The sequence below is a fragment of the Paenibacillus sp. FSL M7-1455 genome, assembly GCF_038004655.1.
GTDB lineage: Bacteria > Bacillota > Bacilli > Paenibacillales > Paenibacillaceae > Paenibacillus_AQ > Paenibacillus_AQ cookii.
On record NZ_JBBORO010000001.1, the window covers coordinates 4,435,001 to 4,492,671 of the forward strand.

Annotated in this window: 51 protein-coding genes, 2 rRNA genes and 2 other annotated features (2 of these 55 running past the window's edge); all 53 genes read right to left on the reverse strand. The window is 54.6% G+C overall.

The features are described from left to right. A 23S ribosomal RNA gene (locus tag NYE48_RS20455) occupies positions 1-291 on the reverse strand; it reaches 2,757 nt to the left of the window's first position. Positions 292-727: 436 nt separating this feature from the next. Then, positions 728-2,280 (reverse strand): 16S ribosomal RNA (locus NYE48_RS20460). Together the 16S and 23S rRNA genes form the textbook arrangement of a ribosomal RNA operon. A gap of 615 nt (positions 2,281-2,895) precedes the next feature. Further along, positions 2,896-4,713, reverse strand: a complete 1,818-nt coding sequence (locus NYE48_RS20465) for a LysM peptidoglycan-binding domain-containing protein (protein ID WP_340999812.1) — start codon at positions 4,711-4,713, stop codon at positions 2,896-2,898. 171 nt (positions 4,714-4,884) lie between these two features. Beyond that, positions 4,885-5,766: a branched-chain-amino-acid transaminase gene (ilvE, locus tag NYE48_RS20470; RefSeq protein WP_036713040.1), complete on the reverse strand. Its 882-nt coding sequence runs from the start codon at positions 5,764-5,766 to the stop codon at positions 4,885-4,887. Positions 5,767-5,769: 3 nt separating this feature from the next. Beyond that, positions 5,770-6,660: a prephenate dehydratase gene (gene pheA, locus NYE48_RS20475; protein WP_340999813.1), complete on the reverse strand. Its 891-nt coding sequence runs from the start codon at positions 6,658-6,660 to the stop codon at positions 5,770-5,772. Then, entirely contained in the window at positions 6,657-7,625 is a 969-nt protein-coding gene (thrB, locus tag NYE48_RS20480; RefSeq protein WP_340999814.1) for a homoserine kinase, read from the reverse strand. Before thrB ends, pheA begins: the two co-directional genes overlap by 4 nt. After that, entirely contained in the window at positions 7,622-8,692 is a 1,071-nt protein-coding gene (gene thrC / locus NYE48_RS20485) for a threonine synthase (RefSeq protein ID WP_340999815.1), read from the reverse strand. Before thrC ends, thrB begins: the two co-directional genes overlap by 4 nt. A gap of 96 nt (positions 8,693-8,788) precedes the next feature. Beyond that, positions 8,789-10,075 (reverse strand): homoserine dehydrogenase, encoded by a 1,287-nt coding sequence (locus NYE48_RS20490; RefSeq protein WP_036713037.1) that lies wholly within the window; start codon positions 10,073-10,075, stop codon positions 8,789-8,791. 95 nt (positions 10,076-10,170) lie between these two features. Continuing rightward, a complete protein-coding gene (locus NYE48_RS20495) occupies positions 10,171-10,608 on the reverse strand; it encodes an ACT domain-containing protein (protein WP_036713034.1) in 438 nt (145 codons plus the stop codon). Positions 10,609-10,877: 269 nt separating this feature from the next. After that, positions 10,878-12,191 carry a GTPase ObgE gene (gene obgE, locus NYE48_RS20500; protein ID WP_212952631.1) on the reverse strand — a complete coding sequence of 438 codons (1,314 nt, stop codon included), beginning with the start codon at positions 12,189-12,191 and terminating at the stop codon, positions 10,878-10,880. A gap of 13 nt (positions 12,192-12,204) precedes the next feature. Then, positions 12,205-12,942, reverse strand: a complete 738-nt coding sequence (locus NYE48_RS20505; protein ID WP_340999816.1) for a Spo0B domain-containing protein — start codon at positions 12,940-12,942, stop codon at positions 12,205-12,207. 278 nt (positions 12,943-13,220) lie between these two features. Continuing rightward, a complete protein-coding gene (gene rpmA, locus NYE48_RS20510) occupies positions 13,221-13,532 on the reverse strand; it encodes a 50S ribosomal protein L27 (protein ID WP_036713030.1) in 312 nt (103 codons plus the stop codon). A gap of 17 nt (positions 13,533-13,549) precedes the next feature. Then, positions 13,550-13,882, reverse strand: coding sequence for a ribosomal-processing cysteine protease Prp (locus NYE48_RS20515; protein ID WP_212952633.1), 333 nt, complete (start codon positions 13,880-13,882; stop codon positions 13,550-13,552). A 14-nt stretch (positions 13,883-13,896) separates the two neighbouring features. After that, positions 13,897-14,208: a 50S ribosomal protein L21 gene (rplU, locus tag NYE48_RS20520; RefSeq protein ID WP_036713027.1), complete on the reverse strand. Its 312-nt coding sequence runs from the start codon at positions 14,206-14,208 to the stop codon at positions 13,897-13,899. Positions 14,209-14,220: 12 nt separating this feature from the next. Then, positions 14,221-14,301, reverse strand: a sequence feature (ribosomal protein L21 leader region). Between the two features lie 63 nt (positions 14,302-14,364). After that, positions 14,365-15,609, reverse strand: a complete 1,245-nt coding sequence (locus tag NYE48_RS20525) for an Rne/Rng family ribonuclease (protein WP_212952635.1) — start codon at positions 15,607-15,609, stop codon at positions 14,365-14,367. 127 nt (positions 15,610-15,736) lie between these two features. Continuing rightward, positions 15,737-16,603 (reverse strand): M50 family metallopeptidase, encoded by an 867-nt coding sequence (locus tag NYE48_RS20530; RefSeq protein ID WP_340999817.1) that lies wholly within the window; start codon positions 16,601-16,603, stop codon positions 15,737-15,739. Beyond that, positions 16,596-17,429, reverse strand: coding sequence for a M23 family metallopeptidase (locus tag NYE48_RS20535; protein ID WP_212952637.1), 834 nt, complete (start codon positions 17,427-17,429; stop codon positions 16,596-16,598). The genes NYE48_RS20530 and NYE48_RS20535 overlap by 8 nt, the downstream gene beginning before the upstream one ends. A gap of 187 nt (positions 17,430-17,616) precedes the next feature. Beyond that, positions 17,617-18,315 (reverse strand): ABC transporter permease, encoded by a 699-nt coding sequence (locus NYE48_RS20540; protein WP_340999818.1) that lies wholly within the window; start codon positions 18,313-18,315, stop codon positions 17,617-17,619. Positions 18,316-18,331: 16 nt separating this feature from the next. Beyond that, complete coding sequence (locus tag NYE48_RS20545; RefSeq protein WP_212952650.1) at positions 18,332-19,234, reverse strand: glycine betaine ABC transporter substrate-binding protein; 903 nt, start codon at positions 19,232-19,234, stop codon at positions 18,332-18,334. Between the two features lie 47 nt (positions 19,235-19,281). Continuing rightward, a complete protein-coding gene (locus NYE48_RS20550) occupies positions 19,282-19,941 on the reverse strand; it encodes an ABC transporter permease (protein WP_212952638.1) in 660 nt (219 codons plus the stop codon). Position 19,942: 1 nt separating this feature from the next. After that, positions 19,943-21,112 (reverse strand): betaine/proline/choline family ABC transporter ATP-binding protein, encoded by a 1,170-nt coding sequence (locus NYE48_RS20555; RefSeq protein ID WP_212952640.1) that lies wholly within the window; start codon positions 21,110-21,112, stop codon positions 19,943-19,945. A 507-nt stretch (positions 21,113-21,619) separates the two neighbouring features. Next, entirely contained in the window at positions 21,620-22,135 is a 516-nt protein-coding gene (locus tag NYE48_RS20560; protein WP_036713021.1) for a DUF2179 domain-containing protein, read from the reverse strand. 259 nt (positions 22,136-22,394) lie between these two features. Beyond that, a complete protein-coding gene (gene minD, locus NYE48_RS20565) occupies positions 22,395-23,189 on the reverse strand; it encodes a septum site-determining protein MinD (RefSeq protein WP_036713019.1) in 795 nt (264 codons plus the stop codon). 5 nt (positions 23,190-23,194) lie between these two features. After that, positions 23,195-23,851 (reverse strand): septum site-determining protein MinC, encoded by a 657-nt coding sequence (gene minC, locus NYE48_RS20570; RefSeq protein WP_036713018.1) that lies wholly within the window; start codon positions 23,849-23,851, stop codon positions 23,195-23,197. 77 nt (positions 23,852-23,928) lie between these two features. Continuing rightward, the gene (gene mreD / locus NYE48_RS20575) at positions 23,929-24,459 is read right to left on the reverse strand and encodes a rod shape-determining protein MreD (RefSeq protein WP_212952642.1); all 531 of its coding nucleotides are present in this window, start codon (positions 24,457-24,459) and stop codon (positions 23,929-23,931) included. Beyond that, entirely contained in the window at positions 24,459-25,331 is an 873-nt protein-coding gene (mreC, locus tag NYE48_RS20580) for a rod shape-determining protein MreC (protein WP_340999819.1), read from the reverse strand. The genes mreD and mreC overlap by 1 nt, the downstream gene beginning before the upstream one ends. Before the next feature lie 56 nt (positions 25,332-25,387). Next, positions 25,388-26,422, reverse strand: a complete 1,035-nt coding sequence (locus NYE48_RS20585) for a rod shape-determining protein (protein WP_036713014.1) — start codon at positions 26,420-26,422, stop codon at positions 25,388-25,390. Positions 26,423-26,461: 39 nt separating this feature from the next. Continuing rightward, entirely contained in the window at positions 26,462-27,151 is a 690-nt protein-coding gene (radC, locus tag NYE48_RS20590; RefSeq protein WP_340999820.1) for a RadC family protein, read from the reverse strand. A gap of 40 nt (positions 27,152-27,191) precedes the next feature. Next, entirely contained in the window at positions 27,192-27,794 is a 603-nt protein-coding gene (locus tag NYE48_RS20595; RefSeq protein ID WP_340999821.1) for a Maf family protein, read from the reverse strand. Positions 27,795-27,820: 26 nt separating this feature from the next. Next, positions 27,821-28,063, reverse strand: a complete 243-nt coding sequence (locus NYE48_RS20600) for a DUF4321 domain-containing protein (protein WP_340999822.1) — start codon at positions 28,061-28,063, stop codon at positions 27,821-27,823. Positions 28,064-28,231: 168 nt separating this feature from the next. Continuing rightward, positions 28,232-29,467, reverse strand: a complete 1,236-nt coding sequence (locus NYE48_RS20605; protein WP_340999823.1) for an SPOR domain-containing protein — start codon at positions 29,465-29,467, stop codon at positions 28,232-28,234. Positions 29,468-29,658: 191 nt separating this feature from the next. Further along, a complete protein-coding gene (gene murC / locus NYE48_RS20610) occupies positions 29,659-31,026 on the reverse strand; it encodes a UDP-N-acetylmuramate--L-alanine ligase (RefSeq protein ID WP_212952652.1) in 1,368 nt (455 codons plus the stop codon). 4 nt (positions 31,027-31,030) lie between these two features. Next, a complete protein-coding gene (locus NYE48_RS20615; protein WP_340999824.1) occupies positions 31,031-32,407 on the reverse strand; it encodes a bifunctional folylpolyglutamate synthase/dihydrofolate synthase in 1,377 nt (458 codons plus the stop codon). Between the two features lie 73 nt (positions 32,408-32,480). Then, entirely contained in the window at positions 32,481-35,147 is a 2,667-nt protein-coding gene (locus NYE48_RS20620) for a valine--tRNA ligase (protein ID WP_036713004.1), read from the reverse strand. Between the two features lie 82 nt (positions 35,148-35,229). Next, positions 35,230-35,528: a binding site (T-box leader), on the reverse strand. Positions 35,529-35,718: 190 nt separating this feature from the next. Beyond that, on the reverse strand, positions 35,719-37,041 hold the full coding sequence (locus NYE48_RS20625) for a LysM peptidoglycan-binding domain-containing protein (RefSeq protein ID WP_340999825.1): 1,323 nt from the start codon (positions 37,039-37,041) through the stop codon (positions 35,719-35,721). A 136-nt stretch (positions 37,042-37,177) separates the two neighbouring features. Beyond that, entirely contained in the window at positions 37,178-38,083 is a 906-nt protein-coding gene (locus NYE48_RS20630) for an RluA family pseudouridine synthase (RefSeq protein ID WP_340999826.1), read from the reverse strand. After that, positions 38,080-39,378 (reverse strand): glutamate-1-semialdehyde 2,1-aminomutase, encoded by a 1,299-nt coding sequence (gene hemL / locus NYE48_RS20635; protein ID WP_036712997.1) that lies wholly within the window; start codon positions 39,376-39,378, stop codon positions 38,080-38,082. The genes NYE48_RS20630 and hemL overlap by 4 nt, the downstream gene beginning before the upstream one ends. Before the next feature lie 26 nt (positions 39,379-39,404). Beyond that, on the reverse strand, positions 39,405-40,406 hold the full coding sequence (hemB, locus tag NYE48_RS20640; protein ID WP_036712994.1) for a porphobilinogen synthase: 1,002 nt from the start codon (positions 40,404-40,406) through the stop codon (positions 39,405-39,407). Positions 40,407-40,441: 35 nt separating this feature from the next. Continuing rightward, complete coding sequence (cobA, locus tag NYE48_RS20645; protein ID WP_340999827.1) at positions 40,442-41,995, reverse strand: uroporphyrinogen-III C-methyltransferase; 1,554 nt, start codon at positions 41,993-41,995, stop codon at positions 40,442-40,444. A 12-nt stretch (positions 41,996-42,007) separates the two neighbouring features. Continuing rightward, positions 42,008-42,964 carry a hydroxymethylbilane synthase gene (hemC, locus tag NYE48_RS20650; protein ID WP_340999828.1) on the reverse strand — a complete coding sequence of 319 codons (957 nt, stop codon included), beginning with the start codon at positions 42,962-42,964 and terminating at the stop codon, positions 42,008-42,010. 2 nt (positions 42,965-42,966) lie between these two features. Continuing rightward, positions 42,967-43,614 (reverse strand): precorrin-2 dehydrogenase/sirohydrochlorin ferrochelatase family protein, encoded by a 648-nt coding sequence (locus NYE48_RS20655; protein ID WP_340999829.1) that lies wholly within the window; start codon positions 43,612-43,614, stop codon positions 42,967-42,969. Between the two features lie 7 nt (positions 43,615-43,621). Further along, a complete protein-coding gene (ccsA, locus tag NYE48_RS20660; RefSeq protein WP_340999830.1) occupies positions 43,622-44,443 on the reverse strand; it encodes a cytochrome c biogenesis protein CcsA in 822 nt (273 codons plus the stop codon). 22 nt (positions 44,444-44,465) lie between these two features. After that, positions 44,466-45,860 (reverse strand): glutamyl-tRNA reductase, encoded by a 1,395-nt coding sequence (gene hemA / locus NYE48_RS20665; RefSeq protein WP_212947994.1) that lies wholly within the window; start codon positions 45,858-45,860, stop codon positions 44,466-44,468. Between the two features lie 263 nt (positions 45,861-46,123). Further along, complete coding sequence (locus NYE48_RS20670; protein WP_212947996.1) at positions 46,124-46,648, reverse strand: S-adenosylmethionine decarboxylase; 525 nt, start codon at positions 46,646-46,648, stop codon at positions 46,124-46,126. A 136-nt stretch (positions 46,649-46,784) separates the two neighbouring features. Continuing rightward, entirely contained in the window at positions 46,785-47,183 is a 399-nt protein-coding gene (gene speD, locus NYE48_RS20675; protein ID WP_036712991.1) for an adenosylmethionine decarboxylase, read from the reverse strand. 333 nt (positions 47,184-47,516) lie between these two features. Beyond that, positions 47,517-48,104 carry a non-ribosomal peptide synthetase module gene (locus NYE48_RS20680; protein WP_212947998.1) on the reverse strand — a complete coding sequence of 196 codons (588 nt, stop codon included), beginning with the start codon at positions 48,102-48,104 and terminating at the stop codon, positions 47,517-47,519. A gap of 347 nt (positions 48,105-48,451) precedes the next feature. After that, entirely contained in the window at positions 48,452-49,084 is a 633-nt protein-coding gene (gene yihA, locus NYE48_RS20685; RefSeq protein ID WP_036712987.1) for a ribosome biogenesis GTP-binding protein YihA/YsxC, read from the reverse strand. Positions 49,085-49,101: 17 nt separating this feature from the next. Continuing rightward, a complete protein-coding gene (gene lon / locus NYE48_RS20690) occupies positions 49,102-51,438 on the reverse strand; it encodes an endopeptidase La (RefSeq protein WP_212948000.1) in 2,337 nt (778 codons plus the stop codon). A 90-nt stretch (positions 51,439-51,528) separates the two neighbouring features. Continuing rightward, on the reverse strand, positions 51,529-53,304 hold the full coding sequence (lonB, locus tag NYE48_RS20695) for an ATP-dependent protease LonB (RefSeq protein ID WP_212948002.1): 1,776 nt from the start codon (positions 53,302-53,304) through the stop codon (positions 51,529-51,531). 214 nt (positions 53,305-53,518) lie between these two features. Further along, the gene (gene ispG / locus NYE48_RS20700) at positions 53,519-54,616 is read right to left on the reverse strand and encodes a flavodoxin-dependent (E)-4-hydroxy-3-methylbut-2-enyl-diphosphate synthase (RefSeq protein ID WP_036712981.1); all 1,098 of its coding nucleotides are present in this window, start codon (positions 54,614-54,616) and stop codon (positions 53,519-53,521) included. Positions 54,617-54,739: 123 nt separating this feature from the next. Further along, entirely contained in the window at positions 54,740-55,996 is a 1,257-nt protein-coding gene (gene clpX, locus NYE48_RS20705) for an ATP-dependent protease ATP-binding subunit ClpX (RefSeq protein ID WP_160045113.1), read from the reverse strand. A 12-nt stretch (positions 55,997-56,008) separates the two neighbouring features. Then, positions 56,009-56,599 carry an ATP-dependent Clp endopeptidase proteolytic subunit ClpP gene (gene clpP / locus NYE48_RS20710; RefSeq protein WP_036712979.1) on the reverse strand — a complete coding sequence of 197 codons (591 nt, stop codon included), beginning with the start codon at positions 56,597-56,599 and terminating at the stop codon, positions 56,009-56,011. 387 nt (positions 56,600-56,986) lie between these two features. Further along, positions 56,987-57,671, reverse strand: partial view of a trigger factor gene (gene tig / locus NYE48_RS20715; RefSeq protein WP_036712978.1) — the 3' portion only. 641 nt of this gene lie beyond the right edge of the window; the window shows 685 of its 1,326 coding nt (coding positions 642-1,326); its start codon lies beyond the right edge, outside the window; its stop codon occupies positions 56,987-56,989.

Genomic DNA, 57,671 nt, shown 5'->3' on the forward strand with positions numbered 1-57,671 from the left:
CAGCAAGCTGACCGGTTTAGGCTAATCCGCGTTCGCTCGCCGCTACTGACGGAATCACTATTGTTTTCTCTTCCTCAGGGTACTTAGATGTTTCAGTTCCCCTGGTATGCCTCTTCACATCCTATGTATTCAGATGCGAGTGACTGACTATTACATCAGCCGGGTTTCCCCATTCGGACATCCCCGGATCAAAGCTTGCTTACAGCTCCCCGAGGCAGTATCGTTGTTCGCCACGTCCTTCATCGGCTCCTAGCGCCTAGGCATCCTCCGTGTGCTCTTAGTAGCTTAACCTTTGACTCCTGTTTGCCTCGCTTCGCTCCGTTGTTTTGTGCTTCGCACAAAGCCAAAGTCGCTCTCCGATTCAAACACTCGTCTGCTACCTTTATTACTTGGTCTTTCAATGAAGACACAAGCAGCTATGATGAATTTCAATTTGACGCGAAGCCAAATTTAAAATCATCAGAAAAGGATATTTCTAAAACGCAAATTCGTTTCGTTATCTAGTTTTCAAGGATCAACAATCAATTTTTCGGTTCATCACGGATGTGTGAATGAAAATTTGATTCAAATTCCAGTTTTTTCAACCGGATTTATATCATACCATCCTCAGCACTTCTTGTCACCAAGCAAGTTCTGGAAATCGTATGCGAGAGTTTGAACTCTCAAAACTGACCAACGAGTGAGATCATATTTGTACCGCTTCACTCAGAAGCGAGGTACTCCATAGAAAGGAGGTGATCCAGCCGCACCTTCCGATACGGCTACCTTGTTACGACTTCACCCCAATCATCTACCCCACCTTCGGCGGCTGGCTCCTTGCGGTTACCCCACCGACTTCGGGTGTTGTAAACTCTCGTGGTGTGACGGGCGGTGTGTACAAGACCCGGGAACGTATTCACCGCGGCATGCTGATCCGCGATTACTAGCAATTCCGACTTCATGCAGGCGGGTTGCAGCCTGCAATCCGAACTGAGACCAGCTTTGATAGGATTGGCTCCGTCTCGCGACTTCGCTTCCCGTTGTACTGGCCATTGTAGTACGTGTGTAGCCCAGGTCATAAGGGGCATGATGATTTGACGTCATCCCCGCCTTCCTCCGGTTTGTCACCGGCAGTCATTCTAGAGTGCCCACCTTAAAGTGCTGGCAACTAAAATCAAGGGTTGCGCTCGTTGCGGGACTTAACCCAACATCTCACGACACGAGCTGACGACAACCATGCACCACCTGTCTCCTCTGTCCCGAAGGCCGCCTCTATCTCTAGAGGATTCAGAGGGATGTCAAGACCTGGTAAGGTTCTTCGCGTTGCTTCGAATTAAACCACATACTCCACTGCTTGTGCGGGTCCCCGTCAATTCCTTTGAGTTTCAGTCTTGCGACCGTACTCCCCAGGCGGAATGCTTAATGTGTTAACTTCGGCACCAAGGGTATCGAAACCCCTAACACCTAGCATTCATCGTTTACGGCGTGGACTACCAGGGTATCTAATCCTGTTTGCTCCCCACGCTTTCGCGCCTCAGCGTCAGTTACAGCCCAGAAAGTCGCCTTCGCCACTGGTGTTCCTCCACATCTCTACGCATTTCACCGCTACACGTGGAATTCCACTTTCCTCTTCTGCACTCAAGTCACCCAGTTTCCAGTGCGAACTAGAGTTGAGCCCTAGCCTTAAACACCAGACTTAAGTGACCGCCTGCGCGCGCTTTACGCCCAATAATTCCGGACAACGCTTGCCCCCTACGTATTACCGCGGCTGCTGGCACGTAGTTAGCCGGGGCTTTCTTCTCAGGTACCGTCACTCGGATAGCAGTTACTCTACCCGACGTTCTTCCCTGGCAACAGAGCTTTACGATCCGAAAACCTTCATCACTCACGCGGCGTTGCTCCGTCAGGCTTTCGCCCATTGCGGAAGATTCCCTACTGCTGCCTCCCGTAGGAGTCTGGGCCGTGTCTCAGTCCCAGTGTGGCCGTTCACCCTCTCAGGTCGGCTACGCATCGTCGCCTTGGTGAGCCGTTACCTCACCAACTAGCTAATGCGCCGCAGGCCCATCCGTAAGTGACAGATTGCTCCGTCTTTCATTACCGCTCCATGCGAAGCGATAAATTATCCGGTATTAGCTACCGTTTCCGGTAGTTATCCCGGTCTTACGGGCAGGTTGCCTACGTGTTACTCACCCGTCCGCCGCTAACCAAGAGCGATCCGAAGATCGCTAAGGTCCGCTCGACTTGCATGTATTAGGCACGCCGCCAGCGTTCGTCCTGAGCCAGGATCAAACTCTCCATGAAAGTTGGAAGAATCTGCTCACCCGAAGGAGAGTAGCGTTCCAACAAAAAGTTTGTGACTCATTTTGAATCTGACGAGAATTTAATTCTCATTTGTGCTCCGCAAACCATCCAGCCATAGGCTTGAACCGGTTTGCTTCGCGTTTCGGTTTCGTTGCCGAAACCTCATATCTCACTCGTTGTTCAGTTTTCAAAGATCAAACATTTCGTTTTCGTCGTCGCCGTTGTGTTCAGCAGCAACTTTTATAATATATCATGGTTTCTCGAGATTTGCAAGCTTTTTTTGAAAATTTTTAATCTCTCAATTCCACTCGGCTTTTCATAGATTTCTTGGCCGGAATAATAATATAACATGCGTTTATTGTTTTTGACAAGTGTTTTTTTGAATAATTCATTTCCAAATTATAAAAGCCTGTAGCGGATCAACTGAATAGCCATTCCGTCTCCTCCTCTATTGGCCCAATGCCCGTTGGTAAGAGAGATGTTCATTTTAAAGCCTGCATATAAGGAGCAGACGAATGCCAAAACAAAATGCTCATCGATCTATCAACCATTAGTTTAGACCAATACAAAAAAAGAGCCGGACATCCATGTCCGGCCGTCATCTCTGCGGCTTCCTCATCCTTTGACCCAAGGATTTTTGCGTTTGGAAGATACGTTTTGTTTTTTGGATTTGTTCGGAATGGATTTATCGCGGGGCACCGTCGTGCTTCTTTTGCTGCTGTTTAACGTCTTAGCGGTTTTGGCGGGTTCTGCATCCGTTTGGCCCGAGTCCTCTTCTGCCTCAAAAGCCGGGTTTGGCGCCTGAACCGAATTTACCTCCGCGGAAGGCGCGGATTGAGGCTCCGTTTGCTGTAAAGGGGAGGCATACGTCTGGGTGCGGTTCCATATCGGATATTCCGTTCCACCAAATCCGGGGTACGGCATGTTCGGATTATGATAAGGCATATTCGCATTTGCATCATGATAAGGCATATTTGGATCGTGGAAAGGCATATTCGGTCCATGGCCATGAACGCCCAACGGCGCATTCGGGCCCGCTCCGTATCCGCCTACCAGCGGCACAGGCGCCGGGTAGGGATAACACCATGGCGGAAGCATGAAATGCGGATAGCAATAAGGATCGTAAGCTTGCGGCTCCACATAAGCCGGTTCAGGCGCATGATACACGGGAGCCGTTCCGGAGCAACCGCATGGATTAGACGCATAAACGGGTTCATAATAGGCCGGCGCCACCTGGTCATGATGATACGGCTGATTCGGTTGATAACTTACGGGAGATTGCGTATTGGGCTCGAAAGCGACCGGCGAAACTTGATTTTCCCAATGATGATCAAAGTGTCCGTTAGGATGTTGCATGGACGGGCTCACCCAGGATTGGTTAGGCGCATAGTGGTCTTCGGCCCCCTCCACAATCCCCGGGTATTTCGAAGATTTCCCATGGTAAGGCATGTCGTCGTAAGTATGCACGGCCTGAACCTCATCGTCGTAAGGCGTCGGATAATAAGCACCTGCTTCATGAACTGCCGTCGGGAACTGCATAAACGGATGATGGGCTCCGCCGAAATAAGGATCTCCTCCGCAGCCGCACGGCTCTTCCGCAACAGGTTTGAGGCCTGTCGGCTTTTTCTCGGAAAAGGGCATAATATTCGGAGTCGCGTTCGGTTCAACCATTTCCGGCATGATGTTTGGCGTCACGTTCGGCATGACATTGGGCATCACGTTTGGCATCGTCATTTCGGGCATTACGTTAGGCATTACGTTTGGCATTACATTCGGCATGGTCATTTCAGGCATCACATTGGGTTTTACGTTCGGAACGGTTGCCTCAGGCATGATATTCGGGGTTATGTTTTCCGGCATCACGTTCGGCATCACGTTCGGGAGTTCCGGCATCAGATTGGGGAGCGGTACGCTAGGCAGTTCGGATAGCTGCTGGGGCTGCGTCGGCTTCGGAGCCGTCGTTTCGGCTTTAGGGGCAGTGATTTCTTCTTTCGGACCGGTAAAAGCCTTTCCGCCGGGTTGGAGTTTCTCATGCTGCACATTGGCATGTTCGTTGGCGTTGGAGCCTGGATTCGGGTGATCGTTCGTTCCCGGGTTGCCTTTTGTTTTCGGAATATTCACCACTTCGCCCACGAGCAGTGCATTCGGATTTTTGAGCTGGGGATTGGCGTCGATCATTTCCTTCAAGGAAACGCCCCAAGCCTTCGACAGCTTCCACAGCGTGTCTCCTTGCTTCACGACATGTTTATGGATGATTTGATCTTGGCTTGGCACCTGCACCGGTTTTGCGGGAATTTTCACCTTTTGCCCGACCTGCAGCTGATTCGGGTCCGCAATTTGCGGATTGGCGTCGATGATTTTTTCCAGGGGAATGTCGTACTTTTTGGAAAGCTCATATAAAGTGTCGCCACTTTTTACGATGTGTATCTTCACGCGGCAAATACCTCCTAAACTCTAATAGGCGCATGAATCGTCCGCCCTTCGTTACTACATCTTATGCAGAGGATGGGCGAATGACATCCCCAACGACAAAAAAATCCTTCCATGAGCTTGTCATGAAAGGATTTTTTGCGAACGGGCGCGCATAAACCGGGCGCCGGACGACTATTCCCACACTTTGTAGCCGTCTTGAGTCACCGCTTTGCGGAACTCTTCGAGCAGCTTCAGCGTAATCGGACCTGCTTCGCCGTTGCCGATGATCCGTCCGTCGATTTCGCGGGCTGCGATCACTTCTGCGGCCGTACCCGTGAAAAAGACTTCATCGGCGATGTATACGTCATGCATCGTAAACGGCTCTTCCTTCAGCTTGTAGCCGAGCTTTTCGCACAATTCGATAATCGCCATGCGCGTGATGCCTTCGAGTGCCCCGAGGTAGCAAGGCGGAGTGTAAACGACGCCTCGTTTGACGATAAAAATGTTGTCGCCGGAGCCTTCGGTCACGTAACCTTGCGCATTCATCATGATCGCTTCGTCCGCTTCCGCCAGGTTCGACTGGATTTTCACCAAAATATTGTTCAGGTAGTTCAAGGATTTGATCTTCGGATTCAAAGCGTCCGGCAAATTGCGGCGCGTCGATACCGACACGGCACGCAGGCCCTTTTTGTAGGCTTCTTCCGAATAGATCGCAAGCTGTTCCACGATGATGAGCACCGTCGGTTTCGGGCAGCGTCTCGGATCAAGGCCCAAATTGCCTGCTCCGCGGGAAACGACGAGGCGGATGTATCCGTTTCTCATGTCGTTGCGGCGGATCGTTTCCGCCATCGCTTCGCGCATTTCCTCGAACGTCAGCGGAATGTTGAGATCGATCGATTTTGCGGAATCGTACAGACGCTCCAAGTGTTCATCGCATTTAAAAATATTGCCTTCATAGATGCGGATGCCCTCAAATATACCGTCGCCATACAAAAAACCATGGTCGAACACCGATACCTTCGCGTTTTCTTTGGTGACGAATTCACCATCCAAATAGATCCACTGCTCTGACATAAACTACAGCACCTCCGATATTAATTCCTGATACGTATAGCTTGGATAGGAACCGAGCACGCGCACCTGGCAGCCCAAAGCCTCGATCTCTCCGATCGCCGCCGTCAGCAGCACGGATTCCACCGATTCAAGAACATCGATATAAAAATAATAACTTCCGAGCTTTTTCTTCGTCGGACGGGATTCGATGCGGGACAGGTTCAGCCGTCTCCATGCGAAAGCCGCGAGAACCTGATGCAGCGCACCGGCAAAATCCTCCGGAAGCGTGACCAGAATGCTCGTTTTCATCTGCTTGACGGGCTTCGGCAGCTTGTCGAGCGCTTCTTTGCCGATCAAAATGAACCGCGTGTAATTGTTGTCATGGTCCGTTACCCGTTCCGCCAAAACGTCCAGCTTGTGCGTCGCGGCTCCAAGTTTGGTGCCGATGGCCGCCAGCCCCTGTCCCGGATTGCTTTTGACGATCCCGATCGCTTCCGTCGTGCTCCCCGCATTGACCAGTTCCGCCTGGGGCATATGCTTGCGGATGAACTGCTGGCACTGGGCCGTCGCCACGGGATGGGACAAAATCTTTTGAATGCGCGCAAAGTCCAGTTCCCCGGATTCCGCTAGGAACTCCTCCCGGTCTCCGACCAGGTTTTGAATCGACGGATAGACCCATTCGACCTGCATCGGTATGTCCACTTCGTTGACGAGCCAATCCATATGAAGGCTGACCGATCCTTCGATCGTATTTTCGATGGGAATGACGCTGTAATCCGTTTTTCCATGGACCGTCGACAAAAACACGTCGGAGATCAGCTTGTGGTACACGAGTTCCGCCGGTTCGCCCCCAAGCAGCTGCGCAACGGCCTCGTGCGACACCGATCCTTCAGGCAATAATGCTATTCGCTTCATGCGTTTACTTCCCCTTCTATCATGTCCATAAATGAGCCTGTCGACATGCTGCCGATCAGACGGGCACCTTCGCGGTCGGGAACCAGCCATCGTGCAGATGCGCTGATGCCCTCGGCCTTCATCGTATTCAGGAGATAAGACTCCAGTTCCTTTTTCCGCAGCGAATGGCGATCGACGAGCGCAAGCAGCGTCGGGCCAGCCCCGCTGAGCGCGATGCCCAAAGCGCCGTGCTCCACGGCCCGCTCCAAGATTTCGGACATCCCCGGGACGAGCCCCGCCCGGTACGGCTGATGAAGGCGGTCGGACATCGCCCGGCCGATCAGGTCGAGCCTGCCCTGGGCCAAAGCGGCCACCAGCAGCGAAGACCTGCTGATATTGTAGACCGCATCCTTCCGGCCGATCTTTTCGGGAAGCACTTTTCTCGCCTCGGACGTCTTCAATTGAAAATCCGGAATGACGACGAGGACCTCCAGATCCTCATGCGGCTCCATCCGGACGTAATCGGCATGTTCGCCGTCCCAAACCGCCGTAATGAACCCGCCGAATAGCGACGCTCCGACATTGTCCGGATGATCCTCGATCGCCGTCGCCATATCCAGAAGCCTTGCGTCCGGCAATGGCGATCCGATCAAGGCATTCGCGGCATAAAGCGCGCCGACGATGGCGGATGCGCTGCTGCCGAGCCCCCGGGTCAGCGGAATGTCCGAATACATCGATATTTCCAGCTCGGGCAAATGGACGCCCGCTTCGCGGAACACCATTTGGGCGACCTGATAGACGAGATTGTTTTTATCCTTCGGGATCCCTTCCATTTCGTTACCGTACAACCGAATCGCCGTTTCGTCCGCTTCCTTCATCCCGATCCATGCGTACAATGACAAGGCCATGCCCAACGTGTCAAACCCCGGACCGAGATTTGCGGTGCTGGCAGGAATCCTTACGTATACGCCTTCCGGTCTGATCATGCCGTAGCCTCTTCCAGCTTCGCGATGGCTTCCATGACGGCTTCTTCGGTGTCGGGCACAACAAGCGGATCGGCGTTGACGGTTTGGAGGGCGACGTTCGGATCTTTCAGGCCGTTGCCTGTCAGGACGCAGACGACGGTTTCGCCGCCTTGGAAATATCCTTCCCGTTTCAGCTTCAGCACGCCGGCTACCGATGCGGCGGATGCCGGTTCGGCAAATACGCCTTCGCGGGAGGCGATCAGACGGTAAGCTTCCAAAATTTCGTCGTCCGTCACGTAGTTGATTTGTCCGCCGGATTCTTCCGCCGCGGCGACCGCCGTTTTCCAGCTTGCCGGGTTGCCGATCCGGATCGCCGTCGCGATCGTTTCCGGCTCGAGAATCGGTTCGCCCTTCACGATCGCCATGGCGCCTTCCGCTTCGAAACCGACCATTTTCGGCAGGGAGGACGCTTTGCCTGCGGCATGGTATTCTTTGAACCCTTTCCAATAAGCCGAAATGTTGCCCGCGTTGCCGACGGGAATGGCCAGCACGTCAGGCGCTTTCCCGAGCTGGTCGACCACCTCGAACGCAGCCGTTTTCTGCCCTTCGATGCGGTACGGGTTCACCGAGTTGACGAGCGTGATCGGATGTTTGGCCGTAATTTCGCGCACGATTTCCAGCGCGCGGTCGAAGTTGCCCTCGATGGCGATGACCTTCGCCCCGTAAATCATCGCCTGCGCCAGTTTGCCCAGGGCGATGTTGTTGTTCGGAATGAGCACGATGCAGTTGAGCCCGGCGCGAGCGGCGTATGCTGCCGCAGCCGCGGACGTATTGCCGGTCGAGGCGCACATGATGGTGCGGCTGCCCTCTTCCACCGCCTTGGCAACGGCCATGACCATGCCGCGGTCCTTAAACGAGCCGGTAGGGTTCAAGCCTTCGTATTTGAAATGCAGATCCAGCCCGAGCTCCTCCGACAGATTCACCGCGCGGATGAGCGGCGTGTTGCCTTCCTTCAGCGTAAGCAACGGCGTGTTTTCATTGACGGGCAGGTATGGTTTGTACGTTTGAAGCAGTCCTTGGTATGACATTTTGGTATGGCTCCTTTGTTCTTTGTTCAGGATTTGCGAAAAATCCTTTATATATAAGCGGATCATGAAGCGCTGGTACGAATGCCGCAGAAGGTTTTACCCTTCCACGCGGTACACGCTTTTGATCTTGCGGATGACGTCAAGTCCTTCAAAATGCTGAAGCACCTTGTCCATGCTTGCTTTGCTGGCATTGTGGGTAACGATAATGATTTCCGCTTCCGGGTTCAGTTCGTTCGGCTGCTGGACCACGGACTCCAGGCTGACGCCGAACTCCGCGAATACTTGGGTGATTTTCGCCAGCACGCCGGCTTTGTCGTCCACATGAAGCAGAATGAAATTTTTGAATGCGATTTGCTCGTCGTTTTTCAGCTTTTTCGGTTTGTACGGCACGATCGCTTTCAGGCCGTTGACGCCAAGCTTCAGGTTTTTGATCACGGCCACCAAATCCGCCACGACGGAAGTCGCCGTCGGCATTTCTCCCGCGCCGGCCCCGTAAAACATCGTCTCGCCCACGGCTTCGCCGTAAACGTACACCGCGTTAAACACGCCGCCCACGGATGCAATGGGATGTCCCTTCCGAACCATCGTCGGCTGTACGCTGATGCTTACATGATCGTCTTCCCGGTCGGCGATGCCGAGCAATTTCATTTCGTATCCCAGCCGTTTTGCGTATGCGATGTCTTCCTTCGAGACCTGGGAAATTCCGCGCACGCTGACGTCTTTCAGCTCCACGTTGGTACGGAAGCCAAGCGTTCCCAGGATGGCCATCTTGCGGGCCGCGTCCAAGCCTTCCACGTCCGAGGTCGGATCCGCTTCCGCGTACCCGAGCTTCTGGGCTTCTTCCAGCACGGCTTCGTAGGATGCCCCTTCCTGGCTCATTTTCGATAAAATAAAGTTCGTCGTTCCGTTTACGATCCCCATAATCTTCAGAATGCGGTCGGACGAAAAACCTTCGATCAGCGTCCGGATAATCGGAATGCCCCCGGCAACGCTTGCTTCGTAAAACACGTCGCACTGCTTTTCCTGGGCCTTGGCCAAAATCTCCGAGCCGTGCAGCGCCATCAGATCCTTGTTGGCCGTGACGATATGCTTGCCGCGGTCCAAAGCTTCGAGGATGTAATCCTTCGTATGATCGATGCCTCCCATGACCTCCACGACGACGTCGATTTCGGGGTCCCGGATCACCTCCCATGGATCTTCGGTCAGCTTGTTTTTGTCCACGGTAATGCTGCGGGTTTTGTCGCTGTTTTTTACGGCGATTTTTTCAATGATGATCGGGGAACCCACCTGACTGCTCAAATCCTCTTGATGGCCCTCCACGATTCTGACGACGCCCGTCCCCACGGTGCCGAGACCCAATAAACCCACTTTAACCGGCTTCATTCCCTCTCCTCCTGTTACATGCGTGCATTTCTTTTTTTACTGTTAACCTAGGTTTTTGCATGTCAAGCGACGTTCCATTTAGGCGAATCCGAAAATCAGCCTTGACCGATCAGGTTCGCGCGTTTAACGCCGGCGCAGTCCCGCAAGCTTTCGAGCAAATCCCCGAGCTCTTCGCTAATGCGGGAAACCTCGACGGAAATGACGACGTTGGCGATTCCCTGCAGCGGAATGCTCTGATTGATCGTCAAGACGTTGCCGCCAAAACCCGCCACGAGGCTCAGCACCTTCGACAACATCCCGGAGCGGTGCTCCATGTCCATCGAGATCGTTACGATCCGCTCCCTTTCCAGCTGGTTGATCATGTGGATGCCGTCCTTGTATTTGTAAAATGCGCTGCGGCTCATGCCGACCTGCTCCACAGCCTCATGCACCGTCTTTGCGTCGCCGGCGGCAAGGAGCTGCTTTACCTGCATCGTTTTGACCACCGCTTCAGGCAAAATATCTTCCCGGACCAAATAATAGCGTTCTTTCACGAACGTCCTCTCCTCAAAGACTGATGTATTCATATAGTGGACATTATAAAGAATTGCATCCAGAGGGTCAATAGATTTGCGCCTTTTTGTCCAGAAGAATACAATAATAGCGCTTACTTGGCAAGAAGGATGTTTTATGTACCCCGATCGCGGTAACACTCGGGTATGAAAAAAGCCGCTCAAGAGCGCGTCGCGCGCCCTTTAACGGCTTTGGTTCGAAATTGTCCCAGGCAGCCCCGGGGGCCGCCCATCTGTTGCGGAGTCCGCCTTTAATAGTAGCTGCTGCCTTCGACGAATTCGAATTCGAAATCGGCGATCCGGACGATCGTCCCTTCCACCGCTCCGCGTTTGCGCAGCTCGTCGTCGATGCCCATATGGCGCATCGTCCGGGCAAGCTTCAGAATCGCCTCATGCGAATTCATCTGCAGCCGCTTCAGCATGCGTTCGATTTTTTCGCTGTGAACGACAAAGGCTTCGTTATCCCGCGTAATCGTAAACGCGTTGTCGTCGTCTTTCCTGTTCAGCTTGTACACTTTTCTTTCGGCCGTCTCGGCGACTTCCTCGACGTGAACCTCCTGCGGGATCGCATCCAGGATATCGGCCGCCCGGTAAAGAAGCTCCTGCACCCCTTGACGGGTCAAGGAAGAGATCGGCATGATTTCGATGTCCGGTCTCAGCTTGCCCACCTGCTCGCGGAAGTTTTTCAGGTTGGCCTCCGCATCCGGCATGTCCATTTTGTTCGCGGCGACGATTTGCGGCCGTTCGGCCAGGGTCGCGTTGTACAGCTTCAACTCGTCGTTGATTTTCACCCAGTCCTCAAACGGGTCGCGCCCTTCGGATCCCGCCATGTCCACCACATGGATGATGATCCGCGTACGTTCCACATGGCGCAAAAACTCATGCCCCAGTCCGACGCCTTGGTGAGCGCCTTCGATCAGGCCCGGCAAGTCCGCCATCACGAAACTGCGGCCGTCGCCGACCTCCACCATCCCGAGATTCGGCGTGATCGTCGTAAAATGGTATGCGCCGATTTTCGGCTGGGCAGCGGATACGACGGAAAGCAGCGTGGATTTGCCCACGCTCGGAAACCCGACAAGCCCTACGTCGGCCATCACCTTCAGCTCCATCACGAGGTAACGCTCCTCGCCCTCTTCTCCATGCTCGGCAAGCTCCGGAGCCGGATTGTTCGGCGTGGCGAACCGGATGTTGCCCCGTCCGCCCCGTCCGCCGCGGGCTACCACGACTTGCTGTCCATGGCGGACCATGTCGGCGAGCACTTCGCCCGTATCATCATCGATCAGCACGGTCCCCGGAGGGATGCGCACGATCAAATTTTCCGCATTGGCGCCATGCTGGCTTTTGTTCCGTCCTTTTTCCCCGCGTTTGGCCTTGAAATGCCGCTGGTAACGGAAATCCATCAACGTGCGCAAACCTTCGTCGACGCGGAAAATGACGTCCCCGCCCTTTCCGCCGTCGCCGCCGGCAGGCCCGCCTTCAGGCACGTATTTCTCCCGGCGGAAAGCGATCAAACCGTCGCCCCCATCGCCGCCTTTTACGTAAACTTTCGCTTTATCTACAAACATGACTTCACCTTCCTCATGACTCACACGGCACGCGTAACAGAAACGAAGCCTGGGAGGGATGAAGCTGCTCCGCTTTCATTCGTTTGCCTTGTACCACATTATAAATTTGCTGCTTCAATAATTCCGGGTCCCCCATGGGGCCTTCCCCTTCAAAACCTACGACGATTTCCGGACCGTTCTGGCGCAGGCTCAGATACAGTTTGCGGGTGTCCGCCCAAGACGCCTTCCCCCCGGCCTGGTAAGCCCGGACGGTCTCCATGATGACGGCCGCCAGATCGGCGCCGTCCCTCGGGCTCAATTTATCGAGCTGAATGTCCTGATCCACGTCGACCTCAAGCTCCAAGTCGCTGTTTGCAGTCCGGAACGACTGCAGAAAGAACACGAGAGACGGGATGCCCAGCTTCGAAATTTTGCTTTCCCGGTTCATCCGTACCTTTATTCTTTCCACACACTCCACAGCTTTATCAATTTTTCCGAGCCGGATATAACCATACAAAATCTGCAGGTCGTTCATCCAATCATGGCGATGGTGGTTCAGCGTCCTTATGGCGCTTTCTTCGAAGCCTCGAAGCAGCGTTTGCCGCTCCTCCTCCTGCCTGCGGCTCATGATGACGAAACCTCCGGCCAAAGCCGCAGCCACCCACAACATCAGCACGATGCTCCAGATGAACGACTTGTCCCGCACCACGAAATACAAAGGAACGACTACAGATGCGGCGATTATAGCCAATATGCATTTCCAGGATTTCAAATGGCCTCTCCCCATTCCTGATCACCGATCATCCTTACATCAATTACCAGTATACCACAGCAATCCTCGGTTGTTCATCCACCCGTTCAAAACTTAAACGACCCGATCCGTAAATCCGGAAGGCGTTCCACGCAAATCCGGCCGGCCTTCGCTCCGATGCCGACGCATCTGCCCTTGGCGGAATCGTATCGGCATAAATCCCAACTGTTAAAAAAAAGCCCTCGGCAAGCACTGCCGAAGGCTCTTCTTGTGTATCAACCCGTGATCCGCGAAGACACTTACGCTTCCACTGCTGCCGCTACCGGAGCAGCATCAACAGGGTAGACGCTCACTTTTTTGCGGTCGCGGCCCCAACGTTCGAATTTCACGACGCCGTCCACTTTTGCAAACAAAGTATCGTCTTTACCGATGCCCACGTTCGTACCAGGATGAATTTTCGTTCCGCGTTGGCGAACCAAGATGCTTCCGCCGGTAACGGTTTGTCCGTCAGCACGCTTTACGCCAAGGCGTTTCGCTTCACTGTCACGTCCGTTTTTCGTGGAACCCACACCTTTTTTCGATGCGAACAATTGAAGATTCAACTTTAACATGTTGTCTACCTCCTTCTTTAATTAGTCACTTCTTTTATTTGAATATACGTCCCGTATGATTCTGCGATCGAATTCAGCATGACGACCATGGACTCGAGCAGCAGCTGCGACCGCGGATCCGTGCCTTGTTCTCTGTCAACCGGAAAATAAGCGCTCAGAAACCCGTCTTTCATTCTGCTGTCCATCACGGTTCCGGTCAGTTCCTCAAGCGAGTTCACGGTTCCGACGGTGACCGCCGATACGCCGGCGCACACGATATCCTCTCCGTGTTTCGCAAAGTTCGCATGACCTTTCACCTCGAAGCCATGGATGCTTCCATCCTTGCGTCGTAGTATGCGCACTTGTATCAAAGGAGCGCACCTTCTTACGCTTGGATTTTTTCGATGGTTACTTTAGTGTAAGGTTGACGATGGCCTTGTTTCTTGTGGTAGTTCTTTTTAGGTTTGTATTTGTATACAACAACCTTTTGACCTTTGCCATGTCTCTCCACTTTTGCGGTTACGGATGCGCCGGATACGACTGGCGTACCAGCTACCAAACCGTTGTCACCGGATACAGCCAGAACACGGTCGAAAGTCACGCTTTCGCCGTCGCCTGCATTCAGTTTTTCGATGTACAATACGTCGCCCTCTTGAACTTTGTATTGTTTGCCGCCAGTTTCGATAATTGCGTACATTGCTTGCACCTCCTCATGTCTCAGACTCGCCTGATCCAGGTGGCCTCCCGAAGGCTGCGCTTGTTGACCCGACCGGAGCGGTTACAGCATGTGACAAGCATTTGAGAGAAACACTGGACACATACTCATAGATATTAACATAACAACGGAACCAAGTCAATGGATGCCCAGAAGGCTGATCCGCCCCGTGCCGTCGCAGTGGTCACAAGGCTTCGCCTGAAGCATCGCCGTGTCGTCCCTGACCTTCTTGCGCGTCAATTCAAGCAGGCCGAGCTTGGTCCAGCCGACCACGTGGCTTTTCGTGCGGTCCTTGCTCATGCCGGCTTCAAGCCTGTCCACGACCTCTTGCCGGTGTTTTTCCTGCTCCATGTCGATAAAGTCGACGATGATGATGCCGCCGGCGTCGCGGAGCCGGATCAGCCTGGCAATCTCCTCGGCGGCCTGCAGGTTGATCCTCGTCACCGTATCCTCAAGGCTTTCCCCGCCGGTATACTTGCCCGTATTCACGTCGACGACGGTGAGCGCCTCCGTCTGATCCCATATGATCGAACCGCCGCTTTCCAAAATGACTTTGCGCGAAAAATCCCGCTCGATCTGTTCCTGGATGCCAAACGCTTTAAAAATATGCTCCTGCCCTTGGTACACGTTCACGGGCAAGTGGCTGCCGTGGGCGATTTCCTCCAGGAACGCCTCCGCTTCCTTCGCTTCCTTGGCGTTGTCGATCTGAAGCTGGTCATGCTGCGGGTCAAACACGTCCCGGATAAACCGCTGCACGATGCTCAAATCGCGGTGCAAAAGCGCGGGCGCTGCAGCAGCCTCGGCGCGCTTCTGAATGGCGGCCCACTGCTCGCGCAGCAGGGCGAGATCGCCGAAGATCGCGTCCGGATGTTCTTCCTCGGATACCGTCCGCATGATAACGCCTTCGCCCTTCTGACGGATCTCTTCCCCCAGCATTTTAAGGCGGCTGCGCTCCTGGTCCTTGCTTACCTTTTTCGAAACGGCGACATAGTCCGCATTGGGCATAAAAACAACCCACCGGCCCGGAAGCGAATAATGCGTGGTCACGCGGGGCCCCTTGCTGCCAAGCGGCTCCTTCATCACCTGGACGACGATTTCCTGACCTACCCGCAGCAGCGTCTCGATCGGCGGTTTCTCCTTCGGCTGCTTTTCCAGGTTCGGATGCAGCACGTCATCGACATATAAAAACGCGTTTTTTTTATGCCCGATATCCACAAACGCCGCCTGCATGCCGGGAAGCACATTGACGACGCGTCCTTTATAAAAGCTGCCCACCAGTCCGTGGTTTTGGCTGCGTTCGGCCGCAAACTCCACCAGCTTGCCTTCCTCCAAGAGGGCCATCTGCGTCAGTTTCGGTTCACAATGAACAATCATTTGTTTCATGGCTTCACCCCTGCCAGAAGACATTTACATCCCATATTACCATGAAATCTCCTTTTTAGCTCCAAAGCTCTATTTCGGGATTGCCCCCATTTTAGTCTCGCCGCATGTTTCCAGCAGCCCGACCGGTTCACCGCGGCAGCGTTGGGCGCTCCGTGGCAAAATAAGCCGAAATCAGGCGCTGTTCGGGAAGCATGGCGATCACGCCCCCTTGTTTGTTCATCACATAAACGACATGGTACTTCCCTCTTTTAAATAGACGCAAAATGCTGTCCAAATGTTTCGCCTGATCGGCAATGATCGGCTGGGCAAACCCGCCTTTCCTGGCGGCCGCGTCGTACCCCCTCTCCCGGTTCATGAGAAATCGCGTAAAACGGAAGGGAATATGGCGGTAATCCACCCAGTTGGAATAGAGAAGAAATACGCCGATCATCAACAGATTAAGCTGGACCTTCGCTTCGCCCTGCAAAAGCGGAAAAACCGAGACCAGCACAACGGCTGCGCTGCCCGCAAGGCTGATTCGGGAGGACCAGAGCAGCGTTTGGTGGTAAGGAAACAGCAGGCTGGCGGCGGCATGCAGGATTTTCCCCCCGTCCAGCGGAAGGATCGGCAGCAGGTTGAAGATGGCGATCATGGCGTTGCCGTAAACGACATAAGACAAAAAGGCGCCGTTTCCCCAGCCGGCCTCGCGCAGCAGGAGCACGCCGCCGATCATCGCCGCGTTCATCGCCGGTCCGGCGAGGGCGATGCCGATCTCCTTCCAGGCCGTCAGCTGGCCATGGTCCTCGATTTCGACCACCCCGCCGAACGGAAGCATCTGAACCGAGCGGATGCGGACGCCGCTCAGCAGCGCGGCGGCAAGATGGCCCAGCTCATGGATGAACACGATCGCAAATAAGACGATCAGCTCGAGAAAATGCCCCGTCATGACGGAAAACAGCATCAGAATGACAAAAAAAGGATGCAGCGACAACGTGATGCCCCGGATGTTAATCAATGGGAATCACGTCCGCCGGGTCCACGTAGTCGCCATCCTCCTTCATGGACAAAAACAAGGTCGGCGTCTCCCCTTCCGCTGCGGCCTGCAATTGGCCGATCACGTCCCCGCCTTCGACCCAGTCGTTTTTTTGCAAACGCGTTTTGGCCAAATGCCCATAGGATACCACCAACTTGCCGGTATGCTGGATCGTCACGGTGATGCCGGATTCGGCGCTGCCGGAGATGTCGATGACGCGGCCCGTCTCCACGCTTTTGACGTCAGGCGGCAAGCCGGTTCCGTTTTTCGGGGCAATCTCCACGCCCTTCAAGTTCACGGCGAACGATTGGACGATATCGCCTTCCATCGGCGGATACAGCGATTTGGAAGCATTGACTTTGAGCGGCGATGTCTGGTTTTGCTTGAAAATCGGGATAAACGCCGGCGCTTCGCCGAAGTGGGATTCGTACCAGGCTTCGACCGCCTGGAAGTCCATCTCGCGGTTCAGCGACTGCATGACGTAATCCTGGATTTTCGTGCTCCAAGGCTGAGGATATTGGAAAAGGCCCCAGATCAGGCCAAACAAAATAACGCTGAAAAACACGCGCCACATAAAACCTGAAACGAAACGGGATTTATGGTAAGACGGGCCGCCGCCTTTGGCATGCTCTTTTTTCCAGACCTTCTCGGGATCGGGCTCCGGCGCAAGCGGCTCCGGCAGCCGGCCTTTGTTCCATAACGGTTGTTCCTGAACGGGCTGCGGCGACGGGGGGGCCGGTTCCTCGCGAAGCAGAAGATCCCGGATGCGCTCTTCCCTGCGCTGTTTGATGGAAGATTTGATGTCCATGGTTTGCGTTCCCCTTTCGAGGCTTGTTTTTATTCTATTTTATGAGGGGATGTCCCGAATTTAGAACAAGCCTGAAAGCGCGCCGGAAGGGTATTCCAGTCCTGGGTTCGACGGCAGGGGTCCAGCGAAAAAGGAACCCCCTCGACGCGAGGGGATTCCTTCTGAAGACTCGGCGGCTATAAAGCCGTCACCCGATGTTCTGAGCCTTGGCTGGTGCCGGCGGCGCCGCCGATTTTCGTTTCGCTAAATCCATTTTGCGCTGCAGATAGCCGAGCACGAGATCGGCCACGATGGCCAGCACGGCGGCGGGAATGGCACCCGCAAAAATGCGCAGCGAGTTGTTGCTGTTCAGGCCGGCGTAAATTTCCCGCCCAAGGCCGCCGCCGCCGACAAGCGGAGCGATCGTGACGACGCCGATGGCGATGACGGCAGCGATCCGCAGACCAGACATGATATACGTCAGCGACAACGGAAACCGGACTTTGAGAAGCAGCTGCAGCGGACTCATGCCGATGCCTTTTCCCGATTCGAGATAACTTGCGGGGACCTGCTTCAGCCCGACGTACGTGTTGCGCGCGATCGGGTTGAGCGAATACAGGAAAAGCCCCACCATCACCGTCTTCATCCCAAGTCCCAGCCAAAGCATCAGCACGACGAGCATGGCCAGGCTCGGAACCACCTGCAGAATGTTTGTGATGAACAAGACGATTTTGGCCGCCCAGCGGCTTCTCGAACAAAGGATACCGAGCGGCACGCCGACGATGACCGCCAGTCCCAGGCCGATGACCACCATAAGGATGTGCTGGATGAAATATTCCCACAGCAAACCGCTGTTGCGGGACACGTAGGACAGAAAATCCATGAAAGTCAAATGTTTGTTTTCCATTGCTTCTTCCCCTCCTTTAGCTTTTCAGTAGTCCCTGCTGCTTCAAATACGCGATGGCAACCTCCCGCTCGCTTTTTTTCTCGATGTCCACCTGGTAATTCAGCGAGATCATCGTATCCGCGTCCAGATGGCCGATGAGCGGCGCGATCGCGTCTTCGATTTCGGGATGTTTTTTCAGCAGGTCCGTACGCAGCACGGGGCTCGCGTCGTAAGGAGGGAAAAACTGCTTGTCGTCCTTCAGCGTCTTCAAGTTGTACGCCTTTAACCTCGAATCCGTGGAATAAGCCAGCACGATGTCGACCTGCTTGCCCGCGACCGCGCTGTACACCAGGCTGATCTCCATCGGGAACACCTGGCCGAACTTGATGCCGTAGGCTTTGGAGAACGCGGGATAACCGTCGGTGCTCCGTTCCAGCCAGGTCGTGTCGACGCCGAGCTTCATGCTCGCCATATCCTTTTTGACGTCGGAAATGTTCGCGTAACCTTTGGATTCGGCCAGATCCTTGCGCACCGTAAAAGCATACGTATTTTCAAAGCCGAGCGGGTTCATCCACGTCAGGTTGTAGTATTTTTGGAAGCCTTCCTGGGCCTCCTTCAGAACCTGGGCGCGTTCCTTCGAACCGCTGATCGGAAAATGGTTATTAAAAATTTCTCCGGAGTAGAGCGTTCCCATTTGCACGTCGTTTCTGGTGATCGCGTTTAACACCAGCGGACTGGATGCTAGATCGGGAATAATGTCCACTTTCAAGTTCGTACGGTCCTCAATCAGCGCCTTGTACATTTCCGCCAAAATTTTCGTTTCGGTAAACGTCTGCGCCCCGATCGTCACGTCGGCCTGAATCCCGCATGAAGACAGCAAACCGGCCAATATGCAAGACAAAAAAAGCAGCGTTGTTTTTTTCATCCGTTTCAGTCTCATCACGTCACGCCCCCCCTTGTTCCGGCTCGAATCTTTGATCCGGCGCATCATATCGCAGACTCCCTTGTCTGGTGGTAATGCCTGCCGAGCCAGCCCTCCAGCAGGCCAAGCAGCGCGTCGGCGACCAAGGCCAAAAGGATCGCGCCGATTCCGCCGATAAAGATCATCTCGGGTTTGTTGACGCCAAGGCCGGATACGATCAGTTGTCCCAAACCGCCGGCGCCGATCAGGGAGGCAAGCGTCGCCCAACTGATGATGTACACCGTCGTAATCCGGATGCCCGACATGATATAGGGAAGGGATAACGGGAGCTGAATTCTCATGATGGTTTGCGCGGTGCTGTACCCCATCCCTTTGGCGGAATTCAGCACGCCTTTATCGACCGAATGAAAACCGTCGTACGTGTTCCGCAGGATCGGCATCAACGAATACAGAAGCAGCGCCAGTATGGCAGGTCGCATCCCGATGCCGAGCAGCGGGATCAAAATCGCCAGCAGCGCCAGGCTCGGCACCGTCTGGAACAGGTTGGCGACGAAAAACACGATGCTGTTGATCCAGCCGACCCGGCTGTATACGAGGATAATCCCCAGCGGTACCGCAATGATCGTCCCCAGGATGACCGCCGAAAACGAAATGGCCAAATGCTCCTGCAGCGCCTTTAAAATGTCGGGATACCGCTCCGTGATAAAACTCCAAAACGCGTTCATATCACTCACCCTCTCCGCCGGCGGCAGAGCGGTCGACCCCTGGGTAAACCTCGGCCAAATGTTTTACGACGCTGCCCCTCGTAATCAATCCGAGAAAACGGTTGCTGCTGTCCACGACGGGAAGATTGCTGAGCTGATGGCTGTCCATCAGTTCAACCGCCTGCGCAAGCGTGCTTCCGGACGCGACCGAATAACGGACCGGCTGCATGACGTCGGCCACCGTTTTGCCTTCTTCGCCGTATTGGTCGAGCACCCGGTAAATGGACACCGCCCCTTGGAGCTGTTTGTTCCGGTCCACGATGAGCAGGGAATCGACCCGCTTCATCTCCATCACTTTGATGGCCTCGGCCAGCCCCCGGCTCGGGAATACGGTTACCGGGTTCGTGATCATCACTTCGTCGACGAGCGGGATTTGATAAGTGCTTTCGCTTCCGCCTTCGTCCTGAAGACGTTTTTGCCCGATAAAATTCCGCACGAAGTCGTTGGCCGGATGGCGCAAAATCGCGTCCGGCTTGCCGGTCTGCACTACCTCGCCCGCTTTCATCAGCACGATGGTATCGGCGATTTTGATCGCTTCGTCCATGTCATGGGTCACGAAAATGATCGTTTTATGAAGCTCCTGCTGAAGCCGGATCAGCTCGTCCTGCAGCTGCTCGCGGCTGATCGGGTCCAGGGCCGAAAACGGTTCGTCCATCAAGATGATGTCCGGATCCGCCGCCAAGGCACGTACGACGCCGACCCGCTGCTGCTGCCCGCCGCTAAGCTCCGACGGATAACGCGAGCCGTAGATCGTATGGTCGAGGCCGACCATGTCCAGCAGTTCGTTTACCGTGCGTTCGATTTTATCTTTGTCCCATTTTTTCAAGCGGGGTACCACGCCCACGTTTCTGGAAATGTTCATATGGGGAAACAAACCGACGCTTTGAATGACATAACCGATATTGCGCCGCAGTTCCACCGGATTCATTCCCGAGATGTCCTTGCCGTCGATCAGCACCCTGCCCGAGGACGGCGTGTTCAACGCGTTGATCAGCTTCATCGTCGTCGATTTGCCGCAGCCGCTCGGTCCGATCAGAACGGTAATCTCTCCTTTTTTGAATTCCAGGTTAATGTCTTTCAATGCGTGAAAGCCATTGTCGTAAACCTTGTTCACATGATCCAGTACTATCATTCAATCGCCCCTTTGCAAGCATTATCCATATTATGCGGAGCATTCGGCATATCATCCGTCGGGGGACGCAAAAAACGGTTAGGAAGGCTGGACTAAGGCTTTCCCAGTTTGCAAAACTCCCCGGAAATCGAGGAGCCGTAGGAAGCCAAGAGACAAAACCAAAACGAAACAGAGGTCAAGCGCATGTATGGATGGGGTGGAAAACAAAGAGGAAACCGTGAGGTCATTATCTTTATGAACAAACCTAAAAATCTTCGTTACGGCATTCGAAATGCATACCTTAACATTCCACCTTGTGACTCGGCTATGTAAATGTCGCTCGAAAACGAAAAGCATGCGCAAAAGGCGCAGCTTTCCGGCCTTCCACGAGATCTGGTGCTTCTCCCCCGACCCGAAACGGATAACGAATTCACCGTACATTCCTACGAAAAAAAGGAAGGCGCATCCGCAGTCTTATGTTTCATTCATTACCCTATTCAATCCAAGGTGAAACAAGTTTTCGCCGGTTTATTTTTTAGTGCCGCGGGTCCAAAATCCTCCGTGAAGCATCACCGGTTCGGTCACGACGATAAAGGCTTTCGGGTCGAGCTCCAGAATGGAATTGTACAATTTCTTCTGATTTTTCCGCTTGGCCAGCACTTCAAATACGAGCCGGTGCCCGTCGCGGCCGCTTCCGATCCACGAAGTCACCCCGTACCCGTTGTCCCGCAGCGCGTTGGCCATGTTGCTTTGCGGATCGTTGACGATGACTTTCATCGTGATGTATCCGAGCGCGATCCGTCCCTCGATCCAGGAACCGACAAGCACGCCCAGCCCGTAGCCGACGGCATAAACGATGAGGCTGAGCGGCTGGTTGACGTATTTCAGGACGATGCTGAGACCCAGGACGTAAATGGTAATTTCGAACATGCTGAGCACCGCCGCCAAATATTTTTGCCCTTTCAGCGTCAGGATCATGCGCAGCGTAAAAAACGAGACGTACACGATTTGAATGATAAAAATGGCTGCCAATATGCCAAGCATGGCGGATCACTCCTTTCAAAAGCCGGATGACCGGGAGGCCGCTATCCCGAAATATTCTCCTATTCAAGTAACTTAACCTCTTTCGGAGCCCGGTTATACCTCTTTTTCATTTTTTGTCCCGAAAAAAAAGCCGCGCCCTCATCCCGCTGAAGTAAAAAAAGACCGGGAAACGGGCATTCGCTCCTTACTCCGGTCCATATCTGTTGAAATAACAAAAAACTCTCCCGCATACAACGAGAGAGTTGGAGCATAGCGACAATTAGCCTATGCCGAAAATCTTTTTGAATTTCGAAAACATGCCTTTTTTCTGATCCAAATGCATCAGTGGTACCGTATCCCCCAAAATGCGGCGGGCAATGTTGCGGTAGGCGATCGCTGCCCGGGAATCGGGATTCATCACCGTCGGCTCGCCGCTGTTCGCCGCTTTGATCACAAGTTCGTCATCGGGCACGATCCCGATCAGATCGATGTTCAGCACCTGGATGACGTCCTCGATATCGAGCATATCCCCCGATTTCACGAGATTCGGGCGGATGCGGTTGACGATCAGCTTCGGAGATGCGATCTCGGAGCTCTCGAGGAGACCGATCACCCGGTCCGCGTCGCGGACGGCGGCGTTTTCCGGCGTCGTGACGACGATCGCTTTGTCCGCGCCGGCGATGGCGTTTTTGAATCCTTGCTCGATTCCTGCCGGACAGTCGATGATGACGTATTCATACTCTTTTTTCAGCTCTAAAACAATGTCTTTGACCTGTTCCGGCGACACGGCGTTTTTGTCCTTCGTCTGGGCGGCCGGCAGCATATACAGCTCATCGAAACGTTTGTCTTTTACAAGCGCTTGATTCAAACGGCAGCGCCCTTCCGCCACGTCGACCAAATCGTAAATGATCCGGTTTTCCAGGCCCATGACCACGTCCAAATTGCGGAGGCCGATGTCCGTGTCCACCAGACATACCTTTTTGCCGAGCAGTGCAAGCGCAGTCCCGATGTTGGCCGAAGTGGTGGTTTTTCCGACACCGCCTTTACCGGAAGTAACGACAATAGCCTCTCCCATATGTGCTACACCCCTTTAAACACGTTAAAATCAGGCCGCAAGCGTACAATGTTGCTGATTTTGTCGATTTGCATGGCGCCGTTTTGCAAAAAAGCGAATTCCATACTGGTTTCGCGCGTCTCCCATTCATCGGGAGGACGGCTGATTTGTTCCGCGATCCGAAGCTGCGTCGGGGCAAAATGGGATGCGGCGATAATCGAATCCTCGTTGCCGTCGACCCCTGCATGTGCCATGCCGCGCAAGGCCCCCAATATGTAAATATCCCCCGTGCACAAGATGCTGCCTCCGGGGTTCACGTCCCCCAAAAAAAGCAGGTCCCCGTCATGGTGAAGCACTTGGCCGGACCTTACCATGCCGCACATGATTTTGTAAGGCGGAACTTGCGCCTGCTCCGGTTCCGGAAATTCGACCGAGCGGATGAGCAGGTTCCCCTTTTGTTTCAAAATGTCGAGCATGCGCTGCTTCTGTTCTTCCGTAATCCGCCTTGATCCTAATTTTACGTCCACATGGATGATCGGACCGGTTAAAATATTTTGATGGCTGTGCTCCAGCTTATAGCGGAGTTCGCCAAGCAGTTCCTCATATTCGCATTCATCGTCAAGCAGGAATACCAGGCCATCTTTGATGCCCTTAATCGTGACATGATTCGATTTGACTGCCATGCCTGTCCCCCCTATCTCATTACATTTCGCCTTCGCGAGGCAAAGTTCCTGCCGGAAAAGAAAAATGGCGGCGAGACTTATGCCGCCTTTTCTTTTGTCTCCCGCCTAGCAATTTTTTCAAGCTGCTTGCGCAAAGGAACGTAAATGATAAGCCCGAACACGAAATGAAGCACGAGATCGGGGAGAATGTGATGCAGCAAATTCCAGTCGTAGGTCAACTGCGTCAGCGAAAACAGCCGGTAGATGGCGTACAGCATGCTGTCGAACAGCAGGCTGCCCAGAATGACGACCGTCATCATGACGGGCATCGGGGCGCGCCGTACGCGGAAAATGAAGCCCATAATATAAGTTGAAAAACCCATCACCAAAGAATAAGTGCCGATCATATCGCCGTAAAAAACGACGTCATGGAGCATGCCGAAAATGATGCCGAGAACCAAAGCCGTATGACGGTTATGATAAATCGAAACAAACAGCAAAACGATAAATACCAGATTCGGCGAAAGGATATTTTGCCAGGAACCCGGCAGGATCCACGGGATCAGGGTACCTTCCAGGATAAACAACAGAAACAGCAGCAGAAGAAGAACTTGCTTGCGCACATTCATTACTTCGGTGCCTCCGGCGTAAAGACGACGAACAGCTGCTTCCAATCCTGGAATTCGGCCGCTGGCTTAATCGTTGCCGTTTTGGTTTTGCCGAACTTGCTTTCCTGCACGTTAACTACTTCTCCAATGATCAACCCCCGCGGATACTTGTCGGTATCGCCCAACGATACGATCGTATCCCCGCGTTTGATCGGATCATCCTGCTTAATCTGGGTCATGAGCAGCGTCTGCGTCGCCTCGTCATAACTTTCCACGATGCCGAAGGTTTGATGATTGTTCATCGATGTGACGGCTATCCCGTTCGAATTCGGGTCCTTGGCGTCCATGGCCGTAATCAGCTTCACCGTCGACGTAAAATTGCTGACATGGCTGATCACGCCCACCATGCCTTTTATGGATATCACCGACTGTCCTACTTTGACGCCGTCCCTTTCGCCAAGATCGATAACCAACGTCTTATTGACCGGATCCGCGTTTACGCTGATGACTTGAGCGATATGATAGGAATAATTGAATTTATTTTTTTGCTGCTCCGTGAAATGCAAATCTTCCATAAGCTCTTTATTCTGCTTCTCGATAAAATTATAATTCGCTTTTTCCCGCGTATATTGGGCCAACGCAATTTTCAATTGTTCATTTTCCTTGTATATCTCTCGCATATTGCCGATATCTTTAAACAAGCCCGCTACGTATCCAGCGGGCTTATAAATGATGTTTTGGACAAAGCCGACAGTATCCCTCAAAAACTTCTCGGGCCAGGACAACGTTGCCCTGGGTCCGAGCGTGAAACCCATCAGTGCGATAAACATAACAAGGGCGATTAAAATGACAAATAAGCGTTTGTTTCCAAGCAGCTTAAACAGTTTCAACACCCTCTTACTCTACTGATTTCTCTCCCAATATCAGGGGTTGACCCACAATTTCCGGCTTAGCGCTTCGAACGCACGGCCGAGCTGCTGCGGGATTTGAACAAATGAATGTTTTCAAGCGCTTTGCCCGTGCCGATGGCGACGCAGTCGAGCGGATTTTCGGCAACGATGACAGGCATGCCGGTTTCTTCCGCAAGCAGCTTGTCCAGGTTGCGCAGCAGCGCCCCGCCTCCCGTAAGCACGATGCCGCGGTCCATAATGTCCGCTGCCAGCTCCGGCGGGCATTTCTCCAAAGTCACCTTCACGGCTTCCACGATCGCGTTGACCGTATCGGAGAGAGCTTCACTGATTTCGTCGGACGTAATCGTGATCGTCTTCGGCAAGCCGGTCACCAGGTCGCGGCCGCGGATTTCGCTCGTCTCTACCTGCTCCAGAGGCAGGGCGGAGCCGATTTCCATTTTAAGCTGTTCGGACGTTCTTTCGCCGATCATCAAATTGTACTGGCGTTTAATGTACTGGATGATCGATTCATCCATTTCGTCGCCGGCCACGCGCACGGAACGGCTCGTCACGATGCCGCCGAGCGAGATGACGGCCACTTCGGTCGTGCCGCCGCCGATATCGACGACCATGCTGCCGGTCGGTTCCCAGACCGGAAGATCGGCGCCGATCGCCGCCGCAAACGGTTCTTCGATCGTGTAGGCCTCGCGGGCTCCGGCCTGCTTCGTCGCATCTTCGACCGCGCGCTGTTCGACGGCCGTAATGCCGGACGGCACGCACACCATCACGTTCGGATGGCGCTGGAACATCGAGCGCTGTTTTTGAGCTTGACGGATAAAATATTTAATCATGGTTGCCGTCGTGTCGAAATCGGCGATAACGCCGTCTTTCATCGGACGGATGGCACGGATGTTGCCCGGCGTGCGCCCGATCATTTTTTTCGCGGACTCGCCGACGGCCTCGATGCTTTTCGTATCCGTACGGATCGCAACAACCGAAGGTTCCCTTACGACAATACCTTTTCCACGGACATAAACAAGCGTATTCGCCGTCCCCAAATCAATTCCCAAATCTTTCGTGAAGCTCCCTAACATGCTGTAATCTCCCTTTCTTCGTCAATCTCAACTATTATATTACATCAAGCCTTGCTCCTTCAAACTGACGAATTCCCCGTCGCCGATAATGAGATGATCCAGCACTTCAATCCCTACGATTTCTCCCGCTTCCTTCAACCTTGACGTCAGCGAGATGTCTTCGGGGCTTGGGGCCGGATCTCCGCTCGGATGGTTGTGCGCGCATAGGATCGAAGCGCTGCTGCGCTTGATGGCGGCGCGGAACACCTCGCGCGGATGGACGATGGAGGCATTCAAACTCCCGATTGAAAGCGTCTCTTGAGCAATAATGTGATTTTTCGTATTTAAAAACAGACAGACAAAATGTTCTTTTTGCAAATAACGCAGCTGCTCCATGAGCACGTCCGCCGCATCACGCGGGCTGCGGATGACGACGGGTTCGTCCATGCGGGTTCGGGCCAGGCGCTGCCCAAGCTCGATTCCGGCTTTGAGCTGAACCGCTTTGGCGCTGCCGATGCCCTTGATGGCCATCAACTCCTCGGCGCTCATATCAACAAGCCGGCGCATGCTGCCGACCTGCTGCAAAATACGCTGCGCCAAATGGATGGCAGACTCCTGCGTTGTTCCCGTCCGAAGCAAAATGGCAAGCAGTTCAGCGTTGCTTAAGGCGCTCGCCCCATACTGCAGCATGCGTTCTCTCGGTCGTTCCTGATGGGGGATGTCGCGCAACATGTACGTTTGCGGCTCCATAGTTCCCCTACTTTCCTTTCACTCATATCTCATCCAAAATTCAAAGAACGTCGATCCCGAATTCCGACAGCATGTCGCTCAGCAGCGAAAGGGGCAAACCGACGACGGTAAAGTAACAGCCTTCGATGCCTTCCACGAGCGTGGAGCCGAGGCCTTGAATCCCGTAAGCCCCCGCTTTATCGCGAGGCTCGCCGCTTTTGACGTAAGCTTGGATCGTTGCATCCGACAATGTTTTCATGGCGACCCGCGTCATGCGGTGACGGACCAGCGTTTGCCCCGTTGCCGCATCGATGCATGCGACTCCCGTAAACACTTGATGGGATCTGCCTTGTAATGATTTCAGCATTCGAAAAGCGTCCGCATCATCCGCCGGTTTTCCCAGCACCTGATCCTCCAGAACAACGATCGTATCGCTGCCGACGACGACGGCATTTTCCGACGGATCGCCGATTTCTTCGTATACGGCCTGCGCCTTGCGCAGCGCCAAACCTTCGACGATTTCCCGGGGAGTCCAGTCGCTTGGCGTATGTTCATCGGCGTAGCTCGGACGGATCTCGTACGGAATATGTAGAGAAGCGATCAGCTCCTGCCTTCTGGGTGAGGTTGATGCCAGTACGACCCGGCGCGAATGGTTCGATTTCAATGGAAGGATCTCCTTTTTCTTGTAGTTCACAGCCTGCGATACAGCCACACGGAGACAATGATGCCGATCAAACTCAGCAGGCTCAGTTTAAATTTAATGGTGATGTCGTAGCTGATAATGTCCAAATTAGCTTGCGGTGACCACTCGATCGGTGTTGCAGCAGTCAGAAAGGAAAGGGCTTGTACAGGTTCCAGGGCCTTTGCGATCCAGGCACCCGCCAGCCAGCCAAGCAGCAAAAACAAGAGCAGTATACCTACGTTCTTTTTCATCCTTCTCTTCCCTCGCCATAATTTGACACCCAATTTATTATACGGTTATTTGTACGTCAATACAAACAGAAATCCGGCATGGGGAACTATTTCCAGTTCCATACCGGATAGGCTCTGTTACTTGAATTTTCGGTCGTCGGACACTGCATTCTCTTTAGGAAAAAAACTTTACGCTTTTCCTAGTTTGGAAATCAGTTCCTTTTGCTGCATGACGTATTGCATCATGCGGGACTGAATTTCCCAAAGCAGCGCCTTGCTCGCGTTCCGGTTGTATTCCGTCAAAGCCGAAACCGCGCTGTTCATCGTTTGTTCGATTTGGGCCCCCAGCTGCTCATCCTCCCGGCTTAATCCCGTCTGGAACGATTTCATCGCTTCGGTCCAGCGGCTGTGGATGTCCGTGACGGCGGCCTGCTCGCTTGCGTTTAAAGCCCCGGGTTTTTCTTGGCTGAGCAGCGCAGCCGACAGCGTGCTCAGCTTCGACGCCAATTCGGAGCTTGTTTCGAAATAGCGGCCCGCCGTGTTCGCATCCCCGGCGAATTTCAGCTCGCTGACCGCCGGCAGCGTGATTTCCTTAACGTACAGGTCCATTCCCTTGTCTTTAAGCTGGCTGCTGAGCAGCTTGGCCTGTTCGCGGTCGGTCGAGATGCCGGCATACACGCGGTACTCCTCATCCGGGTCGTTGCCCGCCGCAAGCCCGTATTGCTCCAGTTCCTTTTTGGCCTGCTCGGCCCCTTCCTTCGTGCTGAACAAGCCGTACTGAAGGACGTAATACGACCGCCCCTGCACCGAAACGGCGACGGGTGCAGCCTTCACCGGCTCCCCGGAGCTTTCCGCCACGTTTTCCGTACCCGGCTTGGCCGGGACGATCGAACCGCCTGAGCCATCCTTGAAAAACGACAGAATCACGAAGCCGAACAATGCCCCCGTAACCACGGCGCCCGTAATCGTGCCGATGACTTTCCAGGGCGATGCCGGACGTCTCGGCCGGTAGGACACGTTCCCCAGCTCCGGATACACTTCGTCCGCCAGATTCCGCCATTCTCCCGAAAGATCGTCGCTGCTCCCTGAATCATATAATTCGACGTCATCCGTTTTCTCGCGCCGATGCTCCTCTTTTGCGTCCTCCCGCGGCCAGCCCGAGATCATTTCATCCCAAGGCTCGTCTTTATGAAAAGGATCCGACCACCCCTGCATTTGTCCCGATACGACATGCAGTTTTTTTTCGGGCCTGTCCTCTATAGGCTCGTGCCGCGGAGGCATGCCGTTTTCGGCCTGAACCGGCGCGGCTTCCCTCCCGGGCATCGGTTTGAACGTTTGCTCCGCTTTTTTCGTCGTTTCCTGCCCGGAATCGAGTCCTCGCGGCGGGTCCTGATTAAAGCGAAATGTCATTCTCGCCTTGTTCACGGTCATACACCTCACCCTTGTCTCTATTACAAGGAATATATGACGGATTGTCCGGACTTATGCCGCCTGGGGATCATGAATTCGGGCAAGTTATCGAAGCCCAAAAGAAAGAGGCCTCCCGTACGCAGCCTGGGCGCATTCCGGGAAGACCTCTTCGCTTTGTTTCTATGTAAGCCGCGGCCCTGGAAGGGCTACAGCTCCTTGGCCAGCTGGTAGCCGACTTTCCATATGTCCCCGGCACCCATCGTAAGCACGAGGGTACCCGGCTTGATTCTTTGCTTCAGGTCGGCCAGCACATCCTCTTTTGTCGGGAGGTATCGGGCCCCGCTGTTGCTGTTTTGCACGATCAGCTCGACCAGCTTGGCGGAGTGTACCCCCTCGATTTGCTTTTCCCCTGCCGGCGAATAGATATCGGTAATGATGACCTCGTCCGCATCGCCGAACGCGCGGCTAAACGCATCCAGCAGGAAAAAGGTACGGCTGTAGCGCTGCGGCTGGAATACGGCGATGATCCGTTTTCCCGTCGCTTTGGCCGCACTGATCGTGGCTTCGATCTCCGTTGGATGGTGAGCGTAGTCGTCGATAATGAGGATATCGTCTTTTTCGCCCAGCACTTGGAACCGGCGTTTCGCCCCATGGAATTTGGAGATGGCGCCGGCGATTTGCTCAAACGAAATTCCCGCCTTCAGGCAGGAGATGACCGTTGCCATCGCATTGTATACGTTATGGCGGCCCGGCACCGACAATTGCACCGTTCCGAGCGGTTCGCCCTTATGGTTCATCGTAAAGGATACCTGGCGGTCTCCGAGCGCCAGATCGGTTGCGGTGTATTCCGCGTCCTTGGCGTCGATGCCGTACGTCGCCACTTGGCAGCGGATGCCCGGAATGATCGCCTGGATGTTATCGTCGTCCGCGCATACGACGGCCGTGCCGTCTTCGCGGATCTGATTCAGAAATTGAACGTAAGCTTTTTTCAGCTTTTCAAAATCGCCGTCATAGTTTTCCAGATGGTCGGCTTCGATGTTGGTCACGATGCCGAGCCAAGGATGATACTGCAGGAACGAGCCGTCGCTTTCGTCCGCTTCGGCGACGACGAAATCCCCTTTTCCGGCTTTTGCGTTCGTACCGACGTTCATGATTTCCCCGCCGATGATATACGTCGGGTCGATGCCGCATTCTTCCATCACCAAAGCGATCATGGAGGACGTGGTCGTCTTGCCGTGAGCGCCGGCGACCGCCACGCCCTTGCGTTCGTTCAGCAGTCTTGCCAGCATTTGCGACCGGTGCAGAATCGGAATGTTCAGATGTTCCGCTTCGACGCGTTCCACGTTGTCTTTCGGCAAAGCCGTCGAATATACGACCAAATCCGCTCCGTGAACCTGCTCGGCCGTATGTCCGATATAAATTTTGGCGCCTTTGGCCGCCAATTTTTCCGTTAATTCCTGGGAAGCCACGTCCGAACCCGTGATCTTGTATCCCATTTCAAGCATAACCCGTGCAATGGCGCTCATCCCGTAGCCACCAATACCGATAAAATGAACATGTTCAGAATTCAACAGATTTTCACCAACCTTTTTCAGAATCGGATTGACCCAGCAGAGCGGCCCGCACATCCGAAATCAAATAAAGCGTGCCGGATACTACCGCCAAATCCTCCGCTTCTGTCCGTGACTTAAGTAGTTCCAGCGCGTTTTTCCAATCCGGTTCGACGATGATCTGCAAATCCGGTTTGCCGTAGGAATGCTTCAGCCCCTCCGCGATATCGCGCAGCGCCGCAGCGTCCATTTTTTTCCGGAAGTCCGGTTCGGTCAGGATAAGCGTATCCACTATAGGAAGTATATGCTTCAAATAGGATTCATGATGCTTATTCGCCAGCATTCCCATCATCAAATTTAACCGTTTGTGCGGATAGTGCCGCTCGATGCTTTTCCGCAAGGATTCCGCACCTTCCGGATTGTGGGCTCCGTCCAGCACGATGCGCGGCGCGGAATTCGAAGAGATTTCTTCCATCCGCCCGGCCCATACCGTATCCCGGAACCCTTTCAACATATCTTCTTCCTCCATGACGAAAGCCATGTACTGGCGCAAAACCTCCAGGGCCATCAGCGCCCCGGCCGCATTGGCAATCTGGTACTCGCCCTTCATGCCGATTTCAATATCGTATTCCCGAAACGGGCCGTTGAAATGGAAGGATTGATGCGAACCGTGGTCGCCCGTGTATTCGAACGTGAATTTTTCCCCGGCCAAATACAGCGTTGTGCGGCATTCCTCCGCCTTTTTGCGCAAAACCTCGATGGCTTCCGGCTGCTGCACGCAGCTGACCACCGGTACGCCCGGTTTGATGATCCCCGCTTTTTCAAAAGCGATTTGCTCGACCGTATCGCCAAGAATGTCGGTATGGTCCATACCGATGTTCGTGATGACCGACACGACCGGGTATACGATATTGGTTACATCCAGCCTTCCCCCCAGACCGGTCTCCCATACGACGATATCGGGCACGCATTCCTCGGCGTAATACAAAATCGCAAGCGCCGTCGAAACCTCGAACATCGTCGGAGATCCGAGCTCGGTCGCCGCAATTTCCTCAACGATCGGGTACAGCCGATTCGCAAGCATCAGAAGCGTTTCTTCGGGAATATCCTCGCCGTTGTATTGAAAACGGTTCGTGAACTTGGTGATGTAAGGGGAAGTGTATGTTCCCACGGTATAGCCGCTTTGCAGAAGCACCCGGGTCAAAAACGCGCAGGTCGAGCCTTTGCCGTTCGTACCCGCGACATGAATGAATTTCAGCCGCCGGTGCGGATGGCCCAGCATTTCCATCATTTTTTCAATTCTGGCCATGCCGGGGCGTATTCCGAAAGGGATCAGCCCGTTAATCCAGTCGGCGGCTTCCGCGTAAGTGCGCAAAGAAGAGAAGCCTTCAAATCGATCTCCCATTTCCCATTTCACCTTCTGAAATTTATTTGATCCCCGGATGCCGGCGCACCCGGGGGCAGGTTCCTTCAGCAACTTAACCCTTCAGTTCCTCGATCCGAGCCAATACCTTGCTCCGTTTTTCGGCGTAGTCCGCCATTTTCGCCTTTTCTTCGTCGATGACTTTGGCTGGCGCTTTGGATACGAAGCCCGGATTGCCAAGTTTCTTTTCAACGCGCTCCACTTCGCTGTTCAGGTGCTTGAGCTCTTTTTCGAGGCGGGCGATTTCCTGATCGATATCGATCAGCCCCGCCAGCGGCAGGTAAAGCTCGGCTCCGGTGACGACGGCGGTCATCGCCTTGTCCGGCGCTTCAAGCCCGGTTCCCGCCGTGAAGCTCGACGTGTTGCAGAAGCGCTGTACATAAATTTCGTTGCGGCGGACGATTTGCAGCACCTGGTCGTCTCCGGCATTCAGCATGAGCTCGACCTTTTTGCTCATCGGCACGTTCACTTCGGCACGAATGTTGCGCACCGCGCGGATCACGTCCATAAGCAGGGACATTTCGCGGGCCGCATCGGCATTTTCGAGGGCCGGATCATATTCCGGCCAAGCCGCCAGCGTGATCGTGTCGCCCTGATGCGGAAGATGCTGCCAAATTTCCTCGGAGATGAACGGCATGAACGGATGAATCATCCGGAGCGTACGGTCGAGCACATAGGCAAGCACCGATTGCGTCGTCTTTTTCGCCGCTTCATCCTCCCCATACAACGACAGCTTGGAAAATTCGATATACCAGTCGCAGAGGTCATCCCAGATGAAGTTATACAGCAAGCGGCCGGTTTCGCCAAATTCATAGGCATCTATTAGACGCGTGATGTCCCGGGAAGTTTCGTTCAGACGGTGCAAAATCCAGCGGTCGGCCGTGCTCAGGTTGCCGCTGATGTCGATGTCGCCGTACGTGAAGCCTTCAAGGTTCATAAGCGCGAAACGCGAAGCGTTCCAGATCTTGTTGGCGAAGTTCCGGGCCTGCTCGACGCGTTCCCAGCGGAAGCGCAGATCCTGTCCCGGCGTGCTGCCCGTCGAAATCATGTAGCGCATGGCGTCCGCACCGTACTTCTCGATGACATCCAGCGGGTCGACGCCGTTGCCGAGCGATTTGGACATCTTTTTGCCTTCCGGATCGCGCACCAGTCCGTGCATCAGCACGTCCTTGAACGGAATTTCGCCGGTGAATTCAAGCGCGGTAAAGATCATCCGGGCTACCCAGAAATAAATGATGTCGTAACCGGTCACCAATACGTCCGTCGGATAGTAGCGTTTCAAATCGTCGGTTTGGTCCGGCCAGCCCAGCGTCGAAAACGGCCACAGCCCGGAGCTGAACCAGGTATCAAGCACGTCCTCGTCCTGATGGAGGTTTGCGGAACCGCACTTGGAGCATGTAGCGACCTCTTCATATGCCACGTGAACTTCGCCGCAGTCGTCGCAGTACCAAGCCGGAATGCGGTGGCCCCACCAGAGCTGGCGGGAAATGCACCAGTCGCGAACGTTTTCGATCCAGTTCAAATAGGTTTTTTCGAAACGTTCGGGTACGAAGTTAACGCCTTTGCCCGATTTCTGGGCTTCGATGGCCGCTTCGGCCAGCGGCTGCATTTTGACGAACCATTGCGTGGACAAATACGGCTCTACGACGGCGCCGGTGCGCTCGCTGTGCCCGACTTGATGGACATGGTCTTCGATCCGGATCAGAACGCCCTGCTCCTTCAAGTCCTGAACGATTTGCTTCCGGCATTCGCTGCGGTCAAGCCCTTCGTATTTGCCGGCCTGGTCGTTCATCGTGCCCGTCTCGTCCATCACCGTAATTTGCGGCAGGTTATGGCGCAGGCCGACCTCGAAGTCGTTCGGGTCGTGGGCAGGCGTAATTTTAACGGCCCCGCTTCCGAATTCCTTGTCGACGTACTCGTCGGCGATGACCGGGATTTCGCGGCCCACGATCGGCAGCACGAGCATTTTGCCGATCATGTCCTTGTAACGTTCGTCTTTCGGATGAACCGCGACGGCGGTATCGCCCAGCATCGTTTCCGGACGCGTCGTCGCGACCGTGATATGCCCGCTGCCGTCTTTCAACGGATAGGCAAGATGATACAGATGTCCTTGAACCTCTTTATATTCGACTTCGATGTCCGACAGCGCCGTACGGGCGGCCGGATCCCAGTTGATGATGCGTTTGCCGCGGTATATGAGCCCTTTTTCATGCAGCTTGACGAAAACTTCGCGCACCGCTTTGGACAATCCCTCGTCCAGCGTGAACCGCTCCCTGGAGTAATCGAGGGAAAAGCCCATTTTCGCCCATTGCTCATGAATGGTTTCGGCGTATTTTTCCTTCCATTCCCATACCTTTTCCAGGAACTTCTCCCGGCCCAGGTCATAACGGCTAACGCCTTCCTCGCGCAGCTTCTGCTCCACTTTCGTCTGGGTGGCGATGCCGGCATGGTCCGAGCCCGGAAGCCACAGCGCGTCATATCCCTGCATCCGCTTGGTGCGGATCAAAATGTCCTGCAGCGTAAAATCGAGCGCGTGCCCGATATGCAGCATGCCGGTTACGTTCGGCGGCGGAATCACGATGGTGTAAGGCTTTGCGTCTTTGCGCTGTCCCGCCTTAAAGAATTCGCCGTCGATCCAATATTTGTACCATTTTTGCTCGGCAGCCTTCGGATCGTAAGTCGTCGGCATTTCCGTCGTTAATTTGTTGTCCTGCTCTGTCATTTTCTAACTCCTCCATCACAAGATCAGCTTTCTTCGGGATTTTGGCAATCCTTGGCAAGAAAAACAAAAAAGCCTTCCGTCCTCAAAGGACGAAAGGCTGTTCTTTCGCGGTACCACCTTTGTTTCGCGCCATGGTCAACCTTCTACGCCAGATCTCTCCGGCGGCCGTCCTCCGGGGACGGATGCCTTCATGCACGCGACACTTCATGCAGATAACGGCTGCAGCCGGCCATGCCCTAACCCGGCGCAAAAAGCGGACGGGATCAAGCAGGCAACTCCCGGGCGACTTCGGTTGAAACAGCATCCTGCGGAATCTCTCAGCGCAGCAATTCCACTCTCTGAAGGGCATGTCATCCTACTATTCCCGTTCATCGTTCTTCAACAAAATATATACACATCATAACTTGGTTGCGGATTTTAGTCAACATAACCGGTGCCGTTGCCTAAAGTCGATTCCGCGTTATAACGTTTATTATTAACATATGTATCTTTCTTAAACAAGGTCCTTCGGCGAAGGCACAAAAAGAACCGCCCGGCGCTTATTCGGGCACCGGGCGTCGTCAACGCGAATTTATGGGATGTAGAGAATCTGTCCTTCCTCGACGGTCTGTTCGGACAGACGGTTATACAGCAAAATTTCGCGCGCGGTGAGCTGGTAGCGGCTGGCGATCGTCTCCAGCGTTTCTTCCCGCTGCACGATGCAAAGGCGCACCTTGCGGAACTGGTTTTTCTCGGTGCTGCTGCCGAGAAAGAGATTCTGCCACTGAATATCATCGCTCACGGACGACTCGCGTTCCGCCTCCTCCGCTTTCGGCTCTTCCGGGGCGGCCTGCTGCTCCTGCTGATTCTGGGAGCGGCTGGAGGATAGCAACGAGGAAAATCCGATCGCTTCTTTTTCGCCGGACTCCGCTTCCTTCTTGCTGCCGAGCGCGACCCGCATTTCCCGCTCATCCGGCGCTTCTTCCTGCGCAACCGACTCGCTATGGAAAGCGCTGAACGGGAAGGCAGGCTCAAACGGCTGATCCTGACCCACGGAAGTCAGGTAGAGATCCTTTTCCGTATCCTCATCCGCTTGGATCGCCGTTTTTTCGGGATGCAGCAGTTCCGACTCGTCTTCATGCTCGAAATGCCAAACGTTCGGCTGGTTTTTGCCCTTTCCGCCGCGCTCCCCGGATTCCTTGTCCGTATGTAACGCGGCAAGCGCAGGTTCTTCTTCCGTCTGCGCCACCTCTTCGGAAGGACGCTTAACGGCTGCCGGTTCGTTTTCAGCCGCCTCCGCTTCGGCATCGCCGGGGCTTCCCGCAGCCTTCGGAGCGGCAGCGAATCCTTCCGTCGCAAATGCCTCCGCATCCTGTTCGTCCGCGGCTGCTTCATCGTGCGGTTCCCTGGCCTTCGCTTCATCGGCATCAAGCTCCCCTTCCTCCAAAAAAGCGGCAAGCACCGGATCCTCCGCGGGATCCTCGGACGCATGTACAACGGTAAATTCATCGGCATTCCATGAAGATTCCGGTTCGCTCGCCGCGGTCTCGATCCCGCGAAGCGAAAGGACGCCGGTAATGTTCATGCTTCGTTTGGACAAAAGATCCACGTCGAAGTTTTCGATTTCGACCGATATTTCGTCCAGCGAAGTGACGCGGTTCGCAGGGACCGTAATCTCCACGGGAATGAAATGCTCAAGCCGCTGCGTCCCGTCTTCTTCCCCGTCCCCCCGGTACAAGCCGGTAAGCAGCAGGTGGCCGCGCAGCGCGACCTGCTCATCCTGGCTGATGACCTGGATATTGGGCAGGAGCTCCACTTCTTCCAGCTCGGCAATGCCCGGCAATTCTTCCGTCAAATGAATCCGTTCATAAATATCAAAACGCAAACCGTAGGACTGGTCAAACACTAGAATCATGTCCTCCTTTCGGCATATTTCTAACCGCGAGCCTGCTCACGGCATGAGCCCCAAAAATCGTTACTCATTTTATCTATATGCTCCAAACAGGAGGGCATTCCATTTTTGCGCGCGTCCGGCGGTTTGCGCCGACATTTTATATTGTGGGGCTCAACAGCTTTTGCTCGAGCTGCCGGATATCGCTTGGCCAAGGATCGGCGACTTCGATGCGCTCGCCCGTAAACGGATGCGTAAAGGCAAGCCGTTCCCCGTGAAGCGCCTGCCGTCCGATGAGCGCGGTGCTGCCTCCATACAGCGCATCGCCGAGCAGGGGGTGTCCCAGATGGCTCAGATGCACCCGGATTTGGTGCGTGCGGCCCGTCTCCAGCTCCAAATGGACCAGCGAAGCGTTCCGGTACGCCCTGCCCAAGCGCACGCGGGTCACGGCGTGTTGGCCCGTTGGCGATACGCGTCTGCGCTGCTTGTGATGGCGGTCCTTGCCGATCGGCAAATCGATCACATGCAAATCGGCGGGCACCGCCCCGTGCACGAATGCCGCGTAGCTGCGGGCGATGCGCTTATGGCGCATATCTTCGTCCAATTTAAGCTGGGCCCAATCGTTTTTGGCATACAGCACCGGACCTGACGTGTATTGGTCCAGCCTGTGAATATGACGGACGGCAATCTCTGCGCCCTGCATCTCGTAATGGGCGGCGACGGCATGATCGAGCGTCGGCTCCGATTCGCCCTTCCGGCCGTCCGGGTGAATGTTCATGCCCGCCGGCTTATGGACGACCAGGCAAAAGTCGTCCTCGTAGAGCACTCCCAAATCCTGCCATACGGGTTCGATGCCAGCCGTACTAACGGGAAAGAGGGCCAGCCGCAGCCGGTCCCCCCTCCATTCGATTCCACGGTTCGCTTGCAGCTGCCGGAACAGCTTTTCCGGCATCCCCAGCGTTTCGAGCAGCCAACGGGCGGTCGCTTCATTCCGGTCCGCCGCCCCGGTCAGGGCTTTCCCCGGGGTCAGCTCCAGCCACTCGCCGCGGCGCCTCCACGCTGTCACAGGTTTTTCAGGGCATTGTAGTTGGCGGCGATGGTTGCATCGATATCCTCGACGCTGTGGGCCGCCGACACGAACATGCCCTCGAACTGGGAAGGAGCCACGCTGATGCCTTCCTCCACGAGATTGCCGAAATATTTCGTGAAACGCTGGATGTCGCTTGCTTTGGCCGTATCGTAGTTCACGACGGGTCCTTCCGTGAAGAACGGGCATACCATCGAGCCGACCCGGTTCAACGTGACCGGAACACCCAGCTCCTTGGCGTTTGCCTCGAACCCGGCCGCAAGCCGCGCCGCGCGTTCCTCGAGCTGGTCGTAAACCGCAGGCGTCAACAGCTTCAGCGTGGTGTAACCGGCCACCATCGCCAACGGATTGCCGCTGAGCGTTCCCGCTTGGTAGATCGGCCCGGACGGAGCGACCTGCTCCATGATTTCGCGTTTGCCGCCGTAAGCGCCGACAGGCAGTCCGCCGCCGATGACTTTGCCGAGGCAGGTCAGGTCAGGCGTAATGCCGAACAACCCTTGCGCGCAGTTGATGTGCACGCGGAAGCCCGTCATGACTTCGTCGAAAATCAGCAGGCTGCCGTAACGGGTCGTAATGTCGCGGAGTCCTTGCAGGAAGCCCGGAAGCGGAGGCACGACCCCCATGTTGCCGGCAATCGGCTCGACGATGACGCAGGCGATTTCCTCGCCGAAACGTTCAAAAGCCACCTTTACCGACTCCAGATCGTTATAAGGGACGGTAATGGTGTTCGTTGCCACGCTTTCCGGCACGCCGGGGCTGTCGGGCAGGCCGAGCGTCGCTACGCCCGAACCCGCTTTGATCAGCAAGCTGTCGGCGTGGCCGTGATAGGAGCCTTCGAACTTCACGATTTTGCCGCGCCCCGTATATCCGCGGGCAAGCCGGATCGCGCTCATCGTCGCTTCGGTGCCGGAGTTGACCATCCGCACGACGTCGATCGACGGAACGCGCTCGCATACCAGCTTGGCCATTTCCGTTTCGATCAGCGTCGGAGCGCCGAAGCTGGTGCCTTTCGCCGCCGTTTCCTGGATGGCCGAAATGACTTCGGGATGGGCATGCCCCATAATGAGAGGACCCCAAGAGCCGACATAATCGATAAAGCTGTTGCCGTCGATATCGTAAATCCGCGAGCCTTGGGCATGGTCCACGTAAATCGGCGTCAGGCCCACCGATTTGAATGCCCGCACGGGGCTGTTCACCCCGCCGGGAAGATACTGTTTGGCTTCTTCAAACGCAGTGCGGGAAGCCTCTTCTTTCCGTCTACCAGTCATACTCATGAAAGTCACTCCCGTTTCTTAAGTAATTAGCGCTCCTGCATCCAGCGGGCAACGTCTTTGGCGAAATACGTAATAATGATGTCGGCGCCGGCGCGTTTCATGCCGGTCAGCATTTCCTCGACGATCGCCTTTTCGCTGATCCAGCCTTGAAGCGCGGCGGCTTTCACCATGGAATATTCTCCGCTCACGTTGTAAGCGACCAGAGGCAGATCAAACTGGTCCTTCAGCGTCCGAATGACGTCCATGTAAGCAAGCGCCGGTTTGACCATCAGCATGTCCGCGCCCTCCAGCACGTCCGTTTCGGCTTCGCGCAGCGCTTCGCGGGCGTTGGCCGGGTCCATCTGGTACGTTTTGCGGTCCCCGAACTGCGGGGCTGAATCCGCCGCTTCCCGGAACGGTCCGTAGAAGGCGGAAGCGTATTTGACCGAATAAGACATGATCGGCACATGCTCGAATCCGGCTTCGTCCAGTCCGGCGCGGATCGCCTGCACGAATCCGTCCATCATGTTCGACGGAGCGATGATGTCCGCGCCCGCTTTCGCCTGGGATACGGCGGTTTTCGTAAGCAGTTCGAGCGATTCGTCATTCATCACGTCGCCGTGGACTTTCCCGTCCACTTCGAACGTATGAACCATGCCGCAATGGCCGTGGTCGGTAAATTCGCATAGGCAGGTATCCGCTACGACAAGCAGATCGGGATACCACGATTTGATCAGACGGGTCGCTTCCTGCACGATGCCGTCTTCCACGAACGCCGACGTGCCCACGCTGTCCTTCGTCTCCGGAATGCCGAATAAAAGCACGGCCGGAATGCCGAGAGACACGATTTCATCCACTTCGGCCTTCAGCATGTCCAGCGAAAAATGGTAAATCCCCGGCATGGAGGAAATTTCGTTTTTCACTCCTTGGCCGTATGTGACGAAGATCGGCATGATCAAATCGTTGACGTTCAGCACGGTTTCGCGTACCAGGTTGCGCATGCCTGCGGATTGGCGCAGACGGCGGTGTCTTACTATCGGAAAACTCATGATTCATGACCTCCTGTGTCGTTTATTCTTGAAGTTTATTGCGCTTGCTCATGCGAAGCGTTCAGGTATGAGCAAAGCGATTCGAGCAGACCGTCGATCGTCGCCTGTTCGGCTACGACGCTGACGCGCAGCCCTGCTTCGGCGGCCGTCTTGGCCGTGATTTCCCCAATGCAGGCAGCCTCCGCCTTGTTCAGCAGCCGAACCGGATCCTGTGCGCCCATCTGCTTCAGCTTGGCGATCAGATTCGTTACGGTCGAGGAGCTGGTAAAGGTCACCACGTGAATGGCCCCTTCCTCAAGCAGCTTCAGGAGCTCCCCGTCCTCATCTTGGCTCATGACGGTCTGGTAAGTATCTATGGCGGTAACCTCAAGCCCCATTTCGGCCAGCTTCCCGGGCAGCCAGGCCCGCGCCAAGTCCCCGCGCGGCAGCAGCACCCGCTCCCCCGGCTGCAAACGGCTGCCGAGGGTTTCGATCAAACCTTCGGCCTGAAAGCGCCCGGGAAGTTCTACCGGAACGAGCCCGCGCTGCTTCAGCGCATCGGCCGTCGCCGGCCCGACCGCGGCGATTTGCGCACGGTGCAGTTCCCGGATATCCCGGCCTTGCTCCTGCAGATGGCGGTAGAAATATTCGACGCCGTTCACGCTCGTAAAAAATACCCAGTCGTAGCTTCCGAGCCGGGAGAGGGCGTCCCGAATCTCATCAAGCCGTTTCGGATCGTCCGGATACGCCGTTTCGATGACCGGAAACTCGTACGATTCGCCGCCGAGTTCGTCGATGCGTTCCGACAGCCTGGAGGCCTGGGATCTGGCGCGGGTGACGAGGATCCGTTTGCCGAAAAGCGGAAGAAACTCCGCCCATTTCAGCTGCTCCCGCTGCAGGACGACATCGCCGACGACGATCACGGCCGGCGGCTGGAAGCCGGCTTCGCGCACCCGCTGCTCGATATCCGCAAGCGTCCCGGTCAGCGTCTCCTGCTCGGCTCGCGTCCCCCATCGCACCAAGGCTACCGGCGTGGTGCCGGGCCGCCCGTGCCGCATGAGCTGGTCCGCGATATAGCCGATTTTGGACACGCCCATCATAAATACGAGCGTCCCCGTCGCATGGGTGACCCGCTCCCAATCGATCATGCGGTCCAGCTTGTCCGGGCTTTCATGGCCGGTAATGATCGACAGCGACGAAGCCATTTCCCTGTGGGTGACGGGGATGCCGGCATAAGCGGGAACGCTGATGGCAGCGGTGACGCCGGGCACGATTTCGTAAGGTATTCCGTTTTTCTTCAGCAGTCCGGCTTCTTCCCCGACGCGTCCGAAAATCGTCGGATCACCGCCTTTGAGCCGGACGACTGTCTGGCCTTCTTTCGCCAAATCCACCAGCAGCTGGTTGATTTCTTCCTGTTTCATCGTATGCCGGTCCGGCAGCTTGCCGACGTATATTTTCCTCGTTCCCGGCTTTACGGCCCCCAGCAGCTGCGGGGCGGCGAGACGGTCATAGACAACCACATCCGCTTTTTGCAGGCACTCCAGCCCTTTTACCGTAATCAGCTTGGCGTGGCCGGGGCCTGCACCAACCAGATATACTTTTCCCGCCATCTCCTCATCCCCTTATTCCCTGGCTTGTTCGAGAATTTTCTCTGCTCCCCGCTCAATCAGCTTCCGCGCTACGTCTTCCCCAAGCTGCAGCGGATCGGTGCCGGACATCGTTTCCTTCAGGATAACGTCACCTTCCGGGGATCCGACCATGCCCGTCAATTGTATAACGTTTGGTCCGGCAGGGGAATGACCTTCCGGCGCCTTGGCCAATACGGCATGCGCTCCGATCGGAACCTGGCAGCCGCCGTTCAGGACGCCCAAAAATTTGCGTTCCGCCGCGACCGTCAGCTCGGATTCCTTGTCGTTGTACAGGGCCAGCAGCTTCAGCAGCTCTTCGTCATCCCCGCGGCATTCGATGCCGAGCGCACCCTGCCCGACCGCAGGCAAGCAGGTTTCAACCGGGATATAGGCAGTAATGCGGTCCTCCCAACCCATCCGGTGCAAACCGGCCGCCGCCAGCAAGATCGCCTGGAACCCTTCCGTCTCCAGCTTCTTCAGCCGGGAATCGATATTGCCCCGCACCGGCTCAAGCGTCAGGTCCGGACGGTATGCCTTAAGCTGGCTCGAGCGGCGAAGGCTGCTTGTTCCCACCTTTGCGCCCTGCGGCAGCTCGTCGATGTTTTTGCCGTCCAGCGTAATGAGGCAGTCGCGCGGATCCACGCGGCGCGGCACGGCGCCGTTGACCAGCCCTTCCGGCAAGACGGAAGGCATGTCCTTCATGCTGTGCACCGCCATGTCGATTTCGCCGTCCAGCATCGCCTGCTCGATTTCCTTGACGAACAGTCCTTTGCCCCCGACTTTGGACAGCGTGACGTCCAAAATGCGGTCGCCTTTCGTTACGATTTTTTTTACCTCGAAATCAAATTCGAAGCCATGCTCCTTGCATAGCCGTTTCAGGTCGTCGATCACCTGTCCCGTTTGTGTCAGTGCCAGCGCACTTTGTCTGCTGCCTACTACGATTGTCCGCATTCCTATTCCTCCTGGTTGTCGTGGATCCACTGCCTGATCCTCTCCGCGCTCCACAGGCCGAAACCATCCTGCCGCAGGGATTCAAGCATCTCAGGTCCGCCAGCCTTTTTTAACAGCTTTTGCCGTGCTGCCGGATCGCAAACCTGTTCCTTGACCGTTTTTCGTATTTCATATAAGCAATCGAGATAGGTTTCGTATTCTGCTCCGAATTCCTGCTCAAGCCTTTTCCGGATCGCGCTCGCGGCAAACGGCCCGGCTCCCGAAGCCGAGACGGCGATGACAAGCCGCCCCCGCCGAAGCACGCTCGGATGGATGAAGTTCCCCGCTTCCGGACGGTCGGCGACGTTGGCCAAAATCCCCCTGGCCCTCGCTTCCTCCGCCACGCGGCGGTTCACTTCGGGATCGTCGGCGGCGGCATGGGCCATAAACGCCCCCGCCAGATCTCCCGCTTCGTATCCCCGGGGAATCCATTCCAGCTCCCCTTGCTCATGATGCCGCCGCAAAACCGGCGTCACCTCCGGGCTGACGACCTTCACCAGCGCCGAGCAGGCGAGCAGTTCGCCCACCTTTCTTTCGGCGACGCGCCCGCCGCCAATCACCACGCAGACCCGGCCCCCGCAATCGAGCATGACCGGCATGTACGTTTTCACGTCAGCTTCACTCCCCGCCCCAGCGATGGAAATCAGACCATGAATTCAACACGAAAATGATGATGATAAATACGTACCCCGCCAAAAGCCATTTGGCCATCAGCGTGCCCGTATGCTGCTGCGACCGTTTTTTGAACAGGTAAAAATAATAGAACGAGAGTCCCGCCAGCGTCGCAAGCACCTTCAAATCCAACAGCAAATTGATCCTTCCCTCCGAAACGACCGACAGCACCGCCACGATAAACGAAACCGTCAGCACGGGCGTGCCGACAAACGCAAGCGAATAGGCGTATTTGTCGAGCATTTCGAGGCTGGGGAGACGCCGGACCGCGTCCGTCCATTTCTTTCCTTTCAATTTTCGGTGAAGGAAAAGATACATCAGCGCAAACACGGCCGCGATGGTGTATACAACGAAGCTGAGATTGGCGAGCGTGATGTGAAGGATCAGCAGCCCGTGCACGGTTTCCCAATGCTTAAGCGGGTTGTTCCCGGGCGAAAACCACAGCCGGTTCAGCACCTGCACGCCAAAACCGATGATCCCCAGCAGCAAAACGGCAAATTCCGCCCGCTGCAGCAAGTTCATGATCAAAGCGGCGACCACAAGGCTGAACGCAAGCAGAAGCAAAAAATCGAACGGCGTAAAAATCGGAAGCGCATGTTCCTCGAAAGCACGAACAAACAACGCTCCCGCCTGCAAAACGCCGACAACGGCAAGAAGCCCTGTACCCATCCGCTTCGCGGCCCGATTGCGTCGAATGCAATCCGAGATAAAAAACAGAAGGCTCAGGGCATAAATATAAATTGCTGCATCATAAAATCCAGTGAGCATGTCCACTCCCCCTGACACCCGGTTATAGGCCAGCTGGCGTCAGCGTTCCTTTAATGGCAAACGGTTTGTGTTCATGCTTTTCTCTGCTGTAATCGTTTGTTGTTCCGGGCTTGTTCTGAAGGCCTTCCTTCGTTTGTCCGGCATCGTCAAGCTCGTTTTCGAGCGCGAAAATTTGCGTGAAATACTCCAGCGCCTCGTTTCCGTTTTTCCCTGCCGTCATTTCCTTGATCCGGTTGATCGGGTCGTGCATCATCTGGTTGACGATGCTTTTGGTCAGACGGTGGATCACCTTGCGCTGGCGCTCATCCAGCTCCGGCAGCTTGTTGAACAAGCTTTGGAGCGTTTCTTCGTGAATCGCCGAAGATTTTTCCTGCAAGGCCCGAATCACCGGTCTTACGCCCAGCGTTTTCAGCCATTGCTGGAATTCGTCCATCTCATGGCGGATCATCACTTCGATTTTGGCCGCTTCGGCCTTCCGCATTTCCAGGTTGCTTTCCACGATCCCTTCCAGGTCGTCGATATCATACAGGAAGACATTGTCAAGATCGGCAATCGCCGGATCAATGTCCCGCGGAACCGCGATATCGATAATGAACAACGGTCGGGACTGGCGTTTTTTCATGCTTTCGCTGACCTGCGCGCGATCCAGGACGTAATCCTTGGCTCCCGTAGAGCTGATCAGGATATCGACCTCCTGCAGCCGCCCCAAAGCCTGCTCCATCGTGCACGGCGTTCCCTTGAACTTGCTGGCGAGTTCCTCCGCCCGGGCAAGCGTGCGATTGGCGACGATGACCTCTTCCGCTCCGTTCGCGTACAGATGTTTCACCGTAAGTTCGCTCATTTTCCCGGCCCCGAGGATCATGACTTTTTTGTCGTCGAACATGCCAAAAATCCGTTTGCCCAGCTCTACGGCCGCATAGCTGACGGAAACGGCGCTTTCCCCGATGGAGGTTTCGGAATGCGCTCTTTTGCCCAGCGTGACCGCCTGCTTGAAGAGCATGTTAAACCATGTGCCCGTCGCTTTCTCCTGCTGGCTGAGCAAAAACGCCGAACGGACCTGGCCCAAAATTTGCGTTTCGCCAATCACCATCGAGTCCAGTCCGCAGGTCACGCGGAACAGATGCGAGATGGCCTGTTCATCTTCATATATATATAAATGCCGGGTAAATTCCTCGCGCGGAATGTCGAACCACTGCTCCATGAAACTGCGGATAAAATGTCCGCACATGTGCAGGCGGTCCACCACGACATATATTTCGGTACGGTTGCACGTAGCAACGATGACGCCTTCCATGACGCTTTTCGTCTGCATAAGCTGGCTGAGCGCTTCCGGCAGTTCGTTCGGTTCGAACGTGAAACGTTCCCTCACTTCTACAGGCGCTGTACGATAGTTCAATCCGACAACGACGATATGCATTAACATGTTCACCTGCCTAAGCTTTCGTTTCAAACACCAAATTTTGCGCAGGTCAGGCCATAAAATCCCTTCGAAACCCGCGCAAACCGTTTAAATCATCAGCAATCCAATGTTGCTGTTTTTGTCGAGTTGCTATATTAAGTATAGCACAGTTGTCTAGTGCCCCTGCATCATTTTATGAAATGTTTATGAAAATGCACGGCGTAACCCTAAAGCATTTTACTATCTTGCCAAAAACTGCACGGGATTATACGACAAGCCCTTTATTTCCCGTCGATCAGGTCGGCGAGCTGTTTGCCCGCTTTCTTCAGATCGTCGTTTTTCGAGGAAATGACTTGCCCGCCGTCGCTCAGCAGCTGCTGATAGGACTGGACCGCTCCCGAAAAAATCCCGCTGTATTCCTTAAGCAGCTCCTTCTCCTCTTCCCGCAGCGGCCGGTTGCCTCCGATCTGCCAGGACGTGATGGCGTCCACAAGGCCGCCAATGGCCGGGAACGCGTAAAGACGGTCCTTGCCGACCGCGTTGACAAGCCTGTCATGGGTAAAGGCAGCCGAATAAGCCGCCAGCTTCAGCGCGTTCAGGTCGTTCGTACCGCCGCTGTCCGCGGCGTCCAAAAGCGAAGTGTTCAGGACCTGCATCTGAAACAGCGCCACCTCGTACAGCATTCGCTCCGCATCCGCATGTTCCGTTTGCGGCCGCATCATCCGGTAACCCTGAATCACAAGAACCAGGAGCAGCAGCGCCGTCAGGCCCATAAACAACAAATCCCTTGCATTCCGTCTTCTCATTGGTCGCAAAGCCCCCTTAAAGCATCATATGAAGCTTGTTCCATACTTTAAAGTATATTGGGGACGCGCAAAACAAATAACCATGGAGGACGGCTCCATGGTTATGATCATTATCGTTCGGTAGCGCAGCGGCCTGTTACACCAGCTCGGCTTGTTTGAATTCCGGCGTTTCCACCTTCAATTCGCCCAGACCGCGCACAAGCTTTTTCGCATACGTTTTTTCGGGCTTCAATACGGATACCAGGTAATCGATTGCCAATTGCGGATCGACGGTTTCGCCACAGGTGTAGCAATCGATCGCTGCAAATCCTCTCTCGGGGTACGTATGAATCGAGAGGTGGCTTTCTGACAGCAAAACAAGCACTGTCGCTCCTTGAGGCTCAAACTGCTTGGATTGTACCGACATCACGGTCGCGCCGCATGTTTCCGCAGCTTCAACCAGCTGGGCTTGCAAAAACTCTGCGTCGTTCAGCATGTCGAAGTCGACTCCCCAAGTATCAACAGCAACGTGTCTTCCGAAAGTTGAATATTCCATCTTCCGGTTTCCCCCTTCCTAGGAATAAAATGTTTGAAAATTTCATCCGCTAGGACCTACGTCATTCACTTCCCGAGGGAATAATCTCTCGCAACATTCAATGTCCTGAGTGAATCCTGGTTCCTAATATATTCTTTTCAACGAGATTAAAAATAACATCTCTCCGGGCGAATTGCAATACTTTTTTTCGCTCCAGAACGTTTTATTTTTTCCTTATTTTTCAAGGGTAATACCGGACAATCCTTTCACTCTCCCGCCCGGCGCAAACCAGAATCAAAGCCAAAAAAAGAACCCCTTCTTATGCGAAAGGGTTCCCGGTTTCTGTGTATGGGATCAAGCTTCTAATGCAAACCATTTTGCGGCTCCGAGCCGCAGCTTTTCGTCGATGCGGGCGATCTCCTCGCCTGTCTCCGCCTTGTTCCGTTGATCCAGCCAGTAATCGATGTCCTGATACAGCCGCGTAATTTCCTGCTCGACATCGTTCAGCTGATACACCCGCTGCAGTTCGCCTGCGGTATGTTTGTATTCATACACCAGCTTGCGATGGGAAGCGGTCACTTCCTCGATCTTGCGGACGGAACCCTGTTCATAATAATACATCATTGTGAATCCTCTATAAATCCGGTTGACGATGCCGCTCCCTTTGCATGAGGTGAACAGCTTGCGCACCAGGTTCGTCAAACGGGGATTCACCAAGCGGCATGACAGCACGCAGAAGTACAGGCCATTCTTACTTTCGAGAGGGAAATGAACCTCCTCGCCGCTTTCGTCCACCAGCACGATTTCTTGTCCTCCGCTGCCGAGCACTTTCACGATGGCGTGCATGTGGCAACATTCAGCCGAACGCATAAACTGGTTCAATTGAAGCTCCGTCATTTGCAGAGTGGCTTTGACATACTCCGTGGCTAACCGCTGAGCCATAAAAATCTCCTCAATTCTTTGTCAACGACCATAGAATCCTTCAAATCGAAATGAACGGAGGATTCCATAATCCGAACAAAAATTTCCGTCAAAAACGGCTTCCGTCATGGTTTCGAATCCCGGAATTTTTTCCGTCGAATCCATTCCTTAGTATTATTATACAGCACATCGCAAAACGATTGCTTGCAGGCGGAACCATGAATTTTCTTCATATTTCATTAAAAAACGGATTAAACCGGATTTTTGGGCAGACTTTTTACGGGATGCTCACTTTCCTGCCGGATAAGGTCCCAATCCCTACGCCATGCGCCTAAAATATCTGGTTTAACCCGCTTTCGCATTTTCCGTTATTCGGAAGTTTCCTCCGTTTTCGGCGCCTCGGCTTTTTCTTGCCCCAGGCCGGCCGCGGATGCAATATGCGCCCACAACTCGTCCCGTCCGACTCCCGTTTCCGATGAAAACATGATAAAGGCATCCGTTTTGCGCAGCAACAACGCGTCTTTCATTTGTTTCACATGTTTTTGCCAGCGCGTTTTCGGGATTTTGTCGGCCTTTGTGGCGACGACGCAGACCGGAATGTCATAATGCTTAAGCCAGTCGTACATCAGCTCGTCGTCCTTGGTCGGCGGATGGCGGAGATCCACCACAAGCAGCGCCAGCTTCAGCGTCTCCCGCTCAAGCAAATACTTTTCGATCATTTTCCCCCATACCTGCCGCTGGGTTTTCGAGACCTTGGCGTACCCGTAACCCGGGAAATCGACGAAATACAGTTCCTCGTTGATGCGGTAATAGTTTAAATGCTGGGTTTTGCCCGGGGTCGAGCTTGTTCTGGCCAAATTTTTGCGGTTGATCATGCGGTTGATCAATGAAGACTTGCCTACATTGGAACGCCCTGCCAGAGCAATCTCCGGCAAGGCGTCCACTGGATATTGGTCAGGGCCGACGGCACTGATCACAAATTCAGCTTGGGTTACTTTCATCGTATATTAGTTCCTCTCTAATGCACTTCCGTCTGCTCCACGAGCGCATGTTTCAGCACTTGGTCCATATGGGACACGGGAACGAACTCCACTTCGTCGCGGACGCTTTCCGGAATATCGCGAAGATCCCGTTCGTTGTCTTTCGGGAGCAGTATTTTTTTGTAGCCGGCGCGGTGCGCGGCAAGCGATTTCTCCTTCAGCCCGCCGATCGGAAGCACCCGGCCGCGCAGCGTGATTTCTCCGGTCATGGCCACATGCTTGGAAACATGTTTTTTGGTAAGAGCCGAAATGAGGGCGGTCGCGATCGTAATGCCGGCTGACGGGCCGTCTTTCGGGATGGCTCCTTCAGGAATGTGAATGTGAATGTCGTTTTTCTCATGGAAGTCGGGGTCGATCCCGAGCTCCGCCGCCTTGCTGCGCGTGTAGCTGAATGCAGCCTGGGCCGATTCCTTCATCACGTCGCCGAGTTTGCCCGTAAGCGTCAGCTTGCCGGAACCCGGCACCACCGTGACCTCGATCACCAGCGTATCGCCGCCCACCTCGGTCCAAGCAAGTCCGGTGACGGCGCCGATCTGGTCTTCCAGGTCGGCTACGCCGTGGCGGAACTTCGGTGCGCCAAGGTATTCCTTGACATCGTCCGCCCCGATCGTTATCGCATCCGATTCGCCCGACACGATTTTTTTGGCCGCTTTCCGGCAAAGGGCTGCCACTTGCTGCTCCAAGTTGCGGACGCCCGATTCGCGGGTATACTCCCTGACGACTTTCAGCAGCGCATCTTCGCCGATTTGCAGCTGCTCATCCTGCAAGCCGTGCTCCTTCTTTTGCTTCGGCAGCAGGTACCGTTTGGCGATCTGCAATTTTTCAAGCTCGGTATACCCCGGAATGTTCAGCACTTCCATCCGGTCGAGCAGCGGCCGCGGAATGTTGTGAATCGCGTTGGCGGTCGTAATGAACATCACCTGCGACAGGTCGAAAGGAATTTCGATGAAATGGTCGCTGAACGTGTTGTTTTGTTCCGGATCCAGCACCTCCAGCAGCGCGGCCGAAGGGTCTCCCCGGAAATCGGACGCCATCTTGTCGATTTCATCCAGCAAAAAGACCGGATTCAACGCGCCTGCCGTTTTCATTCCTTGGATGATCCGCCCCGGCATGGCGCCGACATAAGTCCGGCGATGGCCGCGGATCTCCGCTTCGTCGCGGACGCCGCCCAGCGAGATGCGGACGAACTTCCGATTCAGCGATCTGGCGATGGAACGGGCAAGCGACGTTTTGCCGACGCCCGGAGGACCCACCAAGCAAAGGATCGGCCCTTTCATTTTTTTCACCAGCTGCTGCACGGCCAAATATTCGAGCACCCGCTCCTTTGGCTTATCCAGGCTGTAATGGTCTTCGTTCAGCACCTGCTCCGCTTTATGGATATCGAGATCGTCTTCGGTTTTGGTGCTCCAAGGGAGCGCCAGCAGCCAATCGACGTAGTTGCGGATGACGCCGCCTTCGGCCGAGCTAGCGGGCATTTTCTCCAGCCGGTCGATTTCCTTCTCGACCTTCTCTTTCACCCGCTCGGGAAGCTCCTGCTTCGCCATCTGCTCGCGCAGCTCCTCGACTTCTCCGGCGCGCCCTTCCTTTTCGCCGAGCTCCTTCTGGATCGCCTTCATCTGCTCGCGCAAATAATATTCCTTTTGGGTCTTTTCCATCTGCTTTTTGACCCGCTGATTGATCTTGCGTTCGAGCTCCAGCACTTCCCGCTCGTTGTTCAGGATATCCAGCAGCTTTTCAAGCCGTTTCCCGACGTCGATCGTCTCCAGAATTTCCTGTTTGTCCTTGATCTTCAGCGACAGATGGCTGGTAATCACGTCGGCGAGACGTCCCGGCTCCTCGATATCGCTTACGGCGGCAAGCGTCTCGGGCGTCACCTTTTTCGATAAATTGATATAATGCTCGAATTGGCTCAGGACGGTGCGCATCAAAGCATCCACTTCCGGATTGCCGCTTTCTTCCTCATGCAGCTCCCGCGCAAGGACCTCGTAATATTCCTCGTTGTCGGTATACTGTATAATTTCGGCGCGCTCCATGCCTTCCACAAGGACACGGATCGTGCCGTTCGGGAGCTTGAGCATTTGTCTCACATTGGCAACCGTGCCGATGCGAAAAATATCGTCATGCGTTGGTTCTTCTATGTTCACCTCGGACTGAGAACAAAGGAGAATCAAGTTATCGTCCACCATCGCTTTTTCCAGAGCCTTGACCGATTTCTCCCGGCCTACATCGAGATGCAGTACCATGCTCGGGTAGACCAGAAGGCCACGCAAAGGCAATAACGGAAAACGGCGGCCTTTCGCTTTACTAAGCCCCATTTGCTTTTGCACCTCCAGCCGTTCTCAGGTTATACACATCCGGTTTTATTTTAGCAAATGTTCACAGAAAACACCAATCATTCGGCATGTTTAACAGCTGCCCGCATCGCTGATTTGTCCCTGACGGCCCGGCTTGGCCTGCAAAAACGACGCGGCGGGGGCTTGCGGGAAAATTTCGGGGGATGCGCTTTTTTCCAAGGCTTCGGCCGGCTCTTCCTGCGCCTGCGCGGTTGCTTCGGCAGCCGCCGGCTTCAGTTCCGTGCCGAATACGTGGAGGAACACTTCTTGTACGTTTTCGACCGGGATGACGCGATAGTCTTCCAGATCTTCAAACAGCGTCTGCCAGTTTTCTTTCGGTATGATGACGGTCGTCGCCCCGGCCTGGAACGCCGCTTCGACTTTGGCGATGACGCCGCCGATCGGTTTGACCCGGCCGTGGATGCTGATTTCTCCGGTCATGGCGACCCGGTTGTCGACCGGCACGCCTTTGATCGCCGACATGATGGCCGTAGCCATGGCGATCCCCGCGGACGGCCCGTCGATCGGCGTGCCGCCCGGGAAGTTGATGTGCAAGTCGTAGTCGCTTGGTCTCAGCCCCATCGAACGAAGCACGGTCAGCACGTTTTCGACCGAACCTTTGGCCATGCTCTTCCGGCGCAGCGTGCGGGAATTGCTCCCGATCTCCTCTTCCTCGACGACGCCGGTAATATTGTACGTGCCTTTTCCCGGAGTAACCGGCACGGCGGTCACTTCGATTTCAAGCAGCGCCCCCATGTTCGGGCCGTATACGGCAAGGCCGTTAACGAGGCCGACCTGCGGCCGGTCGGGCACTTTGCGGTCCGGACGCGGCTGAAGCTGGCTGCTGCTGGCTACCCACTCGACATCGGAAGCGGCCAGCGAATCCCTTTTTTCGGTCAGGGCAAGGCCGGCGGCAAGCTGTATGATATTGACGGCTTCGCGGCCGTTCGTAGCGTACTGCTTCACGACTTCGACCGCCTCCGGGCAAGGCTTGAGCCCGATTTTCTGAATGGCGTCCTCCGCGATCCGTCCGATTTCGTCCGGCAGCAGCGGACGGAAATAAATTTCCATGCAGCGCGAGCGAAGCGCCGGCGGGAGTTCATGCGGAGAGCGCGTCGTTGCGCCCACGAGACGGAAATCGGCAGGAAGCCCGTTTTGGAAAATGTCGTGGACATACGCAGGCGTATTGCTGTCCTCCGAATTGTAGTATGCGCTCTCGAGCAGCACTTTACGGTCCTCGAGGACTTTTAACAACTTATTCATTTGGATCGGATGCAATTCCCCGATTTCGTCGACGAACAAAATCCCGCCATGGGCTTTCGTGACGGCTCCAGGTTTCGGCTGCGGAATGCCCGCCACCCCCATCGAGCCGGCCCCTTGGTATATCGGATCATGCACGGAACCGATCAAAGGATCGGCAATGCCCCGCTCGTCAAAGCGGGCCGTCGTCGCATCGATTTCCGTGAATTTGGCGTCGGCTTTAAAAGGCGATGCCGGATTGCGTTTCGCTTCTTCCATCACGACGCGCGCGGCGGCGGTTTTGCCGACCCCCGGCGGTCCATATATAATGACATGCTGCGGATTGCCGCTGCACAGGGCGGCTTTTAGTGCGCGCAAACCGTCCTTTTGCCCGACGATGTCCTGAAGCGACTGCGGTCTCGTTTTTTCGGCCAGCGGTTTCGTCAGCGAGATGGAACGCAGCTTCCGCAGCTTATCCATTTCTTTGCGGGATTCCCGGTCGACGGCGGTGCGGTTGGTCTTTTGTCCGCGCAGCAAATTCCAAAAATAGATGCCGATGATGACGGCAAAGAAAAATTGAACCAACATCATGATCATGCTTAAATTCATGTCCAAAACCCTCCCGTTTCTCTTCCATGGCCAGATTCCCCATCTTTTTTGTTCCTACGGGTTGGCCTGATACATGGTAGTATAGCCGTTTCACACCTGCGTAAACGCAAATCGGGCGGATTTATGGGGATATTTTTATATTCTCGCAAAATGTCCGCAAAAAAAAGCCGCATGCCTTTTCGAAAAAAGGCCATGCGGCTTCCTGGTTCTGGCTTTAATGCTTGCGTCCCGGAATTTTTCCGGTTTCCTCGTATACTCTTACGATTTCGTCGATCTCTTTCTTCAATTCGTCCACCATTTCCGCTTCCGGAACTTTGCGGATCATTTCCCCGTAGCGGAATAGGAGTCCTTCCCCGCGCCCGCCGGCGATGCCGATGTCCGCCTCGCGCGCTTCCCCCGGACCGTTTACCGCGCAGCCGAGCACCGAAACTTTGATCGGCACTTTCAGCTTCGAAATGTAAGCCTCGACTTCGTTGGCGATCGAAAACAGATCGATGTCGAGTCTGCCGCAGGTCGGGCAGGAAACGAGCGTCGCCGCATTGGAGATGAGACCGAACGCTTTAAGCAGCTCCCGGGCGACTTTTATTTCCTCGACGGGGTCTGCGCTAAGCGAAATGCGGATCGTGCTGCCGATCCCCATCGCCAGGAGCGCGCCGAGGCCGGCCGAGCTTTTGATCGTACCGGAGAACAACGTTCCCGATTCGGTGATGCCCAGATGCAGCGGATACGGAATGACTTCCGCCGCCCGGCGGTAAGCCTCGATCGCCATCGGCACGTCGGATGCCTTCAGCGAAACGATGATGTCGTGGAAATCGAGCTCCTCCAAAATTTGAATATGGTACAAGGCGCTTTCCACCATCGCTTCCGGCGTAGGGTAGCCGTATTTCTCCAGCAGATGGCTTTCGAGCGAGCCGGCGTTGACGCCGATGCGGATCGGAATGCCGCGCTCCTTGCACGCCTTCACCACCGCTTCGACTTTGTCGCGGCTGCCGATGTTGCCCGGATTGATCCGGACTTTGTCGATGCCGTTTTCGATCGCTTTAAGCGCGAGCTGGTAGTTAAAATGAATATCCGCGACAAGCGGGATATGAATCCGTTTTTTGATTTCCTTGATCGCTTCGGCAGCTTCGTTATTGTTGACCGTCACGCGCACGAGCTGGCAGCCGGCTTCCTCCAGGCGGAGAATTTCGGCAACCGTCGCTTCGACGTTTGCGGTTTTGGTGGTGCACATGCTTTGAATGACGACTTCATTGCTGCCGCCGATCGTCAAATTACCGACTTTTACGGGTCTTGTATCTTGTCTCAAAAACATGGTTTGTTCTCTCCCATAACGCCAAGACTCCACCCCTGCCCCTTTTGGCTTTGGAAGCCTAAGGGGCGGAAGTGGAGAACCGGCAATGAATTTCGGAAAACGGTGCGTTGCAGCCCTGCGGGCTTAGGCGCTTTCCTCTTGTTTATTCTCTTTCTTGCTGAGCAGTTCAGGCACGATTTTTTCCTTCACGACCTGCTCCGTAATGACGCAGTCTTTGATATCGTCGCGGGAAGGAACCTCGTACATGACGTCCAGCATGATGCCTTCGATGATCGCTCGGAGGCCGCGGGCGCCGGTATTGCGCTTGATCGCTTCCCTGGCGATGGCTTCGAGGGCTTCCGGCTCAAAGGTCAGCTTGACGTTATCCATTTCAAGCAGCTTTTGGTACTGCTTCGTCAGCGCGTTTTTCGGCTCGGAAAGGATGCGCACGAGCGTCTTTTCATCCAGCGGCTCCAGCGTGGAGATGACGGGAAGACGTCCGACGAATTCCGGAATGAGGCCGAATTTCAGCAGGTCTTCCGGAAGCACCAGGCCGAGGTATTCCCCGGGTTTCAGGTCCTTCTGGTTTTCGCCCATCGCATTGAAGCCGATGACTTTTTTGCCGATCCGGCGTTTGATCATTTGCTCCAGGCCGTCAAAGGCACCGCCGCAGATGAACAAAATGTTCGTCGTATCGATTTGGATGAATTCCTGATGCGGATGCTTGCGTCCTCCTTGCGGCGGAACGGAAGCGACCGTGCCTTCAAGAATTTTGAGGAGGGCCTGCTGCACGCCTTCTCCGGAAACGTCGCGCGTAATCGAAGGATTCTCGGATTTGCGGGCGACTTTATCGATTTCATCAATATAAATAATGCCACGTTCGGCTTTTTCCACGTCGTAATCCGCAGCTTGGATCAGCTTCAGCAAAATGTTCTCCACGTCTTCGCCGACATAACCGGCTTCCGTCAGAGACGTCGCGTCCGCGATCGCAAACGGCACGTTCAAAATTTTGGCCATCGTCTGCGCAAGCAGCGTTTTACCGGAACCGGTAGGACCAAGCAGGAGAATGTTGCTCTTTTGCAGCTCGACGTCCTCGATTTTGCTGCCGGTATTGATCCGTTTGTAGTGGTTATAAACGGCAACGGACAGCGACTTTTTCGCTTGTTCCTGGCCGATGACGTATTGGTCGAGGATATCGCAAATTTCCTTCGGTTTCGGAATGTCCTTCAAATCCAGCTCTTCGTCATGACCGAGCTCCTCTTCCACGATCTCCGTGCACAGCTCGATGCATTCGTCGCATATATAAACACCGGGTCCCGCAACAAGTTTGCGGACTTGTTCCTGGGATTTCCCGCAAAAAGAGCATTTCAGCTGCCCTTTTTCATCGTTAAATTTAAACATGTAAACACCCCTTTAAGATTTAATCGGTGAAGTGAGAACCTCGTCGACGATACCGTACGCTTTCGCTTCCTCCGCGCTCATGAAAAAGTCACGATCCGTGTCGCGTTCAATTTTTTCAAGGGGCTGACCTGTGCGTTCCACGTATATTTGATTGAGCTTTTGTCTCGTTTTAATGATCCAGCTCGCGTGAATCTGGATGTCGGCTGCCTGCCCTTGAACTCCGCCCAGCGGCTGGTGAATCATCACTTCGCTGTTGGCCAAAGCATAACGTTTGCCCGGCGCACCCGCTGTCAGCAGAAGGGAGCCCATGCTCGCCGCCATGCCTACGCAGATGGTGGATACGTCAGGTTTAATGTATTGCATCGTATCGTATATACCCATCCCTGCAGTAACCGAACCACCGGGAGAATTGATATACAAATGGATATCCTTCTCAGGATCTTCGGCAGCAAGGAACAATAGCTGTGCTATGACGAGATTGGCTACATCATCGTCGATCGCATTGCTGAGGAAAATGATGCGGTCCTTCAGCAATCTGGAGTAAATATCGTAAGATCTCTCGCCCCGACTGGTTTGCTCTACAACCATAGGTATCAGACTCATGTGTCCAACCTCTTTTCCGTTTAAAGATGTAATGCGTGCATCCATTCAGGCTTACAGCATTATTCTAACATGTTCAAAGCTTGATGTCATTTTTCACTTTATAACCCGCAGTACAGTGTATGAACCCGTTCAGGAAAAATAGCCCTTCCAAAGGTTTTGACGCTTGTATGTATCAGGATGTTGCATGATCCGCCTCCATGCATCTCCTCATAATTCCGGCCGAAGAGTGAATAATATCCATTTTATACATCGTTTATGAATAAAATGGATAATCCTAGTTAAAAATAAGGCACGCAATGGAATATACGTGCCTTATCTCTATGGATCCATCCGAAAGCGTATCGACAAGATGTCATGCCTTCAGATAGGTTATGCTCTTTGCGGAAATTATTCTGCTTTTTCTTCAGCAGGCGCTTCGCTTGCTTCGACTTCCTTGCTGTTTTCAACGAGGAGGTCCACCGTTTTGCGAAGCGAAATTTCTTCACGCAGGCTGCCCAGCGTTCCGTTTGCCGTCAAAATGTTGCGGATTTCGTCGGCGGAACGTTTGTAGGCTTCAGCCATCGTTTCGAGTTCTTTATTGATGTCTTCTTCGGTCACTTCGATGTTCTCTTCTTTGGCGATTTGCTCGAGAACGAGGTTGTTGCGAACGCGTTTTTCGGCGTCGTCCTTCATTTGCTCTTGCAGATCGGCCGTTGTTTGGCCGGAGAAGCTCAGGAACATTTCAAGGTTCATGCCCTGGCTGCGGAGACGGTTGTCAAAATCGCGCATCATGTTTTGAATTTCGCTGTCGATCATCGCTTGCGGAATGTCCACTTCGGCGTTTTCGGAAACTTTGTCTACGACTGCAGCTTCTTTTTTGCCTTTAGCTTCTTGTTCCTTGCGGGAAAGAAGTTCTTTTTTCAGATCTTCTTTGTATTCGTTCAGCGTTTCGAATTCACTGACGTCTTTGGCAAATTCGTCGTCCAGCTCAGGCAGCTGTTTGCGTTTGATTTCGTGAACTTTCACTTTGAACACGGCTTGTTTGCCGGCCAGTTCTTCCGCATGGTAGGTTTCAGGGAACGTGACTTCAACG

Bases quoted from the DNA above. Each gene is read 5' to 3' on its own strand.
- ilvE (WP_036713040.1), bottom strand. From the start codon at position 5,766: ATGTCAGAGCAGTGGATCTATTTGGATGGTGAATTCGTCACCAAAGAA.
- pheA (WP_340999813.1), bottom strand. From the start codon at position 6,660: ATGAAGCGAATAGCATTATTGCCTGAAGGATCGGTGTCGCACGAGGCC.
- thrB (WP_340999814.1), bottom strand. From the start codon at position 7,625: ATGATCAGACCGGAAGGCGTATACGTAAGGATTCCTGCCAGCACCGCA.
- thrC (WP_340999815.1), bottom strand. From the start codon at position 8,692: ATGTCATACCAAGGACTGCTTCAAACGTACAAACCATACCTGCCCGTC.
- NYE48_RS20490 (WP_036713037.1), bottom strand. From the start codon at position 10,075: ATGAAGCCGGTTAAAGTGGGTTTATTGGGTCTCGGCACCGTGGGGACG.
- obgE (WP_212952631.1), bottom strand. From the start codon at position 12,191: ATGTTTGTAGATAAAGCGAAAGTTTACGTAAAAGGCGGCGATGGGGGC.
- rpmA (WP_036713030.1), bottom strand. From the start codon at position 13,532: ATGTTAAAGTTGAATCTTCAATTGTTCGCATCGAAAAAAGGTGTGGGT.
- rplU (WP_036713027.1), bottom strand. From the start codon at position 14,208: ATGTACGCAATTATCGAAACTGGCGGCAAACAATACAAAGTTCAAGAG.
- NYE48_RS20525 (WP_212952635.1), bottom strand. From the start codon at position 15,609: ATGAAACAAATGATTGTTCATTGTGAACCGAAACTGACGCAGATGGCC.
- NYE48_RS20535 (WP_212952637.1), bottom strand. From the start codon at position 17,429: ATGGACATCAAATCTTCCATCAAACAGCGCAGGGAAGAGCGCATCCGG.
- NYE48_RS20540 (WP_340999818.1), bottom strand. From the start codon at position 18,315: ATGGAAAACAAACATTTGACTTTCATGGATTTTCTGTCCTACGTGTCC.
- NYE48_RS20545 (WP_212952650.1), bottom strand. From the start codon at position 19,234: ATGAGACTGAAACGGATGAAAAAAACAACGCTGCTTTTTTTGTCTTGC.
- NYE48_RS20550 (WP_212952638.1), bottom strand. From the start codon at position 19,941: ATGAACGCGTTTTGGAGTTTTATCACGGAGCGGTATCCCGACATTTTA.
- NYE48_RS20555 (WP_212952640.1), bottom strand. From the start codon at position 21,112: ATGATAGTACTGGATCATGTGAACAAGGTTTACGACAATGGCTTTCAC.
- NYE48_RS20560 (WP_036713021.1), bottom strand. From the start codon at position 22,135: ATGCTTGGCATATTGGCAGCCATTTTTATCATTCAAATCGTGTACGTC.
- minD (WP_036713019.1), bottom strand. From the start codon at position 23,189: ATGGGAGAGGCTATTGTCGTTACTTCCGGTAAAGGCGGTGTCGGAAAA.
- minC (WP_036713018.1), bottom strand. From the start codon at position 23,851: ATGGCAGTCAAATCGAATCATGTCACGATTAAGGGCATCAAAGATGGC.
- mreD (WP_212952642.1), bottom strand. From the start codon at position 24,459: ATGAATGTGCGCAAGCAAGTTCTTCTTCTGCTGCTGTTTCTGTTGTTT.
- NYE48_RS20585 (WP_036713014.1), bottom strand. From the start codon at position 26,422: ATGTTAGGGAGCTTCACGAAAGATTTGGGAATTGATTTGGGGACGGCG.
- radC (WP_340999820.1), bottom strand. From the start codon at position 27,151: ATGGAGCCGCAAACGTACATGTTGCGCGACATCCCCCATCAGGAACGA.
- NYE48_RS20600 (WP_340999822.1), bottom strand. From the start codon at position 28,063: ATGAAAAAGAACGTAGGTATACTGCTCTTGTTTTTGCTGCTTGGCTGG.
- NYE48_RS20615 (WP_340999824.1), bottom strand. From the start codon at position 32,407: ATGGGAGATCGATTTGAAGGCTTCTCTTCTTTGCGCACTTACGCGGAA.
- NYE48_RS20620 (WP_036713004.1), bottom strand. From the start codon at position 35,147: ATGACAGAGCAGGACAACAAATTAACGACGGAAATGCCGACGACTTAC.
- NYE48_RS20625 (WP_340999825.1), bottom strand. From the start codon at position 37,041: ATGATTCTAGTGTTTGACCAGTCCTACGGTTTGCGTTTTGATATTTAT.
- hemL (WP_036712997.1), bottom strand. From the start codon at position 39,378: ATGAGTATGACTGGTAGACGGAAAGAAGAGGCTTCCCGCACTGCGTTT.
- hemB (WP_036712994.1), bottom strand. From the start codon at position 40,406: ATGAGTTTTCCGATAGTAAGACACCGCCGTCTGCGCCAATCCGCAGGC.
- cobA (WP_340999827.1), bottom strand. From the start codon at position 41,995: ATGGCGGGAAAAGTATATCTGGTTGGTGCAGGCCCCGGCCACGCCAAG.
- hemC (WP_340999828.1), bottom strand. From the start codon at position 42,964: ATGCGGACAATCGTAGTAGGCAGCAGACAAAGTGCGCTGGCACTGACA.
- ccsA (WP_340999830.1), bottom strand. From the start codon at position 44,443: ATGCTCACTGGATTTTATGATGCAGCAATTTATATTTATGCCCTGAGC.
- hemA (WP_212947994.1), bottom strand. From the start codon at position 45,860: ATGCATATCGTCGTTGTCGGATTGAACTATCGTACAGCGCCTGTAGAA.
- NYE48_RS20670 (WP_212947996.1), bottom strand. From the start codon at position 46,648: ATGAGAAGACGGAATGCAAGGGATTTGTTGTTTATGGGCCTGACGGCG.
- speD (WP_036712991.1), bottom strand. From the start codon at position 47,183: ATGGAATATTCAACTTTCGGAAGACACGTTGCTGTTGATACTTGGGGA.
- NYE48_RS20680 (WP_212947998.1), bottom strand. From the start codon at position 48,104: ATGGCTCAGCGGTTAGCCACGGAGTATGTCAAAGCCACTCTGCAAATG.
- yihA (WP_036712987.1), bottom strand. From the start codon at position 49,084: ATGAAAGTAACCCAAGCTGAATTTGTGATCAGTGCCGTCGGCCCTGAC.
- lon (WP_212948000.1), bottom strand. From the start codon at position 51,438: ATGGGGCTTAGTAAAGCGAAAGGCCGCCGTTTTCCGTTATTGCCTTTG.
- lonB (WP_212948002.1), bottom strand. From the start codon at position 53,304: ATGAATTTAAGCATGATCATGATGTTGGTTCAATTTTTCTTTGCCGTC.
- ispG (WP_036712981.1), bottom strand. From the start codon at position 54,616: ATGTTTTTGAGACAAGATACAAGACCCGTAAAAGTCGGTAATTTGACG.
- clpX (WP_160045113.1), bottom strand. From the start codon at position 55,996: ATGTTTAAATTTAACGATGAAAAAGGGCAGCTGAAATGCTCTTTTTGC.
- clpP (WP_036712979.1), bottom strand. From the start codon at position 56,599: ATGAGTCTGATACCTATGGTTGTAGAGCAAACCAGTCGGGGCGAGAGA.